General features: G+C 58.5%; 52 protein-coding genes (2 of these 52 running past the window's edge). 24 read left to right on the top strand and 28 right to left on the bottom strand.

The genetic code is table 11. The features are described 5' to 3' along the window. The 5 genes from FNT36_RS25300 to FNT36_RS01705 all read left to right on the top strand — a co-directional run. On the top strand, positions 1-1,608 hold the 3' portion of the coding sequence (locus FNT36_RS25300) for a hybrid sensor histidine kinase/response regulator transcription factor (protein WP_233635600.1). It extends 402 nt beyond the left edge of the window; only the last 1,608 of its 2,010 coding nucleotides appear in the window; its start codon lies beyond the left edge, outside the window; it ends in the stop codon at positions 1,606-1,608. Between the two features lie 360 nt (positions 1,609-1,968). Beyond that, entirely contained in the window at positions 1,969-3,816 is a 1,848-nt protein-coding gene (locus FNT36_RS01690) for a T9SS type A sorting domain-containing protein (protein ID WP_144843411.1), read from the top strand. A 113-nt stretch (positions 3,817-3,929) separates the two neighbouring features. After that, positions 3,930-4,385, top strand: a complete 456-nt coding sequence (locus FNT36_RS01695) for a hypothetical protein (RefSeq protein WP_144843414.1) — start codon at positions 3,930-3,932, stop codon at positions 4,383-4,385. A gap of 12 nt (positions 4,386-4,397) precedes the next feature. Continuing rightward, the gene (locus FNT36_RS01700) at positions 4,398-4,763 is read left to right on the top strand and encodes a hypothetical protein (RefSeq protein ID WP_144843417.1); all 366 of its coding nucleotides are present in this window, start codon (positions 4,398-4,400) and stop codon (positions 4,761-4,763) included. Between the two features lie 37 nt (positions 4,764-4,800). Then, a complete protein-coding gene (locus tag FNT36_RS01705) occupies positions 4,801-5,034 on the top strand; it encodes a hypothetical protein (protein ID WP_144843420.1) in 234 nt (77 codons plus the stop codon). A gap of 56 nt (positions 5,035-5,090) precedes the next feature. Here FNT36_RS01705 and FNT36_RS01710 read toward each other — a convergent pair whose 3' ends face one another. Then, entirely contained in the window at positions 5,091-6,239 is a 1,149-nt protein-coding gene (locus FNT36_RS01710; RefSeq protein ID WP_144843423.1) for an SMP-30/gluconolactonase/LRE family protein, read from the bottom strand. Between the two features lie 321 nt (positions 6,240-6,560). Between FNT36_RS01710 and FNT36_RS01715 the strand changes: the two genes are divergently transcribed. The 4 genes from FNT36_RS01715 (at position 6,561) to rpiA (ending at position 10,640) form a co-directional block, all read left to right on the top strand. Then, positions 6,561-8,753 carry a catalase gene (locus tag FNT36_RS01715; RefSeq protein ID WP_144843426.1) on the top strand — a complete coding sequence of 731 codons (2,193 nt, stop codon included), beginning with the start codon at positions 6,561-6,563 and terminating at the stop codon, positions 8,751-8,753. 161 nt (positions 8,754-8,914) lie between these two features. Continuing rightward, positions 8,915-9,430, top strand: a complete 516-nt coding sequence (locus FNT36_RS01720) for an FKBP-type peptidyl-prolyl cis-trans isomerase (protein WP_144843429.1) — start codon at positions 8,915-8,917, stop codon at positions 9,428-9,430. 105 nt (positions 9,431-9,535) lie between these two features. After that, on the top strand, positions 9,536-9,805 hold the full coding sequence (locus FNT36_RS01725) for a SemiSWEET family sugar transporter (RefSeq protein WP_144843432.1): 270 nt from the start codon (positions 9,536-9,538) through the stop codon (positions 9,803-9,805). Between the two features lie 82 nt (positions 9,806-9,887). Continuing rightward, positions 9,888-10,640: a ribose-5-phosphate isomerase RpiA gene (gene rpiA, locus FNT36_RS01730; RefSeq protein ID WP_144843435.1), complete on the top strand. Its 753-nt coding sequence runs from the start codon at positions 9,888-9,890 to the stop codon at positions 10,638-10,640. A gap of 196 nt (positions 10,641-10,836) precedes the next feature. Here the strand turns inward: rpiA and FNT36_RS01735 are convergent, their stop codons facing one another. From FNT36_RS01735 to FNT36_RS01760, 6 genes are all read right to left on the bottom strand, one after another. Continuing rightward, positions 10,837-11,547 (bottom strand): SDR family oxidoreductase, encoded by a 711-nt coding sequence (locus FNT36_RS01735; RefSeq protein ID WP_144843439.1) that lies wholly within the window; start codon positions 11,545-11,547, stop codon positions 10,837-10,839. A 102-nt stretch (positions 11,548-11,649) separates the two neighbouring features. After that, positions 11,650-12,582, bottom strand: coding sequence for a helix-turn-helix domain-containing protein (locus FNT36_RS01740; protein WP_144843442.1), 933 nt, complete (start codon positions 12,580-12,582; stop codon positions 11,650-11,652). Positions 12,583-12,829: 247 nt separating this feature from the next. Further along, positions 12,830-13,561 (bottom strand): 6-phosphogluconolactonase, encoded by a 732-nt coding sequence (gene pgl / locus FNT36_RS01745; protein WP_144843445.1) that lies wholly within the window; start codon positions 13,559-13,561, stop codon positions 12,830-12,832. Between the two features lie 99 nt (positions 13,562-13,660). Then, complete coding sequence (gene zwf / locus FNT36_RS01750; protein WP_144843448.1) at positions 13,661-15,175, bottom strand: glucose-6-phosphate dehydrogenase; 1,515 nt, start codon at positions 15,173-15,175, stop codon at positions 13,661-13,663. A gap of 148 nt (positions 15,176-15,323) precedes the next feature. Beyond that, positions 15,324-16,808, bottom strand: coding sequence for an NADP-dependent phosphogluconate dehydrogenase (gndA, locus tag FNT36_RS01755; protein ID WP_144843452.1), 1,485 nt, complete (start codon positions 16,806-16,808; stop codon positions 15,324-15,326). A gap of 116 nt (positions 16,809-16,924) precedes the next feature. Then, the gene (locus FNT36_RS01760) at positions 16,925-17,530 is read right to left on the bottom strand and encodes an acyl carrier protein phosphodiesterase (RefSeq protein ID WP_144843455.1); all 606 of its coding nucleotides are present in this window, start codon (positions 17,528-17,530) and stop codon (positions 16,925-16,927) included. A 139-nt stretch (positions 17,531-17,669) separates the two neighbouring features. On the opposite strand from FNT36_RS01760, the gene FNT36_RS01765 reads away from it, so the two are divergent. The 4 genes from FNT36_RS01765 to FNT36_RS01780 all read left to right on the top strand — a co-directional run bounded on the left by FNT36_RS01765 (position 17,670) and on the right by FNT36_RS01780 (position 20,197). Continuing rightward, positions 17,670-18,182 carry a pyridoxamine 5'-phosphate oxidase family protein gene (locus FNT36_RS01765; protein WP_144843458.1) on the top strand — a complete coding sequence of 171 codons (513 nt, stop codon included), beginning with the start codon at positions 17,670-17,672 and terminating at the stop codon, positions 18,180-18,182. A gap of 358 nt (positions 18,183-18,540) precedes the next feature. Continuing rightward, positions 18,541-19,002 (top strand): hypothetical protein, encoded by a 462-nt coding sequence (locus FNT36_RS01770; protein ID WP_144843461.1) that lies wholly within the window; start codon positions 18,541-18,543, stop codon positions 19,000-19,002. Between the two features lie 17 nt (positions 19,003-19,019). Beyond that, positions 19,020-19,757 (top strand): spheroidene monooxygenase, encoded by a 738-nt coding sequence (locus tag FNT36_RS01775; protein WP_144843464.1) that lies wholly within the window; start codon positions 19,020-19,022, stop codon positions 19,755-19,757. Positions 19,758-19,840: 83 nt separating this feature from the next. Beyond that, positions 19,841-20,197, top strand: coding sequence for a hypothetical protein (locus FNT36_RS01780; RefSeq protein ID WP_144843467.1), 357 nt, complete (start codon positions 19,841-19,843; stop codon positions 20,195-20,197). 112 nt (positions 20,198-20,309) lie between these two features. On the opposite strand, the gene FNT36_RS01785 is transcribed toward FNT36_RS01780, so the two are convergent. Next, positions 20,310-21,119 carry a DUF4197 domain-containing protein gene (locus tag FNT36_RS01785; RefSeq protein WP_233635601.1) on the bottom strand — a complete coding sequence of 270 codons (810 nt, stop codon included), beginning with the start codon at positions 21,117-21,119 and terminating at the stop codon, positions 20,310-20,312. Between the two features lie 115 nt (positions 21,120-21,234). On the opposite strand from FNT36_RS01785, the gene FNT36_RS01790 reads away from it, so the two are divergent. After that, on the top strand, positions 21,235-22,500 hold the full coding sequence (locus tag FNT36_RS01790; protein ID WP_144843473.1) for a competence/damage-inducible protein A: 1,266 nt from the start codon (positions 21,235-21,237) through the stop codon (positions 22,498-22,500). Positions 22,501-22,736: 236 nt separating this feature from the next. Here the strand turns inward: FNT36_RS01790 and pckA are convergent, their stop codons facing one another. Next, complete coding sequence (gene pckA, locus FNT36_RS01795) at positions 22,737-24,386, bottom strand: phosphoenolpyruvate carboxykinase (ATP) (RefSeq protein WP_144843476.1); 1,650 nt, start codon at positions 24,384-24,386, stop codon at positions 22,737-22,739. Positions 24,387-24,690: 304 nt separating this feature from the next. On the opposite strand from pckA, the gene FNT36_RS01800 reads away from it, so the two are divergent. Continuing rightward, on the top strand, positions 24,691-26,184 hold the full coding sequence (locus FNT36_RS01800; RefSeq protein WP_144843479.1) for a helix-turn-helix domain-containing protein: 1,494 nt from the start codon (positions 24,691-24,693) through the stop codon (positions 26,182-26,184). Between the two features lie 87 nt (positions 26,185-26,271). Here FNT36_RS01800 and FNT36_RS01805 read toward each other — a convergent pair whose 3' ends face one another. The 3 genes from FNT36_RS01805 to hppD all read right to left on the bottom strand — a co-directional run bounded on the left by FNT36_RS01805 (position 26,272) and on the right by hppD (position 29,771). Continuing rightward, positions 26,272-27,282 (bottom strand): fumarylacetoacetate hydrolase family protein, encoded by a 1,011-nt coding sequence (locus FNT36_RS01805; RefSeq protein ID WP_144843482.1) that lies wholly within the window; start codon positions 27,280-27,282, stop codon positions 26,272-26,274. A gap of 86 nt (positions 27,283-27,368) precedes the next feature. After that, entirely contained in the window at positions 27,369-28,535 is a 1,167-nt protein-coding gene (locus tag FNT36_RS01810; RefSeq protein ID WP_144843485.1) for a homogentisate 1,2-dioxygenase, read from the bottom strand. Between the two features lie 105 nt (positions 28,536-28,640). Further along, positions 28,641-29,771: a 4-hydroxyphenylpyruvate dioxygenase gene (gene hppD, locus FNT36_RS01815; RefSeq protein ID WP_144843488.1), complete on the bottom strand. Its 1,131-nt coding sequence runs from the start codon at positions 29,769-29,771 to the stop codon at positions 28,641-28,643. 114 nt (positions 29,772-29,885) lie between these two features. Between hppD and FNT36_RS01820 the strand changes: the two genes are divergently transcribed. Continuing rightward, complete coding sequence (locus FNT36_RS01820) at positions 29,886-30,782, top strand: LysR family transcriptional regulator (protein ID WP_144843492.1); 897 nt, start codon at positions 29,886-29,888, stop codon at positions 30,780-30,782. 45 nt (positions 30,783-30,827) lie between these two features. Here the strand turns inward: FNT36_RS01820 and FNT36_RS01825 are convergent, their stop codons facing one another. From FNT36_RS01825 to FNT36_RS01835, 3 genes are all read right to left on the bottom strand, one after another. Beyond that, a complete protein-coding gene (locus FNT36_RS01825; RefSeq protein ID WP_144843495.1) occupies positions 30,828-31,094 on the bottom strand; it encodes a barstar family protein in 267 nt (88 codons plus the stop codon). A gap of 381 nt (positions 31,095-31,475) precedes the next feature. Continuing rightward, entirely contained in the window at positions 31,476-31,958 is a 483-nt protein-coding gene (locus FNT36_RS01830; protein ID WP_233635602.1) for a hypothetical protein, read from the bottom strand. Between the two features lie 233 nt (positions 31,959-32,191). Beyond that, positions 32,192-34,003, bottom strand: a complete 1,812-nt coding sequence (locus tag FNT36_RS01835) for an ABC transporter ATP-binding protein (RefSeq protein WP_144843501.1) — start codon at positions 34,001-34,003, stop codon at positions 32,192-32,194. 162 nt (positions 34,004-34,165) lie between these two features. Between FNT36_RS01835 and FNT36_RS01840 the strand changes: the two genes are divergently transcribed. Next, complete coding sequence (locus FNT36_RS01840) at positions 34,166-34,456, top strand: hypothetical protein (protein WP_144843504.1); 291 nt, start codon at positions 34,166-34,168, stop codon at positions 34,454-34,456. A 47-nt stretch (positions 34,457-34,503) separates the two neighbouring features. After that, positions 34,504-35,178, top strand: coding sequence for a porin family protein (locus tag FNT36_RS01845; RefSeq protein WP_144843508.1), 675 nt, complete (start codon positions 34,504-34,506; stop codon positions 35,176-35,178). A 137-nt stretch (positions 35,179-35,315) separates the two neighbouring features. On the opposite strand, the gene FNT36_RS01850 is transcribed toward FNT36_RS01845, so the two are convergent. Together FNT36_RS01850 and FNT36_RS25305 are read right to left on the bottom strand one after the other, a co-directional pair. Further along, the gene (locus FNT36_RS01850; protein WP_144843511.1) at positions 35,316-35,753 is read right to left on the bottom strand and encodes a hypothetical protein; all 438 of its coding nucleotides are present in this window, start codon (positions 35,751-35,753) and stop codon (positions 35,316-35,318) included. A 387-nt stretch (positions 35,754-36,140) separates the two neighbouring features. Continuing rightward, positions 36,141-36,308, bottom strand: a complete 168-nt coding sequence (locus FNT36_RS25305; protein WP_233635603.1) for a hypothetical protein — start codon at positions 36,306-36,308, stop codon at positions 36,141-36,143. Between the two features lie 350 nt (positions 36,309-36,658). Between FNT36_RS25305 and FNT36_RS01855 the strand changes: the two genes are divergently transcribed. Both FNT36_RS01855 and FNT36_RS01860 read left to right on the top strand, forming a co-directional pair. Next, positions 36,659-38,158 (top strand): dihydrolipoamide acetyltransferase family protein, encoded by a 1,500-nt coding sequence (locus tag FNT36_RS01855; protein ID WP_144843514.1) that lies wholly within the window; start codon positions 36,659-36,661, stop codon positions 38,156-38,158. A 136-nt stretch (positions 38,159-38,294) separates the two neighbouring features. Next, positions 38,295-38,510, top strand: coding sequence for a hypothetical protein (locus FNT36_RS01860; RefSeq protein ID WP_144843517.1), 216 nt, complete (start codon positions 38,295-38,297; stop codon positions 38,508-38,510). Between the two features lie 23 nt (positions 38,511-38,533). Here FNT36_RS01860 and FNT36_RS01865 read toward each other — a convergent pair whose 3' ends face one another. Together FNT36_RS01865 and FNT36_RS01870 are read right to left on the bottom strand one after the other, a co-directional pair. Then, the gene (locus FNT36_RS01865) at positions 38,534-40,666 is read right to left on the bottom strand and encodes a S9 family peptidase (RefSeq protein WP_394348932.1); all 2,133 of its coding nucleotides are present in this window, start codon (positions 40,664-40,666) and stop codon (positions 38,534-38,536) included. A 171-nt stretch (positions 40,667-40,837) separates the two neighbouring features. Then, positions 40,838-43,468, bottom strand: a complete 2,631-nt coding sequence (locus FNT36_RS01870; protein WP_144843520.1) for a valine--tRNA ligase — start codon at positions 43,466-43,468, stop codon at positions 40,838-40,840. 8 nt (positions 43,469-43,476) lie between these two features. Between FNT36_RS01870 and FNT36_RS01875 the strand changes: the two genes are divergently transcribed. Then, positions 43,477-44,202, top strand: a complete 726-nt coding sequence (locus FNT36_RS01875) for a hypothetical protein (RefSeq protein WP_144843523.1) — start codon at positions 43,477-43,479, stop codon at positions 44,200-44,202. Then, positions 44,202-44,855, top strand: coding sequence for a leucyl/phenylalanyl-tRNA--protein transferase (gene aat, locus FNT36_RS01880; RefSeq protein WP_144843526.1), 654 nt, complete (start codon positions 44,202-44,204; stop codon positions 44,853-44,855). Before FNT36_RS01875 ends, aat begins: the two co-directional genes overlap by 1 nt. Before the next feature lie 17 nt (positions 44,856-44,872). Here aat and FNT36_RS01885 read toward each other — a convergent pair whose 3' ends face one another. Both FNT36_RS01885 and FNT36_RS01890 read right to left on the bottom strand, forming a co-directional pair. Next, on the bottom strand, positions 44,873-45,769 hold the full coding sequence (locus tag FNT36_RS01885; RefSeq protein WP_144843529.1) for a DUF4349 domain-containing protein: 897 nt from the start codon (positions 45,767-45,769) through the stop codon (positions 44,873-44,875). Between the two features lie 123 nt (positions 45,770-45,892). Further along, positions 45,893-46,246: a 4Fe-4S binding protein gene (locus FNT36_RS01890; RefSeq protein WP_144843532.1), complete on the bottom strand. Its 354-nt coding sequence runs from the start codon at positions 46,244-46,246 to the stop codon at positions 45,893-45,895. 131 nt (positions 46,247-46,377) lie between these two features. Here FNT36_RS01890 and FNT36_RS01895 point away from each other — a divergent pair, with 131 nt between their 5' ends. Both FNT36_RS01895 and FNT36_RS01900 read left to right on the top strand, forming a co-directional pair. Then, positions 46,378-47,394 carry an acyl-CoA reductase gene (locus FNT36_RS01895; RefSeq protein WP_317129590.1) on the top strand — a complete coding sequence of 339 codons (1,017 nt, stop codon included), beginning with the start codon at positions 46,378-46,380 and terminating at the stop codon, positions 47,392-47,394. Positions 47,395-47,584: 190 nt separating this feature from the next. Beyond that, positions 47,585-47,890: a hypothetical protein gene (locus tag FNT36_RS01900; RefSeq protein ID WP_144843535.1), complete on the top strand. Its 306-nt coding sequence runs from the start codon at positions 47,585-47,587 to the stop codon at positions 47,888-47,890. An 86-nt stretch (positions 47,891-47,976) separates the two neighbouring features. On the opposite strand, the gene FNT36_RS01905 is transcribed toward FNT36_RS01900, so the two are convergent. The 7 genes from FNT36_RS01905 to FNT36_RS01935 all read right to left on the bottom strand — a co-directional run. Beyond that, positions 47,977-48,846, bottom strand: coding sequence for a nucleoside phosphorylase (locus tag FNT36_RS01905; RefSeq protein WP_144843538.1), 870 nt, complete (start codon positions 48,844-48,846; stop codon positions 47,977-47,979). A gap of 138 nt (positions 48,847-48,984) precedes the next feature. Further along, on the bottom strand, positions 48,985-49,929 hold the full coding sequence (trhO, locus tag FNT36_RS01910; RefSeq protein WP_144843541.1) for an oxygen-dependent tRNA uridine(34) hydroxylase TrhO: 945 nt from the start codon (positions 49,927-49,929) through the stop codon (positions 48,985-48,987). Positions 49,930-50,032: 103 nt separating this feature from the next. Then, positions 50,033-50,665, bottom strand: coding sequence for a DapH/DapD/GlmU-related protein (locus tag FNT36_RS01915; protein WP_144843544.1), 633 nt, complete (start codon positions 50,663-50,665; stop codon positions 50,033-50,035). A gap of 64 nt (positions 50,666-50,729) precedes the next feature. Next, a complete protein-coding gene (locus FNT36_RS01920) occupies positions 50,730-52,016 on the bottom strand; it encodes a hypothetical protein (protein ID WP_144843547.1) in 1,287 nt (428 codons plus the stop codon). Beyond that, the gene (locus tag FNT36_RS01925; RefSeq protein ID WP_144843550.1) at positions 52,013-53,329 is read right to left on the bottom strand and encodes a DUF2851 family protein; all 1,317 of its coding nucleotides are present in this window, start codon (positions 53,327-53,329) and stop codon (positions 52,013-52,015) included. The genes FNT36_RS01920 and FNT36_RS01925 overlap by 4 nt, the downstream gene beginning before the upstream one ends. Before the next feature lie 129 nt (positions 53,330-53,458). After that, positions 53,459-54,103 (bottom strand): LolA family protein, encoded by a 645-nt coding sequence (locus FNT36_RS01930; RefSeq protein WP_144843553.1) that lies wholly within the window; start codon positions 54,101-54,103, stop codon positions 53,459-53,461. A gap of 185 nt (positions 54,104-54,288) precedes the next feature. Then, positions 54,289-56,503 carry the 3' portion of an FtsK/SpoIIIE family DNA translocase gene (locus tag FNT36_RS01935; RefSeq protein ID WP_233635604.1) on the bottom strand. 767 nt of this gene lie beyond the right edge of the window, so 2,215 of the gene's 2,982 nt are visible here — the last part of the coding sequence; its start codon lies off the right edge, out of view — the gene reads right to left on this strand; it ends in the stop codon at positions 54,289-54,291.

Below are 56,503 nucleotides of genomic sequence, written 5' to 3' on the forward strand. Positions count from 1 at the left end.
AACGTCAGCCACGAGCTGCGCACCCCCCTGACCTTGATACTAGGGCCGCTCGACACACTACTCACCAACCCGGCCCAACAGCTGCCAGCAGCCGTACAAGCGACGGTAGCCTTGGCTCACCGCCAGGCACGGCGTCTCCAGCAGCTCGTCAATCGCATCTTGGATTTGACCAAGCTGCAAGCCGGGCGCTTGGCCCTACACCCGACGCCCACGCCCCTGGGCACGTTACTGAGGCGGGTAGTAAGTCAATTTGAGAGCCTGGCCACGCAGCGCGGCATCGCCCTGCACGGTCCGGCCGCGGTGCCGGAAAGTCTGCGCCTGCTGCTCGACGCTGACAAAGTCGAGGAGATTCTGACCAACCTGCTCATCAACGCCCTCAACCACACGCCGGCCGGGGGCTCGGTAGAAGTGGCTGTGGCTCTGCCCGCCGCGGGGGAGGTATACAGCATAACAGTGCGCGATACCGGCCCTGGCATTGCTCCGGCCGAGCAGGCACGCATCTTCGAGCGCTTTTACCAAAGTCCGCAGGGCCAGGCGCAGGGCGGCACTGGCCTAGGGCTAGCCCTGAGCCGCGAACTGGCCCAGCTGCTAGGCGGCTCGCTTACGCTGGTCAGCGAGCTTGGGCAAGGGGCCGCCTTCACGCTGCGCTTTCCGGCCGAAGTGCTGCCCGAAGCGGCCACCGCGCCCATCGTGGCCCCAGGGGAGCCAGCTCCTGAGTCCGCCCTTCAGGGCGTGGCCTCCACGCTGCCAGCAGGGCCCGTGGGTAACGGCCCGCGCCCGCGCGTGCTGGTGGTAGAAGACCAGCCCGACCTGCGCGAGTACCTGCGCGGCCTGCTGGCGCCCACCTACGAGGTGCTGCTGGCGGAAGATGGCCAAGCCGCCCTAGGGCTGCTGGCCCGCGAGGCGCCCGTTGACCTCATCACCACCGATGCCATGATGCCGCGCCTGAGTGGCACCGAGCTACTAACGCACCTACGGGCCGACCCCGCCCAACAGAGCGTGCCAGTACTTATGCTCACGGCGCGGGCTGATGACGCCCACCGGCTGGCGGCTCTCACGGTGGGCGTTGATGACTACCTCACCAAGCCTTTTGCCACGGCCGAGCTGCTGGCCCGGGTGCACGCACTGCTAGCCCGCCATCAGGTGCGGCGCCAGTTTGCAGCCCTGCCACCCGAGCCGCAGGGGGAACCCGAAGAGGCAGGTAGCCCACGCCCCCGAACCGAACCGCTGCTGGCGGGCCCCGTAGCCGCTACCCACCCGGCGCCACCGGCCCGCCGGGCCGAGGCCAACGCAGCGGAGGTACTGGGGCACTGGCAAGTGCAGGTGGCTAGCCATCTGGCCGACGAGCGCTTTGGACCTGCCGAACTGGCCGAGTTGTTATGCCTGAGCGAGCGTACCCTCTACCGGCGCCTAGGCCAACTGGCGGGCCTCACGCCTGCTGCCTGGCTGCGCGAACTGCGCCTCACTCAGGCCCGGCAGCTATTTGAAGCGGGTAATTTTACTTCGGTAGCCGAGGTAGCCGATGCGGTGGGCTTTGGCAGCCCTAAATACTTTGCTACGCTCTACACCGAGCGCTTTGGCCGCCGCCCCGCCGATTATCGGCCCTAGGACTGCGGGCGAGGTAGCAGGCAGCACAAGGCCGCCTGGCGCGGGGGCTCATCCGTCAGCGTCTAGGTCCCCGGCGCACGGTGCTTGTAAAACCGCGCGTCGGGGACCTAGACGCTAGCTATAAGTGGCAGAAATTCGGTTGGGTAGCCGCAGACCTGCCAACTTAAGGACGCTAGCTTGCCAATTAGTGGCAAATACAGCACTAAGCCAATAATGGCAGGTATTTAGCCAAGTCAGCCGAAAGAGATATGCAGTTTTGCAGCGTTGGCCGCCTCATCGCCAGCCCGTCCTGCTACTAGCTGCCGTGGTTGCGTGGGGGTGATAAAGCGCCACAAAACTGCGTCCTCACTCTTTCTGGCTATGAAACAACTTCTACACGGGGCGGCGGCAAGTATCTTGCTGCTAGGGCTCACTACCTTCTCGGCTGTGGGCCAGCTGACAATGCAGCAGCGCTGGCCAGCGGCTAATGCGGTGGCCGCCGCCCCTACGGCAGGGGTGCGGGTGCTATTCGACTCTACGCCTGGCTTACTACTGCGCCAGACGCCGCTGTGGGTGTATTCGACCCAGCGCGGCGGCTGGCGCACAGGCCACAGCGGCCAGTTAGATTGGGACGGGCGTTCACTTACGTTTCAATCTACTTTTGACTTTATGCCCGGCGAGGTAGTGTACGCCACTACCTGGGCCGCCCCCGCCATCAACCAGAAGCCCCACGCCTTAATATGGCAGTTTACAACCGCGGTAGGTGGCACGGGCCAAGGTAATTTTGAGCAGAGTGCCAACCTACCAGCCCCAGCCCTGGCGCCCGGCCTAGCCCTGGGCGACATAGACGGCGATGGCGACCTTGACCTCGTGACGGGCAGCCCTTCCACAAACCATGTGTGCGTGCGCCTAAATGAGGAGGCGGCCGGCCGCCCCGGGCACTACGGCCCAGGAACGCTGGTGGACGTGCACCACGCCGCCTACAGCCTGGCCCTGGGCGACATGGACGGCGACGGCGACCTAGACCTCGTGACGGGCAGCGACAGTGACGGCACGGTGAGTGTGCGCCTGAATGGTGGCGACGCCACAGGCACTAACACGGGCCTATTCAGTGGGGGCTCGGTTCGCTACGTAGGTGGCTGCGCTACTCCACTTAGCCTGGCCCTAGGCGATGTGGATGGCGACGGCGACCTCGACCTCGTGACAGCCATCAATTGCGGGGCTGGGGCCGTGGATGTGCGCCTAAATGGCGGCGACGCCACGGGTAGCAATACAGGGCTTCTTGGCAAGGGCAAGCGCGTGGCCGTCGGCAGCAACCCCTTTGGCTTGGCCCTAGGTGATGTAGATGGTGATGGCGACCTCGACCTGCTCACAGCAAATTTTGGGGGCACGGTGAGCGTGCGCCTAAACGGCGGTAATGCCGCAGGCGCGGGCACCGGTCAATTTAGTGGTGGCATCGAAGTGCTGGTGGACGCGGGAGCGGTCGGGTTAGCCCTAGGAGATGTGGACGGCGATGGCGACCTCGACATCGTAACGGCCAACTTTACGGCCGGCACGGTGAGCGTGCGCCTGAATGGCGGTGACGCCACGGGTTCGAATACCGGTCAGTTTAGCGGTGGTAGCGACGTGCCGGTGGGTAGCCGACCGCAACGCCTGGCCCTGGCCGATGTAGACCACGATGGCGACTTAGATATACTGGCAACCTGCTCGGGTGCGGGTACGGTGAGCGTGCGCATGAATGGTGGCGACGCCACGGGCACCAGCACGGGCCGCGTTGGTGGGGGCAGCGACCCGGCCGTGGGGCCCGCGCCAGTGGGCCTAGCCCTAGGGGATGTAGACAACGATGGCGACCTCGACCTCATAACGTCCAGCCCCGCCGCTGGCCAGCTCAGCTTGCGCCTAAACCAACCCTGGCCCCCGTCGGCCATAATGACTGTGGTTGACCAGCCCGACCAACCCGAGCCACTGCCGCTGAGCTTACTGGTGCAGGCCTTTCCCAACCCCATGGTGGACACGCCCACGCTTACTATCCGCACCAGCCACCGCGGGCCGGCAACTCTGCTACTGGCTGATGCCATGGGCCGGCAGCTAAGCCAGCAGCAGTTCACCTTAAGCCCTGGCACCACGACCTTACCGCTGGCCGCCGCCCAAGACTTGGCCAGCGGCGTGTATCTGCTGCGCGTGCAGCAAGGCAGCCAGCAGCAGCTCATTCGGCTAGTACGCCCCTAGGCGGACCGCCCTACCTAAAGACACAGTTAGAACAGCCCTGCTTAAATGCCCTAAACTGACGCTTAATATATAATATAACAAATATTTAATACTTTTCAGCGCTTTCACCTTCTATGAAAACTACTCTCTCTGCTTGGCTGCTAGTTGGATTGCTAGTCCTATCCGGGACGGCCCTGGCCCAATCTGTACCCTTCGGCGTTGGCTCGCCGCTAGCGGGTGTTACCCCTTCGCTACCTGCTGCCCGGCCCGTGCTGGGCGGCCCGCCGCAACCCACTGCGGCAGCGCCAACCGAGCCCACCGAGCCAGTCGAGTTGACCTTGCTACGGCAGTTAGCCCTGCCTAGCACCGGACAGCCCGCCCAGCTCCAGCTGGCTCAACTAGCGCAGACATTTCCGCAATGCGTGCACTCGCTGGCCAGCTTCCGGCCAGACATAGCTGCCTTAGCCACGGCCACGACCGTAGCTGGCAGCCGGGGGTTGGTGGCCCTAGCGCTACCCCTAGGGGTAGCCGGTCTGCCTGCGGGGGCCACTCTCGGCCAGCGCCTCAAGCTACTGACTACCAATGGATAGCAACTTGCAACCGTGGCGCGCCCAGCCGCAGCTAGTAGCCGCTCGCTGGTAGTAAGCGCTGCCGGAATACTGGCCGGCCAGCCCGTGTATATAGTAGGCCTTGAGCATCCCGCCGAGCAGGCCCTCGACTACGAAGCGCTGGCCCTACTGAACCTGAGCACCACCCAGCAGCTAGCCCAACAGCTGGGCGCAGTGCAGCAACAGCTAGCCACCCTGCACAGCCAGCTGGCCGCAATACAGCGCCTCAACGGCGAGCTGCTACTCGACCACAACAAGCAGGAAGACCTCCGCCAGCAGCTCAACCTGCTGCAAAGCCAGCAGGCGGCAACCTTCTCGAGCGGGCGCCCGCGCCGAAGTTTTAGCTGGCTGGCCGAGTAAGTAGCCCCTTCTACCCCCATTCTCATCCCCCACTACTATGAAAACGTTACGCATCACTGGTCTTCTTCTACTGCTGCTCACCCTCACGGCCTACGCGCTGCCAGCCCCTCACCCCGAGAGCATTGCCCCGCAGCCAACTCTTGGCGGCGAAATAACCCGCGCCACGCTGCTGCGCTACCGCTGGGTGCGCGACTGGGGACCCTTCACCCACCCTAGGCCCGGCTTGCTGCCCGACGATGCCATGGCCAGCCAAGAGCCGGGCCGCAGCTAGGGTGCCGCCCTAAGCTTACAACCGCCCCCTGCACAGCACGAAGCGACTATCCCACCCTAGGGCAGGTCAATCACCGACTCAGTGTGCGGGGCGTCCGACTTGGTATTGACGAAGTGCTTCTCGGGCTTGTCGTAGTCCGATACTATCAATTGCTTGCCTTTGAGCAGCACTTCGGCGGGCTGGTCGAGCTTGCCGCCGGCGCCATCAGTGTCGCCGTTGCGGGCTAGTATGGTGTGGGCGTTGGTGTTGAGGTCGATGACCTCTATCGCATTCAGGCGCGAGTCGCAGACGTAAGCCTTATCGGTGGCGCGGTCGATAACGAGTCCATCGATACACGGAATCTTGGGCGCAGCCACGGGCACCACTTCTTGCTTGGCGAGGCTGCCATCGGGGTTGAGGGTGAGGCGGTGGAAGGTGCCATCGCCAAAAAAGCCTGTATACAAGCGGCCTTTGCTGTCGTAGTCGAGCCCGTCGGCGCCATTGTCCACGCCGGTTTCGTTGACGGTAGTCGTGAACTGCGCCAGCACGTGCGGGTCCTTGGTTTTGGGCTTGAGGTGAATGGTAGTGCCGGGCTTGAGTTCGGCCAGCGAAAAGCGCATGACGGCGCTGCCCTTGTCGTTGTCAGGCATATCCCACTGGCTATCGGTCACATACAAGGTATTGCCCTTCCACACCGTCGCATTAGCGAGACAAAAATTATCCACGGCCGTTTCGATGGTGCCGGTAGGCTGGCCGTTTTTCATCAGCACCCGCATTAGGCGCGATTTATAGTCCTTGCTGTTTTCATACTGGTTTTCGGCGTAGTAGAGGTTGCCATCGGGGCCGAAGGCTAGGTCCATCGGCGTGGCCTTCTTGGTGGTCGGCTCTACCGGCAGGCGCCCGATAAACGGCTTGTAGCCAGTGGCCGTTAGCTCCACAATCTGAGCCGGATACTTATTGTCGGCCAAGTTGGGCACCGACAGCAGCACCCGCCCATCGGGGGCCAGCACGAGGCCATCGGGGGTATTGAGCGAGTCGGGAAAGGTGGCTAGCAGCAGCGGCGTGGCGCCTTGGCTGGCCGTGTCGGCGTTGGCTTGGGCTTCGGCTGCTTTGTCGGTAGCCTTGGCGGCGGCTTGCTGCTCAGCCGATTGCTGGGGGCCGCACGCGGCCAGTAGGCTGCCGCTGGCTAGCAGCACGGCAGCAACGCGAGAGGAAGAAGAGAACATAGCGAAGAAAGGCAGGGCGATGAGATACTGCGTGCCGGTACGTAGCCACTGTTGCTTAAGTTTTTACTTAGGCTTCATATCCGCTTCATTATCACCCAGTAGCTGTTCCTTATGCCGAGCAATAACTTGGCGTCTTAAGCAATATTTAAGGTGTTTTTTAAGTAGCACCTTACCGGGAATGGGTACGCTGATACTTACCAGCTTAGGCTAGCTAGCCAGCCATAGATAAGCTAAAGGTGCACCTAGGCGGCACTAACCTTAACCATAGCGGCCCGTTTAGGCGCATACTGTAACGCTTATTTCCCTCCTCCTATCTCTCCCATGCACGACAAACCCCTAGCCAAGCAAAACCACCAGGATGTGGTGAGCAACCCCAAAACCGACCAGCTAGCCCAGCACAGCGACGACGGCTATGGCAAGTACCTGACCAGCAACCAAGGCTTGCGCGTCAACGATGACCAGAACTCGCTGAAGGGCGGCGAGCGCGGCCCAAGCCTGCTCGAAGACTTTCTCTTCCGCGAGAAGATGACCCATTTTGACCACGAGCGTATTCCGGAGCGCGCGGTGCACGCCCGTGGCGTAGGAGCCCACGGATACTTCGAGGCCTATGGCAACGCTACCGAGCTAACCAAAGCTCACTTCTTGCAACCCGGCGTGGTAACGCCCGTGTTCACGCGCTTCTCTACGGTAGCCGGCTCGCGCGGCGCCAGCGACCTGGCCCGCGATGTGCGCGGCTTCGCCGTGAAGTTTTATACCCAAGAAGGTGTGTATGACCTGGTAGGCAATAACATGCCGGTGTTCTTTATTCAGGACTCCATCAAGTTTCCCGACTTTGTGCACGCCGTGAAGCCGGAGCCGCACAACGAGATTCCGCAGGGCGCTTCGGCGCACGACACGTTCTACGACTTTATATCGGCCAACCCCGAAAGCACCCACATGCTGCTGTGGGCCATGAGCGACCGCGCCCTGCCCCGCAGCCTACGCATGATGGAAGGCTTCGGCGTGCACACCTTCCGCTTTGTGAATGCCCAAGGCAAGTGGCGCTTCGTGAAGTTCCACTGGAAGCCGCTGCTCGGCACCCACTCGGTGCTGTGGGATGAGGCCCAGCAGATTTCGGGCAAGGACCAGGACTTTCACCGCCGCGACCTGTGGGCTAACATCGAGATGGGCGCCTACCCCGAGTGGGAGCTGGGTGTGCAAGTAGTGGAAGAAGAAGACGAGCACAAGTTTGACTTCGATATTCTAGACTCGACCAAGCTCATTCCTGAGGAGCTAGTGCCAGTGCAGGCCATTGGTAAAATGGTGCTGAACCGCAACGTAGACAACTACTTCGCTGAGACAGAGCAAGTGGCGTTCTGCCTCAGCCACATTGTGCCGGGCATCGACTTCTCGAACGACCCGCTACTGCAAGGCCGCCTGTTTTCATACCTCGACACCCAGCTCAAGCGCCTAGGTGGCCCCAACTTCCACGAGATTCCGATTAACCGCTCGCTGGCCCCGGTGCACAACAACCAGCGCGATGGCCACATGCGCCAGACCATCAACAAAGGCAAGGTAGCCTACGGCCCTAACCTGCTCAACGACCAGTACCCCAAGCAAGCCCCGCAGAGCGAAGGCGGCTTCAACTCGGTGTATGAGCGCGTGGAAGGCCCCAAGATTCGGCGCCGCAGCAAGAGCTTCATCGACTTCTACAGCCAGGCCCGCTTGTTCTGGAACAGCCAGAGCGAGCCCGAAAAGACTCACATTGTGAAGGCTTTGCGCTTTGAGCTGAGCCACGTGCAAACTGATTGGATTCGGGAGCGTACCATCGTGCAGCTGGCGCAAGTAGACCACGACCTAGCCAGCCGCGTGGCCGAAGGCCTAGGCATGGATGTACCCTCGGCCGAGGGCATGCAGCTCAACTACGGCGCCATCGGCGCCGACGATAAAGCGGCCGACTTCCAATCGGCCCCGGCCAAAGCCAGCGTGGGCAGCTCGCCGCACCTGAGCATTGCCACCGACAGCCCCATCAACCAGGGTAAGGGCAGCGTGAAAACCCGCCAGATTGCCATTCTGGCCACCGACGGGGCCGACGTAGCCGCCATCGGCGAGTTCATGAAAACCTTTATGGACCAGGGTGCCCAAACGGCCATCATCGCTACCCACCTAGGTACGATTAAAGGCCAAGACGGCACGCAAATCCTCGTCAACTGGACGTTCCAGAGCACGTCGTCGGCGCTGTTCGATGCCGTGTACGTAGCTGCTGGCGCCCAAAGCGTGAGCAAGCTCAAGCAGGATTTTGACGCCGTGCGCTTCGTCAACGAGGCTTTCCGCCACTGCAAGCCGCTGGCCGCTTCGGCCGAAGGCGTGGAACTGCTGCAAGCCGCCGCGTACCCCGGCGCCGAGGGCATCCTGGACGCCGATGGCGTGGTGACCAGCGCCGACACCGACGTGGCTGACTTGGCCCAGGAGTTTGCCGAGGCTATCAAGCAGCACCGCTTTTTCAGCCGCGAGCTAGAGGCTGTGCCCGCCTAGGTACGTTTTTTTGAATAACTGAATCCCCCGTCTCCTGTTAAAAGAAGGCGGGGGATTTCTTTATGCCGTAGCTTGCGGCCATTGCTGGGCGGGCCACACGCAGCTAGCGTAGTTGGTTGCCGCCCCTACCTTTGTTTACACACCAACCCCCACCCCACCCTATGGCCGCCGTTGCCCAAAACTCCGTCGTAACCCTTACCTACGACCTATCCGTCACCGACGACAACCAAGAGAAAGTACTGGTCGAGCAAGCCGAATCGGAAGAGCCTATGGTGTTCTTGTTCGGCCACAGTGGCCTGCCCGAAGAGTTTGAGCGCCAGCTTGATGGCAAAAATACGGGCGATGCTTTCAGCTTCTCGCTCACCCCCGACCAAGCCTATGGCGACTACGACCCCCAGGCCGTGGTGCAGATTCCGAAGCAGGTCTTTGAAATCGATGGCAAAATCGACGACCAAATGCTGGAAATTGGCAACTACCTGCCTATGGCCGACAATGAGGGTAACCACATGCAAGCCAAGGTAGTAGAGGTTGGCGACGAGATGGTAACCATGGACTTCAACCACCCGCTGGCCGGCATGGTAATGCACTTCGACGGCAAAGTGATGGAGGTGCGCCCCGCCACTGCCGAAGAGCTGAGCCACGGCCACGTGCACGGCGAAGGCGGGCACCACCACTAGGTCCTACCCCGCTACCTACCCAACGGGAACTACTTGCTAGGCAAGCAGTTCCCGTTATTTTTTCACCCTTACTCAGCAGCAAGGGTGCTCACTTAACTTTTTTACATGACGCTATTTTCTGCGGCTGGCAGCATGGCCGCCTTCCTCACCACCGCCGCCTACGTGCCGCAAGCCTACAAAACCATCAAAACCCGCTCGACCAGCAGCCTCTCGCTGCCCACTTACGTGATGCTTTTTCTGGGCACCTGCCTGTGGGTGGTGTACGGCCTGCATACCGGCGATGTGCCCGTACTGGCCTCCAATGTGGTCACCTCGATTCTCGCGGGTATTATCTTATGTTTAAAATTCGGGGCCAAGCCGAACGAACCCAGCTAGCCGGCCCTAGGTCGAAGAAATGGCGCAGTGGCGGCCCGGCCGCTACTTTTACGGCCGTATCTCACTTTTAGCTTCGTTGCTCATGTCGTTGCCCACTGCCCCAGCCCCCACCCTGCAAGACCAGGAAAAACAGCTTGCCGCCGCCGCCGCCTTGCGCTGGGTGCGCGATGGCATGATACTGGGCTTGGGCACTGGCAGCACTTCGGCCCAGTTTATCAAGCAGCTCGGCGTGGCGGTGCAAAATGGCCTGAAGGTGCAGGGCACGGCTACATCACTGGCCAGCGAGGCACTGGCGCGCCAGCTGGGCATCCCGCTGCTCGAACCCCAGCGCGGTCTGCGCTTTGACCTAGCCGTGGACGGAGCCGATGAGCTCGACTACCAGCTGCGCCTCATCAAGGGCGGCGGCGGCGCCTTGCTGCGCGAAAAAACGCTGGAAACCGCTTCTGACTATCTGCTCGTGATAGCCGACTCTTCTAAGCTGGTGCCCACGCTCGGCCGCTTTCCGCTGCCGCTGGAGGTGGTGCCCTTCACCCTGCCCTGGGTGCTCGATGCAGTAGATAAGCTGGGCGGCGCGCCCGTAGTGCGCCCCGCCGTAGGCGACCCCACCGCCGACTACCTCACCGACCAGCGCAACAACATCGTAGACTGCCACTTCGGCCAGATAGCCGACCCCGAGCGCCTGGCCCGACAGCTCGAGCAAATTCCCGGCGTGGTAGAGCACGGGCTGTTCCTAGGTCTTGCCAAGGCGGCCATTGTGGTGCAAGGCGGCCAGCCCATGGCGCTGAAGCCTGGCGAAGCCGCCCGGCCCGCGAGCGACTTTGCGGAACTGCCCTAGGTGCTTTTTGCCAAAGCAATCGTCTTGAGCAGGCGCTAGTTGGCTATTCCTACAACAAGGCCCCAGTGAGGCGCTTCCATTGCACTAGCATGGAGCGTCTCATTGGGGCCTTCATTTTTGATAGTAGTCGCACAGGCTGCTGCTAGGTCGCCCTCGCTAGGGCTACAGCGGGGTTAGGTAACGGCAGCGCTAGCGCTTACCAGGGCGTGGGGCCGTCTGTTGAGGAGGCGGTGCCGGTGGGGCCATCTGCCGGCAGCAGGGCCAGCCGGATAGCTTCGGCGGCACCCTGTTCGGGGGTGTCGGTGCCAGCAAAGCCGTTGAGGTCGGTGGCCGTGTAGCCGGGGTTAGCCGAATTTACTTTGATGGCCGTATCGCGCAGCTCATAGGCTAGCTTCACGGTGAGCATGTTCAGCGCCGCTTTCGAGGCGGAGTAGCCGAGCAGTCCCCAATCATGCTGCCCAACTAGCGTGAGCGAGCCCAACGGACTGGATACGTTAACAATCCGCCCCGCGGCGGCCTGCTTGACGAGGGGCAACAGCGTTTGGGTGACGGCCAGCGTACCTAAGAAATTAGTTTTCAGCGCCTGCTCGACGCTGCTCACAGCAACCGCACTGGCTGAGCCGTCGCCGGGAACGTTGATACCGGCGTTATTAACCAGAATATCTAGGTGGCCCACCTCGCGCTGCAGCCGGGCCGCGGCCGCGTCGAGAGAGGCTTGGTTGTTCAGGTCCAGGTCGATGGCTACTACATCGCCTTCAGCCGCTAGAGCGGCTACGGCTTGCTGGCCATTGGCAGCATCGCGTGCCCCTAGGTACACCCGGCAGCCCACCCGCAGCAGGCCCCGCACTATCTCCAGGCCGATGCCTTTGTTGCCGCCAGTTACCAGCGCTATTTTCTTGTTTTCCATGTTTCCGATGTGGTTAGCCTCCTCCGAATGGCGGAGCAGGAGTACCCCACAAAGGTCCGGCTAGGGTTCAGCGGGCAGACTTTGCCAGTCAAACCATCTTCTTTAGATTTCAAACGCGGCCATACTTCGGAAGTCGCCCGGCGTCTGGGTTACCTGCCGTTTGAAAAACGTGCAGAAGTGCGCTACATCGGCAAAACCAAGGCTATCGCCAATTTCGGAGATGGTCCAGTTAGTTTGCTTGAGCAATATTTTGGCTTCCTGTATCAAGCGGCTGCTGATTAGCGCCGTAGTGGTTTGGCCAGTCGTTTCCTTGAGCACGCGGTTAAGGTGGTTGACGTGCACCGCCAGCTGGTTGGCGTAGTCGGTGGCCGTGCGCAAGCGCAGTGGTGGCTGCGGGCTCGTGCGCGGAAACTGCTGCTCTAGCAAGTCGGCAAACTGGGTCGCCACCCGCTCGGCCGCACTGTGGGTAGCCAGCAAGGCCGGGGCCGGCTGTAGCTTTTGCACCAGGTGTATCAGCTCCCACAAGTACGTGCGCAGGAGGTCGTACTTGTAGGCATAGGTGGACTTGATTTCCTGCTCCATCTTCTGGAAAATAGCTTCCACGGCCGCGCAGTCGGCCTCGCTCACTTCCCACACCGGGTAGGCCGTGGGCTGAAAAATGGGTAGTTCATCCAGGACTACGCCTCCCGCCCGAGCGGGCAGCAAGAAGGCCTCGTTGAAAATGCAGAAATACCCCTCGGGCGTTTCGGTCAGCGGCAGCCAACGGTAAGGCACGCGGGGCGTCACCAGAAACAAGGTATTCGGTCCGTCGTGCGGGGCCCGGTCGGCGTACTCCACCCGGCTGCGCCCCCGGCAAAGCGTTATTTTGTGATAGGCCCGCCGGTTGAACGTCATCGGGGGCTGCTCGCTGGTGCGAGGCATGAAATCGGACAGCCGGAACACGTTGAAATGCCCCACGGCCTGCGCTATATCTGGCGGCGGCACGGTCCGGGGCTGGGAGGCGCTGTAAAACGTATCGAGCGTGTTAGGTTTCATCGAGATAGGAAGGGCGGGTTAGATGGCTTCGAGTTAATACACAATTAACTACAAGACGTGCTGCTGAGCATCAGCACCGTGCATCTATACGCGAACTCACTAGCACGTGTCTTGCTGCTCAGTCGCGTCTAAACTCCGCTGCTACCCTATTTGTCTGTTAATTCCCACTAAAAAAGGCTCCCCGCATGACACGGGGAGCCTTCTTAATCAGGGCTGCGGATTCGTCTACCTAGGGCCTGCCGTAGTGCTAGGCGCTGCGCTGCAAGTTCTTAGCAGCGGCTTCGTCCAAGAACCACGCTAGCTCGCCGCTACTAGGCTCAATGAGCTGCGCTGGGTACTGCTCGATGTCGCGGTCGTGCTCTAATATTTGCTGCACGGCTTCGGCCTTGCCGGCGCCATACACCAAGAAGGCTACGGCGCGCGCCTGGTTGATGAGCGGCGCCGTGAAGGTGATGCGGTATACCTGCTGCTCGGGCAGCCATACCTCCTTCACGCCCACCGTTTTATCGTGCAGTACGGGCGTGTGCGGAAACAGCGAGGCCGTGTGCGCATTGTCGCCCAAGCCCAGAAGCACGAGGTCGAATTTGGCTTTTTTCTCCCCAAAAAACTCTTCAATGTCCACGCAGTATTGCGCGGCAGCTTCGGCGGGCTTTAGCTCGGTATCGACGTCGAATATCTGGCTGGGGCGCACCCCTAGGGGGTCGAGCAGAGCCTTTTTCGCCATCAGGTAGTTGCTGTCGGGCGAGGTCTGGGGCACGTTGCGCTCATCGCCAAAGAAGAAATACGTTTGCTCCCACTGCACGCGCTCGCGGTAGGTGGGCGAGGCTAGCAGTTCGTAGAGCTTCTTGGGCGAGCTGCCGCCCGACAAGGCCACCGCAAACCGTCCGCGGCGCTCAATAGCTTGCGCGGCCCGGTCTACAAAGTACTCGGCCAGAGCAGTTAATACGTCGTCGGGCGTCGAAAGAATATGCAAATCCATAGGAAAAAGAACTAGGGAACAAGAAAGCTGGGTGAGTGGAGCAAGGGCAAGTAACTACCCACAGCCGGTATCTGCGGCCATTCCTATTCCCTAGGTCGCTTATTTTTTGCTGCTGAGCGGAATGGTGAACCAGTGAAACCCGTCCTTGGCCACGAGTGCCTCGGCCACTTCGGGACCCCACGAGTCGGCCGAATAGTTGGGGAAGTTCTGGCTCGCGCGGTTCTGCCACGCGTTCAAAATCGGCATTACTAAGTCCCAAGCCTCTTCCACTTGGTCGGCGCGCATAAACAGCGTTTGGTCGCCGAGCATCACGTCGAGCAGCAGGGTTTCGTAGGCCTCGGGGGCCTGCGCCACATAGGTGCCTTTGTAGTCGAATACCATGTCCACGGTGTTGAGCACCATGTCCACGCCGGGGCGCTTGGCTTGCACTTGCAGGCGAATGCTCATCTCGGGCTGAATACTGATAACCAGCCGGTTCTTGCGCATCGTATCCGCCATTTCGGGCGGAAAGATGGAGTGCGGCACATCCTTAAACTGGATGGTGATGATGGAGGCCGAGCGGTGCAGGCGCTTGCCGGTGCGCAGGTAAAACGGCACACCCTGCCACCGCCAGTTGTCTACGAAAAACTTCACAGCAGCGAAGGTTTCGGTGTTCGATTCGGGGTTGGCGCCGGGCTCCTCGCGGTAGCCGGGCACTTTCTCGCCCTCTATCCAGCCGGGGCCATACTGGCCGCGCACCGCCGAGTCGCGCACCGAGTCAGGCGTGAAGCGGCGCATGGCGCGCAGCACATCCACCTTGCGGTCGCGCACTTCCTCGGCCGTGAAGTTCACGGGCGGCTCCATGGCCACGATGCACAGCAGTTGCAGCAAGTGGTTCTGAATCATGTCGCGCAAGGCGCCCGAGCCATCATAGTAACCTGTGCGCTCGCCCACACCCAGCTGCTCGGTCACCGAAATCTGCACGTGCTCGATGTTGTTGCGGTTCCAGAGCGGCTCCATGATGGCGTTCGCAAAGCGGAAAGCCATGATGTTCTGCACTGTCTCCTTGCCGAGGTAGTGGTCGATGCGGTAAATCTGCTTTTCCTGGAAAATGCAGCCCAGCAGCTTATTCAGCTCCTTGGCCGACTCTAGGTCATGGCCAAAAGGCTTTTCGATAACAATGCGCGTGCGCTCAACGTCGGTGGTTAGGCCGGCCTTGGAGAGGTTCTCGGCAATAACCGGGAAGAAATTAGGTGCTACGGCCAAGTAGTAGATGACATTGGCCTCCGTTTTCCATTCCTCTTCCAGCTGCTTGATGCGGTTAGCAAATTCCTGGTAGGTATCGGCGTTTTGCACGTCGGCGGCCTGGTAGTACACGTTGGGCACAAAGCCCTGCCATTTGTCTTCCTTGGCCTCGCCGCTGCGCGAAAACTCGTTGATATCCTTCAGCATCCGCTCGCGGAAGTCGTCATCCGAGAGCTTGGTGCGGCCCGTGCCGATGAGGGCAAACTGCTCGGGCAGCCAGCCTTCGAGGTACAGGTTGTACAGCGCCGGCGCCAGCTTGCGGGCGTTCAGGTCGCCGGTGCCGCCAAAGATGACGAAAATGGTCGGCTGCGATTTTATATTGGTATTCATGTTGAGTTGGTGCTTAAAAATCGTCTGTCATTGCGAGCGCAGCGAAGCAATCGCACCAAGACGAGACGGTAGTACGAGAACCGGCAAACCGTGCTGATGCGATTGCTTCGCTGCGCTCGCAATGACAGACGATTTTCGAGCGCCTTTCCTACTCTTTCGGCACGGGGGGCTTTTGGTTGGCTTGCTCGCCGGCCGGGGCCTCGGGCGTGCTGCGCAGGCCCGTCCACTGGGTGTGGAAGGTACCTTCTTTGCCAATAAGCTCGTAGGTGTGCGCGCCGAAGTAGTCGCGCTGGGCCTGAATGAGGTTCGATGGCAGACGGCCCGTGCGGAAAGCATCGAAGTAGCCGATGGCCGACGTGTAAGCTGGCACCGGCAGCCCAGCCGCGATGGCGGCCACTGCCACGGCCCGCGCACCGCCAGCCGACTCTTGCACCAGTTTCTGCACCGCGCCATCTAGCAGCAAGTGCGCCAATTTGTTATCGCCTTTGTAGGCGTTATAAATATCATTCAAGAACTCAGACCGGATGATGCAGCCGCCGCGCCAGATGCGGGCAATGGTGGCCAGCTTCAAGTCGTACTTGAACTCTTCCGACGCCCGGCTCAGCATGTGCATGCCCTGAGCGTAGGTAATGACCATGCTGAAGTAAAACGCCTGCTCTAGCTGACCTAGGAGCTCGTCTTTGTCGCCGGCCAGCTGCCCCGCGGCGGGCTGGTACTGCTGCCCTAGCTGCTCGCGCAATTGCTTATACTTAGACAGGTCACGCATCGACACAGCCGTGTCCACGGTCGGGATGGGCGCCTGAATGTCCATCGCCACCTGAGAGGTCCACTTGCCGGTGCCTTTGGCGCGGGCTTCGTCCTTGATGTCGTTGAGCAGCAGGTGGTCGCTGTCGGGGTTTTTGAAGGCGAAAATGTCCTTCGTAATATCCAGTAGGAAGGACTTAAGGCGACCGTCGTTCCACTTGGTGAATACCTCGCCAATAGCCGCGTCGTCGAGACCTAGGCCGGTTTTAAGCACACCGTAGGTTTCGGCAATCAGCTCCATCAGGCCGTACTCGATGCCGTTGTGCACCATTTTCACAAAGTGGCCAGCTGCGCCGGGGCCCATGTAGGCCACGCAGGGCTCGCCGTTCACTTTAGCCGCGATGGCGTCGAACACCGGCTCCATCACCTTGTATGCTTCGGCGTCGCCGCCGGGCATCATGCTGGGACCAAAGCGGGCGCCTTCTTCGCCGCCGCTCACACCCATGCCAAAGAAATGCAGCCCCTTATCGCTCAGCTCTTTGTCGCGGCGCGTGGTGTCGGTGTAGTACGAGTTGCCGCCGTCGATGAGGATATCGCCGGGGCTGAGCAGCGGCGTCATTTCGGCAATTACGCTATCCACGATGGCCCCCGCAGGCACCAGCATCATAATGGCGCGGGGCGTTTTGATGCTTTTTACAAACTCGGCAGGGTCGCTAAAACCCTTCACGGGCTTGTCTTTGCCTTCCTGGCCGAGCAGGTCAATCTGCTTTTGGCTCTTGTCGTAGCCGGCTACCGCGAAGCCGTGGTCGGCCATATTCAGTAGCAGGTTGCGGCCCATTGTGCCCAGGCCAATCATGCCAAAGGCGTATTCCGTGGGGGTGTCGCTCATCGGGAAATTAGGGATGATGAAAGAAAAAGAGGGTGTTCGAAGAAAAGCTAAACAAGGCTAACCTAGGGCCACCAGGCGGCTATACGTAAGAATGGCCGGCCGTTGGCCGATTTTGGCTAGGGCGAAGATGGGCCAGCTTTGACAAATGCCAGCAATTCGGGGAAGAATACCCGAAAATCAGCCTCATAAGCGGCGTAGTGGCGGCGTAGCTCCTCGCCCGCCGTTTCCATACCCGAGCCCGGCGAGGCCCGGCGGCTCAGGCCCTGCAAGGCGCGGGTAATGCCCGCGATTTCGGCGTAGCCAAGCAGCCAGTTTTGCTGCACTAGGTACGGAAAAAACCGCTGCACCGGGGCCGGAAACTCGGCGGCCCGGCTGGCCAGCACAGCATACACGCGCTGGGTAAACTCCCCTAGGGCTTCGCAGGAATACTCCTCGAAGTGGCGCGCCAGAAAATGGTCGTATACCATATCAGACACCACGCCGGCGTACTTGCCATAGCCCGCCTCGCGCAAGCGGGCAGTGGTGCGGCGCACTACGGGGTGCTGGTCGGTGAAGGTATCAATGGCCCGGTGCATTCTGATACCAGCCTGTACGCCAGGCAAGTATTGCTCAAGCTGGCGGCCGGGCACCGAGTCGGCAATAAACTGCCCCAGGAGGTGGTCGGCGTAGGCTGGCGCGGTGGCGTCGGGGCCAGCCAGGTACAAATGAGCCAGAAAATTCATAGCGGCCGCGCTGGTCCTAGTACCACCGCTGAGGTAGTAACCGGGAAACTAGAAACCAGTTCGGCCGTAAGCACAACCCACCACTGGGCGGTGCCCTAGGCGCTGCCACGGTATTTCTTCTTTCAAAAATTCTCTTTCCATGTCTGAATCTCAAACGCCCGTCACCCACGACCTAGGCAAGCTGTTCGAAAAAATTAAGGATGTGCGTATCGCCATGCTCTCGACCTTTGACGAGGAGCACAAGCTGCACAGCCGCCCCATGGCTACCATCAAGCCCGACGCCGACGGCTCGCTGCTGTTCCTCACCGATAAGGACTCGGCCAAGGTGTATGAAGTGAAGCAAGACAACCAGGTAAACTTGAGCTACGCCAACCCCAGCGACAACGTGTACGCGTCGGTATCGGGCACGGCCAGCGCCTACCGCGACGAAGCCAAAATCGCCGAGCTCTACACCGAGGACATGCGCGCCTGGTTCCCGAAGGGTAAGGAAGACCCGAACATCATGATTTTGAAAGTCAAAATCGAGAAAGCAGAGTATTGGGACTCGCCGAGTGGCGTACTGTCGCGCGCCTATGGCTACCTACGCGCCGTAGCTACGGGCGAGGGCAGCGACTCGAACGACGTAAACCAGCACGCCCAAGTAAAGGTGTAACTGCTTTCTGAGCTGTCAGCTTTCGATTGCCGTTAAATTTTTGATTTGCAAGCGCAAGCGAACCGCGGGTCTACAACATAACGAACAGCCACTGGTGATTCTAATAGAATTTCTAGTGGCTGTTTTGGCGTCCTGCCATTAATATAAGAGCGTGTGTAGCATCTCAATATTCGGTCATGCTGAGCCCCGCAAAGCATCTCTACTGCCTTACTGAGCATCTCTACTGCCTTACTGAGCATCTCTACCGCATCGCTGGAAAGCTGCTCAATAAGGCAGTAGAGATACTTCGCGGGGCTCGGCATGACAAACAAATAAGGTATTTTTTATAATTTCTAGACACGCCCTTAGCTCAGACCTTATGGCCATTCCGCCGGAAGTAGCCGTGTTTATTGAACGAGGGATTGAGGTCGGTAAAATGTGTTTGCCCGACCATTATCCCACACCCGACAACTTCGCTGAATTTCAGGCTGGTTACCGCTACAACGCCGTTACCGGCGAAGTACTAATAGGAGAACAAGCGGGCGATTTTCAGCCTTCGTGGTATGTAGTGGCGGCCAACTACTTCGATGACCCTTTTTACGTCGATTTTCTGGAGCAGGAAGCAGGCTTTCCCGTCTATTTTTCTTTCCACGGGGCCGGCACTTGGACGCCGCTCCGAGTGGCGGCTACGCTGCTCGACTTCACCATCCTACTCACCGCACTAGCCGAAACGGCGGACGATGCCGCGGCATCCGTACGGCTCTTGCGCAGTATTCCGGACGTGGAAAATGAATTCTGGCAAGAAGTAATCGAGGAATATGAAACAAGTGAGCCGGAGTAGTAGGTTAGACAAAACGAATGCTTACGACCATTACCATTTTTACCCTGCAGCCCGGCCAGTGGCGCTGGGGCCTGTCCCAAATGGGTACCTCGCCTGGCACGTTAAAAAAAGTAGCGGGCCTACAATTTTTTCAGCTGCTAGGTAGTGGCGCGGCCAATGGCTTCGGCTTCTTGCCTAACCTCGACCGCTACGGCTTCCTAGGGGTCTGGGAGTCGGCCGAGGCTGCCACAGCCTTCTTCACAGCGCACCCGCTTTGGGCCAATTACCAGCACCGCAGCCGCGAAACCTGGACGGCCGAATTGGCTCCGCTCCGCTCGCACGGGCTCTGGAATGGCTTGAATCCCTTTGACTACCCGACTGACGCCCTAGGGCCGGTTCCAGACGCCAGCCCGGTGGCGGTACTCACGCGAGCCAGCATCCGGTTGCGGCGGGCGGCGCGGTTTTGGGGCTATGTGGAGCCCACAAGCCGGGCGCTCGCCGAGGCGCCGGGCGTGCGACTGGCCATCGGGCTGGGCGAGCTACCGCTAGTGCGGCAAGCCACGTTTAGTGTCTGGGAATCGGCCGAAGCCATGCAGCAGTATGCCTACCGCGATGTGCGCCACCGCGAGGTCATTCAACTGACGCGGCGCGAAGGTTGGTACGGCGAGGAACTATTTGCCCGCTTTCGGGTGCTAAGCAGCCGGGGCACGGTAGACGGCCAAGCACCCATCATGAGCGAAGTGCTAGGTGCCCAGGCGCCGAAAAAGACCACCTAGCTCAAACCCTATTCAGGCCTCGCCCGTATCTTCGCGGCCAAGACATAAACCTTATTTATTCACTCTCTACTGCCCTTTTTGCCATGCGACAGTACGATAATCTGGACGACGACGACCTCGACGACGACGATAACCTCGACACGTTTGCCCGCACGGGCGGCGCCAAAACCCGCGGCTCGGGCGAGGACCAACTATCGGCCAAATACGCCGACTACCTAATGTGGCGCGACACCGGCTCCTCGCACGATGAGGCGCTCGACCTGGCCGCCATGACCGAAGAAGAATTCACGACTGCCGAAGCTGCCGAAGACCCCGACGGCGCCAGCGGCCTCAGCCCCCTCGACGATGACGACGACCTCGACAACGATGATGAGGATGACGACTTCGGTAGCAGCTCGCGCAGCCGCGGCCGTGGCGACGACTACGACAGCGATTATTAATCGCTGAATTTTTGAAATGCGAAAAGGCCCCGCTACTCGGTTGAGTGGCGGGGCCTTTTTTGCTAACCCTTTCAAGAACTGTCATGCAGCGCGCAGCGAAGCATGACCTAGGTTATTTTTTGCCAAAAACCCGCTGCAAGATGGCGGTGCTTTGCGCGGCCGGATTTTGGCGAATTTTGGCTTCCTGCTGGGCCAGCAAGATGAAGAGTCCGTCTACGGTTTGAGCCGTCACGTAGTCGGTGAGGTTGTTTTTGGCCGGCGTCATCAGCGGAATTTTGTTGTAGCGGTCGATGAGCTTGGCGTAGGCGGCGTTGGCCCCCACTTGGTCGAGGCTCTGCACGATACTGGGGCGTAGGGCAGCCACCAGCGCAGCTTCCGAGTTTTTGCGCAGCAGCTGGGTGGCGGCGTCTTTGTTGCCGCTGGTCACGAGCGTGAGGGCGTCGGTGAGGGTGAGCTGCTGCACGGCGTTGAGGAAAATATCCTTAGCGGCGGGTGCGGCTACTTCAGCGGCGCGGTTCATGAGGTTGGTGGCTTGCTCCACGGCGGCCTTGCCAAGCGGGCCGGGCAGGGCACTGAGCGTAGTGGCCACGAGCTGCGCATCGGCCGGAAACGGGATGCGGATGTCGTCGTTCAGGTTAAAACCGTCTTTTTCGGAGGCGAAGGCTACGGCTTTAGTTACGCCTGTGGTCAGAGCCTCCTTAAGGCCGGTGTTGGCCTCGGCCTCGGTAAGCGGCGCTACGGGCGCGGGGGCCGGAGTGGCCACGGCAGCAGTAGTAGTTTTTTTGGTAGTCGTGGTTTTAGCCGCTGGTTTGGCAGCGGCTTTTTTAGTGGTCGTTGTTTTTTTGGTAGTGGTAGCTTTTTTGGTTTGTGCTACGGCCGGTACGGCGGCGAGCAGCGCAAGTGCTAGTAGGAGATTTTTCATATAAATCAGGAGGAAAAAGGCGGGCTCAAAAACCAGACGGCTCGTATAGCTGTCCTGCAAGCACCGCTGTGCAAAGTTGCCTACAAAACCTTGCCAAACTCCGCAATCCCCCCTCATGGACGTTGAAATCATGACCATCGGCGACGAGCTACTCTACGGGCAGGTCGTAGATACCAACTCGGCCTTTATGGGCCAGCAGCTCGGCCGCCTGGGCCTGCGCGTGCGCCAGATTACGAGCGTGAGCGACCGCGCCGACGAGATAGTGGCCGCCCTCGACCAAGCCCGCCAGCGCGCCAAAGTTATCCTCACCACCGGCGGCCTAGGTCCCACCAAAGACGACCTGACTAAGCACGTGCTGGCCCGCTACTTTGGCCGCGAATTGGTGCTGCACGAGCCTACGCTGCGCCATGTAGAGGACATCTTCAAGCGCTTCAACCGCCCCATGCTCGACGTGAACCGCCAGCAAGCGATGGTACCCGAAGGCACCGAGGTGCTGCACAACGCCGTCGGCACCGCCCCTGGCATGTGGATAGAAGACCAGGGCACCGTATTCATCAGCATGCCCGGCGTGCCCTTCGAGATGAAGCGCCTCATGACGGACGAGGTGCTACCCAAGCTCCAAAAAAAATTTGACCTCGCTCCTATTGAGCACATCGTCGTCATGACGGCCGGCCTAGGTGAGTCTTTCCTAGCCGAAAAAATCAAGGACTGGGAAGCTGCGCTACCGTCCAATATCAAGCTTGCTTACCTGCCCAGCCTAGGCAGCGTGCGCCTGCGCCTCACCGGCACCTCCGATGGCCAGCCCGACCTGCGCTCGCGTATGTTGGCGCTGCTGCCCGCCCTGCGCGAGCGCATCGGCAGCTACATTTTCGCTGAAGAAGACTCGCCGCTCGAAGTGGTAGTCGGCCAAATCTTAAAAACCAAAAACTGGCAGCTCGGCACTGCTGAAAGCTGCACTGGCGGCGCGGTGGCGGCCCGCATCACGAGTGTACCGGGTAGCTCGGCCTACTTCCGCGGCAGCGTAGTGGCCTACGATAATGATATCAAAGAAGCCCTCCTAGGTGTCAACGCTGAGACCCTGGCTCAGCACGGTGCCGTGAGCGAAGCCACGGTGCGCGAAATGGCTGAAGGCGCCCGCGCCCGCCTAGGGTGCGATGTGGCTCTAGCCACCAGTGGCATCGCTGGCCCAGGCGGCGGCACGGCCCTCAAGCCGGTGGGTACTATCTGCATCGCCTGCGCCACCCCGAGCGGCACCGTGAGCCGGCAGATTAACATCGACCGCGGGCGCCAAACGAATATCGAGTACACTGCTCAAGCCGTGCTGATATTGTTGTGGCAGCAATTGGCCGGGCACAAAGAAGCGGCGTTGCTGAAAGTGTAGAAACTCGTTCCGGCTTGCCTACTAGCATCTGTCATTGCGAGCGGAGCGAAGCAATCGCACTCAGACGGCCGCACTGAACAGGTACAACTACTTCGTTATCAAAAACGCAACTTAAGCAAAATGGCTTTCAGCATCTGCTGAAAGCCATTTTGCATTTATCGAAAGTCGTCCTGCTCCTCTCTCATTGTTGGAGAGGAACCCAGGTGGTAAGGTGCATACACCTAATGGGCACGGACCTAGGCGGCCACTAGTACCGGCGCTTCGACCTGCACCTCGGCAACCGGCGCTACTACCGGCGCACCGGCCAATATCTCCTCATTTGCCGCGGCGGCATACTTCTCGAAGTTGGTGATAAACTTAGTGGCCAGCTGATTGGCGGCCTTGTCGTAGGCGTTCTTATCGGCCCAGGTACGGCGCGGGTCGAGCAATTCGGTGGGAATGCCGGGTACCGCGCCGGGTACCTGCACCCCGAATACGGGGTGCGGACGGAATTTCACGTCATCGAGCTGGCCGGTGAGGGCGGCCGTAATGAGGGCGCGGGTGTAGCTCAACTTCATGCGGCTGCCTACGCCGTAGCCGCCGCCCGACCAACCAGTGTTTACGAGCCACACGTTTACGGGGTGGTCGTCCATTTTCTGGCCCAACATCTCGGCGTAGCGGGTGGGGTGAAGCGGCAGAAACACTGCCCCGAAGCAGGCCGAAAACGTGGCCTGTGGCTCCAGAATACCCATTTCGGTACCAGCCACCTTGGCCGTGTAGCCGCTCAGAAAGTGGTACATGGCGTGGCTCTTATCGAGCTTGCTCAGGGGCGGCAGCACACCGGTGGCATCGGCGGTGAGGAAGAAGATATTGGTGGGCACCGGCCCGATGCTCGGCACCGCGATGTTGGGAATGTAGTCGATGGGGTACGCCGTGCGGGTGTTTTCGGTCACCGACTTATTGGCGTAGTCCACGGTGCGGGTGCCGGGCACAAAGCGCGTGTTTTCGACGATGCTACCGAACTTAATGGCGTTCCAAATTTCCGGTTCTTTCTCAGCACCTAGGTCGATGACTTTGGCGTAGCAGCCGCCCTCGAAGTTGAAGATGCCGCCCTCGCCCGGCAGCCAGCCGTGCTCGTCGTCGCCCACAAGATGGCGATTGGGGTCGGTGGAGAGCGTGGTTTTGCCTGTACCCGAGAGGCCGAAGAACACTGCCGCATCGCCGTGCGAGCCAATGTTGGCCGAGCAGTGCATGGGCAGCGTGTCCTGCTCGTGGGGCAGCAGGTAGTTGAGTACGCCGAAAATGCCTTTTTTCATCTCGCCAGCGTAGCCGGTGCCGCCGATGAGAATCAGTTTTTTGGTGAAGTTGAGAATGGCGAAGTTCTTCTGCCGGGTCCCATCCACGGCCGGGTCGGCCTCGAAGCTGGGCGCGCAAATAATGCTAAAATCGGCCGCCCAGCTGGTATCAGCGCCTTCCTCGGGCCGCAGGAACATATTGTAGCAGAATAGATTGTGCCAGGCCAGCTCGTTTACGATGCGCAGCTTGAGCTGCGAGGCTGGGTGCGCCCCGGCGTAGCCCTCGCGCACGTACAGCTCCTTATCCTCTAGGTAGGCCACCATCTTCTGATGCAACTGGTCAAACTTGGCGGCCTCAAACGGAATGTTGATGTCGCCCCACCACACGCTATCGGCCGTCTTTTCGTCGCGCACGATAAACCGGTCTTTGGGCGAGCGGCCCGTGAACTGCCCGGTATCTGCCATCAGCGCGCCCGTGTCGGTGAGCACACCCTCTTTGCGGCACACAGCTGCCTCAACCAACGCGGCGGGCGGCAAATTGAGGTGAGCGTGGGCCAAGCGGCGGAAGCCTACGGGCTGCAAGCGACTCAGGATGTTGGCAGTAGCTGACATAGAAAAGGGATAAGTGGATAAGAAAGAGATGTTGTGGTAGCTGATGCGAGGCCAGGGTGGCGGGCACCCTGGCCTCACGAGAGCAGTGGGTGGGAATTGAGATGGCAAAAGTATGCGAGCGAATTATAATTGTTAGCGAATTTTCGCTAACAATTATAATTCGCTCGCTCAGGATTAATTTTGCAGAAAGAAAAAAGCCGTTTAAGTAGCCCTAGGGCATATTGGGGCAGCTGAAAATTTTTAGGGTGTGCTCACGTGAGCGCTGCCCAACTGCCCTACTTTTACCCCTATTGCCCCTACCCTTATGCTAAATCACGGCCAGGTCGTCCGTCTCATTTTTGGCTTGAAGCTGCGCGAGCTGCGGCAAGAGCGCGGCCTCTCGCCGGCCGAGCTGGCGCGCGCCTGCGATATGAGCATCAGCTACCTCAACGAGATTGAGAAGGGCAAAAAGTACCCGAAGGCCGATAAGATACTGAGCCTGAGCAAGTGCCTCGACGTGCGCTACGACCAGCTAACGTCTACCGTACTGCCGCGCCGCCTCGAACCCATTGCCGACCTGCTGCAATCGAAGGTGCTGCAAGAGTTTCCATTGCAGCTCTACGGCCTGGAGCCGATGCAGCTATTCGAGCTTATTGCCAACGCGCCGGCCAAGATGAACGCCTTTATCAGCACCATCATCGAGATTGCCCGCAACTACGAACTGCGCCAGGAGCACTTTTTTGTGGCCGCGCTGCGCTCCTATAAGGAGATGCACGACAACTACTTTGAGGACCTAGAGCAGGATGCGCGCACCTTCGTGGCCAGCCACCAGCTCGCGGCCACCCCGCCCTTTGACTTGGCCCGGCTCGAAGCCATCCTGACCCGAGAGTACGGCTACACCATCGACCGTACCACGCTGGCCGGGCACCCGGTGGTGCAGGCCGGGCGGCTACGGTCGGTGTTTCGCCCCGCCACTAAAACGTTACTCATGATTCCGACCCTGAGCCAGGGCCAGCAGGCGTTTGTCCTAGGTCGGGAATTGGGCTTCAATTACTTGAAGCTGAAAGAGCGGCACTACGCCAGCCCCAATCCGCTGGAGCCACGTTCGTTTGAAGAGGTGCTGAATAACTTCCGCGCCTCCTACTTCGCTAGCGTGCTGCTGATGGAGGAAGACAGCCTGGTGCGCGACCTGCGCCAAGTGTTTGCGGCCCCCACCTGGCAGCCCGAGACATTGCTAGCCCTGCTCACGCGCTACGAGGTGAGCCCCGAGATGCTGATGCAGCGCCTCGCTGCGCTGCTCCCCAAACACTTTGGGCTCAATAGCTTGTTCTTCCTGCGCTTCGACCAAGCTACTGCCGACGTGCCTTACCGCCTCACCAAGGAGCTGCACCTCTCGCGCCTTCACAATCCCCACGCCAACGAGCAGCACGAGCACTACTGCCGCCGCTGGGTGAGCCTGCAACTGTTGGCCGAGGGCCGCGACCTGCCGCTCACCGGTACCCCGCAGATACTCGCCGCTGCCCAGCGCTCGCAGTACCTAGGCACCCCCGAGGAGTATCTGTGCTTTTCGCTGGCCCGCGTGGGCACGCCCACCGAGCCCGCCATGAGCGTCACCATTGGCCTGCTCTGCGATGACAACTTGCGCCAGCAAGTGGCCTTCCTCCCCGACCCTGCCCTGCCCCTCATCACCGTCAACGAAACCTGCGAGCGCTGCCCCATCGCCGACTGCACCGTGCGCGCCGCCCCGCCCAGCCAAGTGCAGCAAGCCGCCCGCCGCGCCACCTTCGAGGCCGCCGTGGCCGAATTGGTGCAGGGGTAGCGTGGCCGTAGTTAGTAGTGGCCGAGGCACTGGCTGTGTGGTAAACACAATTCAAGACCGGCACCCTAGGTCTAATAAGCTAAGGAGCTAGCTAGTTGGCCGTGGCTTCTTCAGAGCCAATAAGGAGTGGGTGGTTTCTTCGGCCACCATAGTATTAGTGAGGGTACCTAGGCCTTCGATGGTCATGCTCACCTCGTCGCCGGCTTGTAGCCACTGTTCCTGGTAGGCCGGGTTCTGGAGGCGGCCAGTGCCGTTGAGCTCTAGAAAGCAGCCAGTGCCCACGGTGCCGCTGCCTATTACGTCGCCGGGGTGCAGGTCTACGCCGTAGGCGCAGCGTTCCAGCAGTTCGGCAAAAGTCCAGTCCATATCGGCTACGTTGCCTGCGCTGACCTGGCGGCCATTCACGGCGCAGGTCATGCGCAGGTTGTAAGCGTGGCCGGTATGGCCTGGCTTGGCAGGTACCCGGTAAGGCGCCAGTTCGTCGGGCGTGACCAGCCAGGGGCCGAGCGTGGTGCAAAAATCCTTGCCTTTGGCTGGCCCTAGGTTCAGCAGCATCTCCTCCAGTTGCAGGGTGCGGGCGCTGAGGTCGTTCAGTATCATGAACCCGCCGATGTACTCGTCGGCCTCGGCCGCCACGATGTTGCGCCCCGGGCGGCACACCACGATGGCTATTTCCAACTCAAAATCTAGCTTCTGAAAGTGGTCGGGCATGCAGCGCACGGGGCCGGGTCCTTGCACGCTACGGTGGTTGGTGAAGTAGAAAACGGGGTACTCATCAAACTCGGGCAGCATCGGCACCCCGCGGTTGCGGCGGGCGGTGGCCACGTGCTGCCGGAAGGCGTAGGCATCGCGGCAAGAAGTAGGCTCGTTGACGGGCGCCAGCAGCTGGGTTTCGGTCAGAGGCACGCCGGGGCGCGGGGTGCGCCGCAACAGTTGCTCGGCGGCCTGCGCCAGCGGCAGGCACTCGTCCCAGCGCTGCAAAAACTCGCGCATGGTGGCGGGCAGCCGCGCATCGAGGGCCTGCAAATCATGGAGCTGACCTAGGTGCACTAGCGCGAGCCGCCCGATGGCGCCGTGGGCATACGTGGCTAGTTTCATAGGAAGCCGCGGCTGATTAAAATTGGTTTCTAGTTAGTAGTGAATGTGTTGGCTGCCCGGCCTTGGCAAAAAGGCCCTAGGTAATACTATTGCCCGGGCTCCAGCCAAGACTTGTAGTAGGCGCCATCGTCGAGGGCGAGCGCGGCTTCCGTGAGCTGCAAGGGGCGGAAGGTATCAATCATCACGGCCCACTCGTCGGTGCCGGTTTTGCCGATGCTGCGCTCGTAAGCACCGGGCGCCGGGCCGTGCGGAATGCCGCCGGGGTGCAGCGTGATATGCCCCTGCTCGATGTTGTTGCGCGACATAAAATTCCCGTCCACGTAGTACAGCATCTCGTCCGAGTCGATGTTGGAGTGATAGTAGGGCGCGGGGATGGCCTTCGGATGATAATCGAAGAGCCGCGGCACAAACGAGCACACCACGAAGGCCTTGGTTTCGAACTGTTGGTGCACGGGCGGCGGCTGGTGCACCTTCCCCGTTATCGGCTGAAAGTTGCGGATGTTCATGCCGTAGGGGTAGTTGTAGCCATCCCAGCCCACCACGTCGAAGGGGTGCGAGGGGTACACCAGCTCGTGCAGTATGCCTTGCTTCTTGATTTTCAGCACGAAGTCGCCGGTTTCGTCGTGCGTTTCTAGGTCGGTCGGCAGCTTGTAGTCGCGCTCGGAGTAAGGCGCGTGTTCAAGCAACTGCCCAAAGTGGTTGCGGTAGCCCTTAGGCGTATAAATTGGGTGAAACGACTCGGTGATAAGCAGGCGGTTGTCCTCCGAATCAAACTCGATTTGGTAAATAATGCCCCTAGGTACCAGCAAATAGTCGCCGGGTTCAAAGGCAATATTGCCCAACTGGGTACGCAGCCGCCCGGTGCCCCGGTGAATGAACAGCAACTCATCAGCATCGGCATTTTTATAGAAATACGCCGTGAGCGAGTGGCGCGGCGCGGCCAGCGAGATGTGCACGTCGCTATTCACCAGCACGGGCGTGCGAGCCGCTAGGTAATCATCCTGCGGCGGCACCTGAAAGCCTTTTAGCAGCCGAGCCTTGATGTTCTTCGCCACCGAAATTTTGGGCGTCAGGTCGGTTTCGCCCCGCACCTCCCGCACCGCCGTCGGCGGGCGCAGGTGGTATAGCAGCGACGACATGCCCTCGAAGCCAATCGTGCCGAATAGCTGCTCGTAATGGAGCCCCCCGCCGGGCTTCTCAAACACCGTGTGGCGCGTGGCCGCCACCTGCCCAAGCTTATGATAGATAGGCATGGAAAAACGAACTAGTGGATTAGGCAATAAAAAAGAACGCGCAACCGACCTAGGAAACCCGGCCGGGCTTGCTAGGTCGGCGCTGACGTAGTGCAACCGGCCAGACTACAGGTTGCCGCGCCGGTCTTGCTCGCGCTCTAAGCTCTCGAACAGGGCTTTAAAATTGCCGGCGCCGAAGCTGCGGGCGCCCTTGCGCTGGATGATTTCGAAGAAGACCGTGGGTCGATCTTCGACCGGCTTCGTGAATATCTGGAGCAGGTAACCCTCCTCGTCGCGGTCGGCCATGATGCGCAGGCTACGCAGGGCCTCCACGTCTTCATCAATGTCGCCCACGTGCGCCCGCAGGTTGTCGTAGTAGCTGTCGGGGGTGTTCAAGAACTCCACGCCGCGGCTTTTCAACTCGCGCACGGTGCTAATGATGTCGTTGGTAGCCACTGCGATGTGCTGCACGCCCTCGCCTTCGTAGAACGTGAGGTATTCCTCAATCTGGGACTTTTTCTTACCTTCGGCCGGCTCGTTGATGGGAAACTTGACGTAGCCGTTGCCGCTGCTCATCACCTTGCTCATTAAGGCCGAGTACTCGGTAGTAATCTGCTTATCGTCAAAGCTCAAGATGTTGGTGAAGCCCATTACATCCTCGTACCACTTCACGGCTTCGTTCATGCGGTTCCAGCCCACGTTGCCCACACAGTGGTCTACGTAGAGCAGGCCTGCGGGCGCGGGGTTGAAGGCCGACGTTTGAGCGGCGTAGCCGGGCAGGAAGGCGCCGTGGTAGTTTTTGCGCTCCACGAAAAGGTGCACCGTTTCGCCGTAGGTGTAGATGCCGGCCGTGCGCACCTCGCCGTGCTCGTCGGTGAGCGTGCGGGGCTCTTGGTAGCTGCGGGCGCCGCGGGCCATGGTTTGCTCGTAGCTCGCGTAGGCATCATCGACCCACAGAGCCAGGATTTTAACGCCGTCGCCGTGCTGGCGCACGTGCTCGGCGATGACGTGGTTGGAGTGCATTGCCGTGGTGAGCACCAGCCGGATTTTGCCTTGCTGCACCACGTAGCTGGCGCGGTCGCGCACCCCCGTTTCGGGGCCAGCGTAGGCTACTGTTTGGAAGCCAAACGCGGCCTTGTAGTAATAGGCTGCCTGCTTGGCGTTGCCGACATACAGCTCGAGGTGGTCGGTGCCGAGCAGGGGCAGAAAATCGGTAGCAGCGCGCTGCTTAAGCTCTTGGGCTACTTGGGGTTCCATGGCGGGTGGGAGAAATGAGGTGAGCTAGGTGCCGTAATATTAGCGCTCGGCCTAGGGCATTGTCCAATATCAGTTTGTGATAAGGCTGATAAGTATTTCTTATTACCTTAGCGCATGGAATTTCGACAGTTACGGTACTTTACTGCGGTGGCCACGGAGCTGCATTTTGGCCGGGCTGCCGATAAGCTGTGCGTTTCGCAACCCGCGCTCAGCCAGCAAATTCAGCTGCTGGAAAAGGAGCTTCAGGTGGCGCTGTTCGACCAACACCAGCGCCAGCGCCAGCGGCGGGTGGTGCTCACGGCAGCCGGAGCGGTATTTTTAGCCGAAGCCCAGCGCCTACTGCAATTGCACCAAGAGGCCATCGAGGCGGTGCGGCTCGCGGGGGCCCAGCCGCAGACCCTAGGCCTAGGTTACTATCAGCTATTGCGGCCCGAGCGCCTGGCGGGCATCATGCAGTGCTTTGCCCAGAACTGCCCCGAGGTGCAGTTTCAGCTGCACGAGTTTCCTAATTACCAGGCGGTACAACACGCCCTGGCCGCTGGCCGCATCGCCGTGGGCCTCACCATGCTACCGCTGCTGCACCCAGCTCTCACGGCGCGGACCTTTGGACAGGGTGAACTAGTAGTGGCCCTGCCCGCTACGCACCCGCTGGCCGCAGCCGAGGCGGTGCTGCTAGAGCAGCTGGCGCACGAGAAATGGGTGGAAATCAGCCGCAACCTGCACCCGGTCTACGACGAGATTGAGCAGCTCTGCCAGCGCGCCGGCTTTAGCCGGCAGGGCGCCATTATGCAAGAAGCTTCGTCGCTGGAGCTGCTCGGCCACTTCGTGGGCCTAGGTATCGGCGTGGCCTTCGTACCGTCTTTCTTTGACATGGGGACAATGCCACGGGTTGTCACGCGCCCGCTGCGGGTGGCCAATGGCTCGTCCGTGACGCTTACGCAGTGCGTAGCCTTTCAAGACGCTCAGTCGGTTGGGCCGCTCTTGCAGGCGCTAGCCCAGTGTTGCCTATAGTATAATATCACCTAGGAAGCGACTTGCGAGGCTCCCTAGGTCCACTCAAGAAGCCAGTACGATACGCTTAGTGGGCATTTCCTCGGCATAGTCATGGATGATTTGCCGCAGTATCTGCATATCCTTAGGGCAAGCCTCAGCAAATTCCTGCCAGTTCAGCAGTACTACTTCATCCGGCATCTCCACCACTGCGATAATGGCGTCCCACAGCGCATCCCAGCTCGGGCCGTACCAGTCGGGAAACCCTAGATGCTGCTTGAATGCCTGATGAATAGCAACCTTGGTATTGATGCCTGCTAGGTCGATTGTCATAGTATTTCTAGATTTATATTCACCACTTTTCGTATAACTAGCTAAAACTCAAACAAATTATGTAGCTACTATCAGATATAAGAAGATACATCAAACATATTCCTTCTATCTTCAACTGAATGAAGGGGGAATTGCTCCATATTCCAGGGAGCTCTTTTGACCTTATTTGAATAAAAAGCGCAGCGAACTGTTTCGTAAGTTTGCATTTCAATACAAACAGAATTTATATTAAGATCGTAGCATTGAGAATAAGTTGAGTGAGCAGGATTAGGAAACGAATCCTTATATATTTTATTATAAGGAGGCTCAAAATACTTAATCAAAGCGGCCTCTGTGAAATTAATTCTTTGCTGCTCATTGACTCCCTCATAATTCAAAGTATTATATACCTCTTTGAATCTTATTGAATCTTATTGAATCTTCTTCAAGCTCTTGGTCAGTAAATTTAGTTCTGCCATCAAACAACATTAAGTTAATTTGTTCGAAAGAAGCCAAGGCAAGCCATATCTCACTATCAGGATTATTTATAATAGCTTCTGAATAAATGTTTTGTAAAGTAGAATGGCTTTTTAATCTATCAGGAGCTGTTCTTGCACCATCCACACCATACGACTGGCCTATATAAAGAACTTCTAAATCAAGGAATTCCCTATCCTGAGTAAATGGCATTGACTGCAGAAATACAGCAGCTTTAGCCTTGAGTTCAATTTGACCATTAACTATTATTTCAAAAGCATTATAAGGGTATTTAGTATCTATTCTCAAATCAGGAGAATACCAATGATTAGGAATTACTACTTTAAGAGAATCAAATTTATCCTCTCTTTGAATCTTAAATTCAAAATGCAGATAACCATTCTGCATAAAAAAACCACTTTTATCTATAGAGATTCTTGGCCGCCTGCAAACAAAATATATATGACATGGTGAGTCTGGCGTAAAATAATCCAGGTCATTAACTGAACCTAGGTCTGACTGCTGTATTATCATCATTCTATCTAGATTCATATTTATTGCGAACTCGGTTGGAAGGCTACGCGACATAAGACACTCGTTTGATTATCAATGGTAAATATAGCTACTTATAGTTATCCATTTCACAGCGCCGTATCCAGCACCTCGTCGCCATCGTCGGCCATGGTCTTGGCCAATTTCTCAATATTAAGACTACGTGCCGAGGCGTCGAAAATCTCGCGGTAGGTGCCGCGCTTTTCGTAGAGTTGCAGGTGGGTGCCGCTTTCCACCATTTCGCCTTTTTTCATCACGTAGATGCAGTCCGAATCCACGATTTGGGCGAGGCTGTGGGAGATGATGACCACCGTGCGGCCCTGTTTGATGGCGTCGAGGCTGTTTTTAATTTGCTCGGTGGCGATGGCATCGAGGCTAGCGGTGGGCTCGTCGAGGAAGATGATGGGCGGGTTTTTGAGGAACAGCCGGGCGATGGCGATGCGCTGCTGCTGCCCGCCGCTTAGCTGCTGGGCATCACTTTGGTAGCCCCTAGGCAGGTCTAGTATCTGGTCGTGGAGGTAAGCTTGGCGGGCGGCGGCTTCAATCTCGGCCTGGGTGGCGGCGAAATTACCGTAGCGGATATTTTCCTCGATGGTACCCTTGAAAATGTGGTTTTTCTGGAGCACCAGCCCAATTTGCTGGCGCAGGGCGTGGGTGTCATACTCACTCAAGGGCTGGCCGTCGAGCAGCACGGTACCGCCGTTGGGGCGGTAGAACTCGCAGAGCAGGTTGATAATTGTGCTTTTGCCCGCGCCGCTGAGGCCCACGAGCGCGGTGGTTTTGCCGGCTTCGATGGTCATGCTCACATCGTGCAGGGCGGCCGTGCCGCTGGGGTAGGTAAAATCGACATGGCGCAGCTCGAAGCGGCCGTAGAGGTGCGCTGGGCGCAACGGGCCGGGGCGCTCGGTCTGGTCGTCGGCGTCGAGGATGGCGAAGAAGCCTTCGGCGTAGGTCAGCGCCTCGTTCATCTCATCGTAGATGCGGTGCAGTTGCCGGATGGGCGCTGACACGTTGTTGAATAAAAGTATGTGGAACATTATCGCCCCAATACTAATCTGCCCATCCAACACGAGGTAAGCCGTGAGTACGATGATGGCCACCACCCCTATTTGCTCCACGAAGGTCTTAAGGCCATCATAGCGGAAGTTGGTTCTGCGCGTCGAGAGTTGGGCTTCCTCCAGCCGGTCTTGCACCGCTAGTTGCTTGTCGCCCTCGTAGGCTTCGCGGACGAAGCTCTTTATCACCACGATGCTATCGATGATGCTGATAAGGCCGTGGTTTTTCTCCTCTCGCAGGCTACGCAGGTTGCGGCGAGTGCCGTTGAGGCGGTCGGCCTGCCGGTAACTCAGCCAGAAGTACACGGGCAGCACGGCTAGCGCTACCATACCGACCCACTTATTGGCAAAAAACATGACGACCAGCGCCACGATGGCATTGGCGAAGAGCGGGAGAATGTCGATAAAGAAGTTCTGCACCAGCTTCATCAAACTCTCCACACCGCGGTCAATGCGGGTTTGCAGCTTGCCAGTCTGGTTGCCACCCTCCGAAAAAAAGCCCAATTCGTACCCTAGGATTTTGGTAACCGCCGCCTCGGCCAGTGCCCCCGACACGCTAATGCGGATTTTCTCGCCGTAATACTTTTGCCCAAAGGTGATACCGGTGTTAATCAACTCCTTGCCGAGCAGCAAGCCGCTCACCCACAGCAGCATGTGCCAACCTTCGGCCAGGCCCTGGCCTCGGTTGAGCAAGCCCTGCACCGTGTCCACGGTGTAGCGCAGCACAAACGGGTTGACCTGCGCGGCCAGCGAGCCCACCAGCGTGAGCAGCAACGTACTAATAACCAGCGAGCGGTAGGGCCGCACGAAGGGCAGCAGACGCCGAATAATTTGCCAAAGGCTCATGGGCACGCGGGGCGAGGGTGAGCCGGTTAGACGGGCGCGCTAACCAGCAGGTTTCTGCCCTAGGTATACTAATTGGCACGTGCTTGGAGTTAGGAGCAGCGTAGCAGGGCGCTACCGCTGGCTTGGTCAGCTGCTTTTCTCTCCTTTCATTCTGCTCTTGTTATGTTACGGACTGCCCTCTTCATCAGCGGTATCATCGGCTTGCTAGCCACTGCCGCCGTAGCCGCTCCTACCGAAAGCGCCTCGACTACCTGGCGTGGCCGGGGCTTTCGGCGCCACCGCCCCAGCCAGGGCGACTACGTGCCGGTATACGCCACCTACCGCTACCACAGCCGCGAGCAGCGGGGCTTGTTTAGCTTTTTGCACCGTGGCAACCCGGCCGCCCGGCACCACAGCAAAAAGCCACTTAAGCACGGGCCTAGTGGCCGTAAACATACCACGGGGCTATTTTAAGACAGCAATTTTTCATCCACTCCTGGCATTTATTCGTAAGGCAAGTCATGAAAAAACTACTTTTTAGCACTGCTGCTGTTGCGTTGGCAGTAGCGGCTGCGGCCCCGACCGCTCATGCCCAATCGGTTCGCTTTGGCCTCAAGGCTGGTGCCAACCTCTCGAACCTTTCGGGTGACCTCGTGCAGCAGGACCAATACAAAAACCGCTTTGGCTTTCAGGGCGGCGCCATTCTTAACCTAGGGCTGGTGGCCGATGACTTTCTAGCTCTTCAGCTCGAAGCATTGTACTCGCAGAAGGGTTTCAAGTATGCCGACCAGCAGTACACGTTTGCTAACAACACCATCCGCAACACGGGCAACGTGCGCTACGATTACCTTGATATTCCCTTGTTGCTACGCCTTAAGACGGGCGGCATATTTTTCGAAGCGGGCCCCCAGTATAGCTACTTGCTGAATATCAGCAACAACCGCACCCAGACCCTGAACGGCAATACCGTAAGTTCTGTCAGCTCACAGACTTCTGACCTCGACCGGGTGAAGCGTAGCGAGTTGGGCTACGCCGCAGGCCTAGGCTTCCAGTCTGAGTCTGGCTTCCTAGTCGGGCTGCGCTACAATGGCGCCTTTACCGATTTTGCCAAGGAAGGCTACAGCAACAATGATTTCCGCAATGCCCGCAACTCCGCCTTTCAGGCCTATGTGGGCTTCATGCTCGGCGGCAAATAGATTGCGGAATAGATTTCACAGGATACGCCTGCGGCAGGCTGACTAAGGCTAAGCTTGAATAGATTAGGCCGCCTAGGTTATAAAAAAGAAAAGGCCACTCCTACTCAGGAGTGGCCTTTTTTGTGTGGCAAACAAGCTTAGCTGGCGGTCGAGTTAGCTTTCACTTTTATTTTGCCATCCTTGGCTTTCAGCTTACCGTCTTGCATACCGTGACCGTGGTGGCGGCGGTTGGCGGCTAGGGTGGTGTACTTAGCAAACTGGTCGGGCGTCAGTACTTGCTTGAGTTGGTCGTCGTACTTGGCGCGGTTGGCCTGCATTTGCTCGCGGGTGGGGCGGGCGCTGGCGTCAGCGCGCAGGGCCTGCATCTCCTGGGCGCGGGCCGCCATAATCTGCTCTACTTTAGCCGACTGGTCGGCACTTAGACTCAGCTCTTTGCTGAGACGCTTGGCTTGGTGGCCGGCCATTTCCTGGGGCGAGCGGCGGGGGTGGTCGCCTTTTTGGGGCGGGGTGGTTTGAGCGGCTGCGCTAAAAGAGATGGCAACAACGGCGAGCAGGGGCAACAAGAACTTTTTCACGAAAAAAGATTACTAAGAAGTGGAAGAATGGAGTTAAAACTGCGAGTAGGTATTTAGCAACACGTTTCTATGCAAGAAATTGGCAAACAATCATTTGCATCAGCTACGCATTACTTATCGCTGCTTGACCCGACTTATGCAAACCCCTGGCCGAAAATGACCGACGCGGAAAAACTACGGGCGTATACCCGTGATATCCCGACTAACTGCCCAATTTTCCAGACCTAACCCCCGCCAACTTCTCCCTTCGCCATTCCTAGGTTTTACTGTGGCCCTGCTGCCAAGCCAAATGCCCCTCGGCTAGCGGCAGCGCTAGCCGAGGGGCATTTGGGTAATCACCTTGCAATAAATACCTTATGTACAAGGCTATGTGCTAGCAACCGGCATTCAGATGCGTAGCAACACCTGTAGCTGGCAGCCCGGTAGAGGCTGCGGCAGCACCCGCACCGGCAACTGCGACACCGATACGGTGCCCCAAATGGGGGCCGACGTTGCCGAGGTGTGCCATACTACTGGGGATGACCAGTGTGGATACGATGGTAAATCTGTTTTCATAGATGGGCGGAATAGAAGTAATACCGCTCGACACATTGCACCATAGCGCTGATTTATAGCACAAAGCCGAGACAACGCACAAAGCAACAACAAGTGCTGATGCTATCCAATACCCACAAGTAGGTATTTATAAAGATTAGTCAGCTACCGCGATGAATATCCTCTTTATCATCTAGCGCATAAGCGTTTAATAATGCTGCTGCTCAGCTAGCATCCCGCGGTAACGCAAGGTAGCAGTCGTCGTAGGGGCCACGCCAACCTTGGCATATCAAACCCGGTTCACTTTACGGCTACCTTTGTGGCCACAAGCTCCCTCCCACTCTACTCTCTTAATCCCCCCGACCTTTTTTATGGCCCGAGTGGAAATGACGATGCCCAAGATGGGCGAATCCATCATGGAAGGCACCGTACTCAAATGGCTCAAGCAAGTTGGCGATGCCATCGAGCAAGACGAATCGGTGCTAGAAGTAGCTACTGACAAAGTAGATACCGAAGTACCCGCCCTGCACGCCGGCACCCTGGCCGAAATACTGGTGCAAGAAGGCGAAGTAGTGGCCGTAGGCGCCCCCATTGCGCGCATCGAAACGGACGCCAGCGCCGCAGCCCCCTCGCCGTTGGAGGAAAACAACGACCTGGAAGAAGCCAGCGCTAACCCGCCCGTAGCCGACCCCGACAATATTCCGCCGCTGCCCACGGCGCCTCCCGGCCCCGCCGATGTGCCCTACCTGCCCAGCCCTGGCTCTCCGGTGGGGGTGCCCGCCCCAGCAGCTCCTGCCTCCGACGAGCACCCCGTGCAGGCCGGCCGCTTTTACTCGCCACTAGTGCTCAGCATCGCCCGCGAAGAAGGCGTGAGCATGAGCGACCTAGAGCGCCTGCCCGGCACCGGCCAGGAAGGCCGCGTGACTAAAAAAGATATTCTGGACTATGTGGCTGCTGGTAAAAAGCCCTTGGTGCCAACAGCCGCCCCAGCTCCAGCGCCCGCTCCTGCTTCAGCAGCTCCTGTGCCTCCCGCACCAGTTGCAGAGGCGCCCGCCCCGCCGGCGCCCGCGGCCCGTCCCAAGAACCAAGAGCCCACACCGCAGCCAGCCGCCAAGCCCCAGGCACCTAGCCCCGCTGCTAAGCCCGCCCCCTTGGTATCGGGCAACCAGGAGCTGGTGGAGATGGACCGCATGCGCAAAATGATTGCGCAACGCATGGTTGACTCCAAGCGCATCTCGCCGCACGTGACAAGCTTCGTGGAAGCCGACGTGACCGAGCTGGTGCACTGGCGCAACAAGCACAAGGACGCCTACAAGAAGCGCACCGGCGAAAACCTGACCTTTACGCCGCTCTTTGTGTGGGCTGTGGCCCGTGCCATTCAGGATTTCCCGGCCATCAACGTGTCGGTCGATGGCGACTACATCATTAAGAAGCGCGACATCAATGTAGGCGTGGCCGTGGCGCTGCCGTCGGGCAACCTCATCGTGCCGGTCATTCACAACGCCGACCAGCTCAACCTGAACGGCCTGACCAAGAAGGTGAATGACCTAGCTAACCGCGCCCGCCAAAACAAGCTCACCCCCGCTGACCTAGAGGGCGGCACCTACACGCTGAGCAACGTGGGCTCGTTTGGCAACGTCATGGGCACGCCCATCATCATGCAGCCGCAGGTAGCCATCATGGCCGTGGGTGCCATCAAGAAAAAGCCCGCCGTAATCGAAACGCCCCAGGGTGACCTCATTGGCGTGCGGCACTTTATGTTCTTGAGCCACAGCTACGACCACCGCGTAGTCGATGGCTCCCTAGGTGGCCTGTTTGTGCGTAAAGTGGCCGACTACCTCGAGCAGTTCGACCCAAACACGACGATTTAACTTCTCAAAAAAGGCTCCATAAACGTCTGTCATGCTGAGCCTGCGAAGCATCTTTTCACGCTAGGTTATCTCAACCATGAAAAGATGCTTCGCAGGCTCAGCATGACAGACGTTTTTGATGCGGCCTCAATTATTCATGAAAAATATCCTTTTTATCGCAGCTCTGGTCGTCTCCCTAGGTCTCATTGGGTTTCTCTACCAGCGCCTCAGCGCTACGGAGGCCGCGCTGAAAGAAGCGCAGCAGCACTTCAATGACTGCCAACAAGTCACCTTTCAGCTTCAAAACCAGCTGAGTGCCGACGAAAAAAACGCGGAGGCCCAAGGGACCACCGCGCCTTCCGTTATAAAGTAAGTCGGAGTAATCTCCGCTTTACTCTATGATTTTTCACCTAGCAAAAGCAGCATAAACGCATATTGCCGCGCTACATCGTGCAGGGCCTTGAAGCGGCCTGACGCGCCGCCATGGCCCGCCTCCATGTCGGTGTGCATGAGCAACAGGTTCTTATCGGTCTTGGTAGCGCGCAGCTTGGCCACCCACTTAGCCGGCTCAAAGTACTGCACCTGCGAGTCGTGCAAGCCAGTAGTAACGAGCATATTAGGGTAAGCCTGCGCCTTCACGTTATCGTAGGGCGAGTACGAGAGCATGTAGTCGTAGTATTGCTTTTGGGCAGGGTTGCCCCATTGGTCGTACTCGCCGGTAGTGAGCGGAATGCTCTCATCCGACATGGTTGTAACCACGTCTACAAACGGCACGGCCGCGATAACACCTTTGTAGAGGTCGGGGCGCATGTTCACGACCGCACCCATCAGCAAGCCGCCGGCGCTGCCACCCATAGCGAAAAGCTTGGCAGGCGAGGTGTATTTCTGCTTAACTAGATACTCCGAGCAATCGATAAAATCGTTGAACGAGTTGATTTTGTGCAGCATGCGGCCATCCTCAAACCACTGGCGGCCCAGTTCCTGCCCGCCCCGGATATTGCAGAGCACGTAGGCAAAGCCGCGGTCGAGCAAACTCAGGCGCGCAGCCGAAAAGGTGGGGTCCATCGATGCGCCGTAGGAGCCGTAGGCGTATTGAAGCACCGGGCTGTTGCCGTCCTTCTTAAAGCCTTTTTTGTAAACGATAGACACAGGAATAGACTTGCCATCCCGCGCCTTCACCATGAGGCGCTCTTCGGTGTAATTGCTCTTGTTGAAGCCACCTAGGACCGGCTGCTCCTTCAGCAGCGTCTGCTGGTGAGTGGCCATATTATAGTCGTAGGTCGAAGTCGGCGTAGTAAACGACGTATAGTTGAAGCGTAGCTGCTGGGTGTCAAATTCTGGATTAGCACCAATGCTCGACGTATAAGCTACTTCATTGAACTTCAAATACTCATCCTTTTTATCCTGCCACCGAATCACGCGCAGTTGCAGCAGGCCGTCCTTGCGCTCATTCAGCACGAGGTAGTCTTTAAACAGCTCCATGCCGGCAATGAACGCTTCGGAGCGGGCCGGAATTACGTCCTTCCACGCTGTCTTGGCCGTGTTGGTCAGCGGTGTGCTCACGATGCGGAAGTTCGGCGCCTGGTAGTTGGTACGCACGTAGAACTGCCCGTTGGCATCTTCCACCTCGTACAGATGGTCGGTTTCGCGGGGCAAAAACACCTTGAATTCGCCGGCCGGCTTGCTCGCATCGAGGTAGCGCACTTCCGAGGAGAGCGAGCTAGTGAGCGAGATTTGCAAGTATTTCTTTGACTTGCTGCGGCTGATGTGCGTGTAAAAAGTATTGTCTTTTTCCTCGTACACCAGTGCATCCTGCTTCGGGTCGGTACCTAGGGTGTGGCGGTATATCTGGTAAGGCAAGAGCGTGTTCACGTCCTTTTTGGCGTAAAAGAACGTCTTATTATCGGCTGCCCACACGCCAGCTCCCTCCACGTTAGCAATCTCCTCTGGGTATAAGGTACCGGTTTTCAGGTTTTTGAAGCGCACTGTGTAAAGGCGGCGGCTCACAATGTCGGTGCTGTAAGCCAGCAGCTCATTATTATCGCTCACCTCATAGCCCCCAATGGCGAAGTAGGTGTGCCCCTTACCCATCTCATTGCCATTGAGCAGAATTTCTTCCGGCGCCTGCTGGCTGCCCTTTTTGCGGCAGTAGAGCGGGTACTCACCGCCCGTTTCGTAGCGGGTGTAGTAGTAGTAGCCATTGTCGCGGTAGGGCACCGACTGGTCGGTTTCCTTAATGCGGCCGCGCATTTCCTGAAACAGCTTCTCCTCTAGGCCCTTCACGGGCGCCATCTGCTGGTCGAAGTAGGAATTTTCGGCCCGGAGGTAGTCGAGCACCTGCGGGTTTTCGCGCTCGTTGAGCCAGTAGTAGTTATCAGTGCGCGTGCCGTTGGGCGACACGAGCTGCTTGGCCTTGATGGTGGCCACCGGTGGTTGGGGCATAGTCGTGGTAGTAGTGGCCTGTGCCTGCGCGGCGAGGGTCGCCAGCGTACCTAGGCAGCCCAGCCAAAGAGTAGGTAGTACGTCCATGGGCAGAATCAAAGTTGGTAAGCCCAAATAAACGACTATTAATTCGTTCTTACGTCTTATTTTTTACTTTTGAGCTCTCACTATAAAAGGGCTAGACTCAAAGCAAATATCCCCATCACACAGCGCCTGGGCCTGTATGATGGGGATACTCCGTTAAGAAGCATGCTTAGGTTACAGGGCACCTAGGGCCTGCTCCAGCGCCGTGATTTTGCTTTCGGCGTCGGCCAGCTTTTGGCGCTCGCGCTCCAGCACGTCGGGCTTGGCGTTGGCCACGAACTTCTCGTTGCCTAGCTTTTTATTCACCGAGTCGCGGAAGCCTTTTGCGTATTCCAGCTCCTTTTCGACGCGGGCGCGCTCGGCGGCGGGGTCTACCTGTATGTCGAGCGGCACAAAAAACTCGGTGCTGCCCTGCACGAAGCCCACGGCGCTGGCCGGCGCTTCGCTCACAAACGACAAGTCGCTGAGGTTAGCCAGCTTGCTGATGAGACTGGCGTAAACTTGCACCTCGGCAGGGGCGTCCGTTTTCACGGCTAGGTCCACCTGCTTGGTGGGGCCGATGTTCTTCTGGTTGCGCACGTTGCGCACGCCAGCCACGATGGCGAGGGTGCGCTCCATTTCGGCCAGCGTGGTGGCGCTGTCGGCGGGCGCAGTGGCTTTGGGCCAGTGCGCTACGCACACGTAGTCTTTGGGGCCGCGCTCGGCCAGCTCGTGCCACAGCTCTTCGGTGATGAAGGGCATGAACGGGTGCAGCAGCTTGAGCAGCGTTTCCAAGAAGCCCACGGTGGCGCGCAGCGTTTCGGCATCGATGGGGTGCTGATAAGCGGGCTTCACCATTTCGAGGTAGTACGAGCAGAAGTCGTCCCACACCAACTTGTACACCGTCAGCAGCGCATCGCTGATGCGGAACTTGTCGAAGTGCTCATCAATGACCACGATGGCCTCGGCCAACTTTGCCTCAAACCACTTCACGGCCTGCGCGTTGGCAAAGGGCAGGTTGCTGTCGGCTTCCCAGCCTTTCACTAAGCGGAAGGCGTTCCAGAGCTTGTTGTTGAAATTGCGGCCCTGATGAATCAGCTTCTCGTCGTAGAGCAGGTCGTTGCCGGCCGGGGCTGAGAACAGCAGGCCGGTACGCACACCATCGGCGCCGAAGTCGCGGATGAGGTCGAGCGGGTCGGGCGAGTTACCGAGTTGCTTACTCATCTTGCGGCCCTGCGCATCGCGCACAATACCAGTCAGGTATACGTTGCGGAACGGGATTTCCTTGCGGAATTCCAGCCCGGCCATAATCATACGGGCAATCCAGAAAAAGAGGATGTCCGGCCCCGTCACCAAGTCGTTGGTGGGGTAGAAATAATTGATGTCGGCGTTGTCCGGGTCTTCGAAGCCATCGAACACCGAGATGGGCCACAGCCACGACGAAAACCAAGTATCGAGCACGTCCTCATCTTGGCGCAGGTCGCTGGCTTGCAAGTCGTGGTTGCCACTTTGCTCGCGGGCCAGCCCTAGGGCCTCCTCCGTCGTGAGGGCCACCACAAACGAGCCATCGGGCAGGTAGTAGGCCGGAATGCGCTGCCCCCACCACAGCTGGCGCGAGATGCACCAGTCGCGCACGTTTTCCATCCACACCCGATAGGTGTTCTTGAACTTGGGCGGGTGCAGCTTGATGGTGTCGTTCTCCACGACTTCGAGCGCGGGCTTGGCCAGGTGCTCCATTTTCAGGAACCACTGCAAGCTGAGCTTAGGCTCAATCACGGCCCCGGTGCGCTCCGAGGTTTGCACGATGCTGGCGTACTCCTCGATTTTATCGAGCAGCCCAGCTTCCTGCAAATCGGCTACGATGTTGCGGCGGGCCGCAAACCGGTCCTGGCCTACGTACAGCTCGGCCTTCTCATTCAGCGTGCCGTCGTCGGCCAGGATATCGAGCACCGGCAGGTTGTGCCGCAGGCCGATTTCATAGTCGTTGAGGTCGTGCGCCGGGGTTACTTTCAGCGCGCCCGTGCCGAAATCTACGGCCACGTAGTCGTCCTGAATAACCGGAATTTCGCGACCTAGGAGTGGAATGCGCACGCGCTGCCCGGCCAGGTCTTGGTAGCGCGGGTCGGTGGGGTTCACAGCTACGGCCACGTCGGCCATGATGGTTTCGGGGCGCGAGGTAGCCACCGTGAGGAAGCGGCCGGGCTGGCCCACTACCTCGTAGCGCAGGTGGTACATCTTGGCCATCGTGTCCTTCGGAATCACTTCCTCATCGGAGATGGCGGTGCCGCCGCGCGGGTCCCAGTTTACCATGCGCACACCGCGGTAAATCAGACCCTTGCGGTACAAGTCCACGAACACGCGCAGCACGGCCTCGGTCAGCTTGGGCTCCATCGTGAAGCGCGTGCGGCTCCAGTCGCAGGAGGCGCCGAGCTGCTTGAGCTGCTCCAGGATGATGCCGCCGTACTTGTCTTTCCAAGCAAAGGCGTGCTCCAGGAACTGCTCGCGGCTAATATCTTTCTTCTCGATACCCTGCTCCTTGAGCATAGCCACTACCTTGGCCTCGGTGGCGATGCTGGCGTGGTCGGTACCAGGCACCCAGCAAGCTTCCTTGCCCTGCATGCGGGCACGGCGCACCAGCACGTCCTGAATGGTATTGTTGAGCATGTGGCCCATGTGCAGCACGCCCGTCACGTTGGGCGGCGGAATCACGATGGTGTAGGGCTGCTTGCGAGGGTTGACGGTGGCTTTGAAAAAGCCCTGCTCCTGCCAGCGCTGGTACCATTTGGCTTCAACGTCGGCGGGCGAATAGGTTTTGGCGAGAGACATAACTAGGATTGGCGGCTACTAGCTGGCAAAAGTACGGCGGGCTGGGTTGGTGGTATAAAGAGGTTTTTCAAGCGCTTACTTTTGTCAGCAGCTTGTCCTTTCATAAAATGACTAATCGCGAACTCCGCAACTCACTACTAGACCTCTTGGCGCTAGAATTAAAGCCTGCTGGCTTTGTGCTCAATAAGGCTCAAGCGGAGTTCACAAACAGACTAAAAGATGGCTGGGAGAAGTTTCAACTCATCTTTCTCACGCGTAGTGAAGGATGGGAGATAAATTCAGGAGTGTTGCTACGCAGGAATTTAGTGGAAGAGATTTACCACAAAGCATCCTATTTTGAAGCTAAGTATCACAAAACAACTCCTACTATTGGTATTGCCTTGGAAAACTTCTATAATGATGGAAATAGCTACCGACTCACCTTGGCTAGTGAAACAGATATTCTTCCCTCCTTTCATAGGCTGCTTTACTTATTTAACAACGTAGCAATTCCATTTTTTGGAAAGTACAGCAGCTTAGAAGAGCTTGATAAAGAAGTAAATATTGAAATTAGAAAAAGTATTTTTTCCGGACCTAAGTACGAGGGCAACCTGGGAATCATCCTTGCCAAACTTGTCGATAATCCACACTATTCTAAACTCGAAGAAAAATATCGCAACTATTACAAAAAGCTTTCTAATGGCTTTTATTTGCCAGAATACGAGGGGGTTATCGAAGTACTAAAAAACGTCTAATGCCCCTCACCTTCCCCCCACCTACCGCCGCCCGCGACGACCTCGACGGCCTATTGCTCCTAGGTGGCCAGCCTACCGTCGAAAACCTGCTAGCGGCATACGCGCAGGGCATTTTTCCGTGGCCGGTGCCGGGGTGGCCGCTGGCCTGGTTCTGCCCACCTAGGCGGGGCATTTTGCGCCTGAGTAAGCTGCACGTGGGGCGCAGCCTAGCGCGGGCGCAGCGACAGTCGCCATGGCGCATCAGCTTCGACCAGGCCTTTGGGCAGGTGATGCGGGCGTGCCAGGCGCAGCCCCGCCCCGGCCAGGACGGCACCTGGATAACGCCACAGCTAGTGCACGGCTACGAGGCACTGCACGCCGCCGGCCACGCGCACAGCGTGGAAGTTTGGGACGGCCCCGAACTGGTGGGTGGCCTCTACGGCGTGGCCGTGCAGGGCGTGTTTGCGGGCGAAAGCATGTTTCACCACCAGCCTAATGCTTCCAAATTGGCGGTGCTAGCGCTGGCCGAGCACCTGCGGGCGCATGGTGCTAGCTTCTTCGATATTCAGCAGCTGACGCCGCACATGGCAGCGCTGGGCGCGGAAGAAGTGTCGCGCGAGGAATTTCTGTTGCTGCTGGCGGCTGAGCAGGACGACCAGCGAAAACTCTTTTGACAATCGTGCTAGCGTCCTTACTCTTGAGGCAAGTTGTTGGTTATCGCCGTAAGCAGCTTAAGTTTGTCGGCAATGAGCAGCAAAACGAAAATTGTAACCGACAGTCCTAGCGAAGCGAAAACCAGGATTGCGAAGTACTTGATAGTCCACTCCAAAGTTACTTTCAGCCGGTGAATGAAACTAATGCTTTTCTCAGTTGCGCCTTCGTAAAGCGAGAATTTAACCGTGCAGAATTCATTCTCTGCGTCGAAGTTGCCAAGCTCTACGCCTAGCTCCTGCAGCTTCTCTTCTATCTCCAAAATTTTGTCGTTGAGCGACACAAAATCGGCAATTTGCCCGCCCTTCGATTTTAGCTCATTTAGCGATTGCAGCGTTTTCTCAATCGAAACCTTCTTCGCGTTGAGCTGCCGATACTCGTTGGTTTTATCAACTTTGGTAATTTCCGTGGCTTTTACTGAGCCTATTTGCTGAATTTCCTGGTAAAACTTATCGAACATGGCCGGGGGTACGCCTATTAACAAGTGAATTTGCCGGTTGCCCTTCTGCCCTAGGTTTTGCTCATATTGAATGATGGCCTTGTAAGCCAACGTTTTCGCTTTAACTAACTTCTCGTCCTGTCCAAACTCGGAAGTCTTGGATTTTACCGAAGCCGTTTTCTCAAACTTCTGGTTTGAGGCGATGCTAGCCGAAGCTGCCACATCCTTTTTCAAGGCTATTTTCTCGGGGGCAAACTTCTCAGAGGCGTAATTGCGACGCAAGTTTTCGATGCTACTAAAGAAGTCATCGCTGTAGTCATCGCCGCGGCCGGTGCTCGTGCCCACGTAGCCATATAGCAGCCGGAAAGCCAGCAAAACGATAAAAATAGCCCCATACCAGCGGCCTACTTTCCAAAACTTTCCTTTGAGGTTGGTCATCGACGCACTGCGCAGCTAATGAAGCTGCAAGTTGCATTAGCTCATGCTTCTACCCAAAAAACACCTTCGCTTGCCGCACCCGTAGGCTGGCAAACGAAGGTGTAACTAAGCGGCGTGCAAAAACTACGCGGCCGTTTTGTGCAGCCACGCCTGCTTTTGAGTTAGGCGCTCGCGGGTTTCGCGGTGGTCGGGGTCATCTACGCAGCAATCGACGGGGCACACGGCGGCGCACTGCGGCTCTTCGTGAAAGCCTACGCACTCGGTGCATTTGTCAGTCACGATGTAGTAGTATTCGTTCGATACCGGGCGCTGGGGGTCGGTGCCGCCAACTTGCTTGCCATCAGCCGTTTCTACTTCTTTGAGCTTGGTGCCATCGGCCCAGCGCCACTGGGCGCCGCCCTCGTAAATAGCGGTGTTGGGGCATTCCGGTTCGCAGGCACCACAATTGATGCACTCGTCGGTTATCATGATGGCCATTGCCGTCGTCTCCTTATACTAATGAGTAATTTTGCTAGTCAAGCTGCCGGACTGTACGTAAAAACAATAGTCACGGCTGCATTGCGCCCTCAAAGGTAGGTCGCATCCGGGCTTGCCGCCACCCTTTTTCTATGCTGAACCATGCTTCCCGCCTCGCCGCGTTCGCGGCCCTAGGCCAACGCCTCGCTACCCTCACCGACGACGAACTCACCGACCTAGCGGCCCGCGCCCGCAATCGCAACGGGTGGTTTGACCTGCCCAATGTGCGCGCCGCCATCGCGGGCATTGCCCACCTGCTGCAAGAGCCCCAGCTAAGCCAGTGGGCCGGCCGCTACCCCGCCGAGCCTACCGAGCCCCGCCAAGTAGGTGTGGTGATGGCTGGCAATATCCCGCTAGTAGGCTTTCACGACCTGTTGTGCGTGCTCCTTAGTGGCCACACGCTGCTGGCCAAGCCCAGCAAAGAAGACACTGTGCTTATGCTGTGGATTGCCAAGGAGCTGACTGAGATTGAGCCTGCTTTCGCCGAGCATATTCAGTTCGTGGAGCGCCTCAATGCGGCCGATGCCTTCATCGCCACCGGCTCGGATAATACGGCGCGCTACTTCGAGTATTACTTCCGCAACAAGCCGCACCTCATCCGGCGCAACCGCACCAGCCTAGGTATCCTCACAGGACACGAATCGGCCGAAGAGCTCGCCCAACTAGGCTCCGATATCTTTCAATACTATGGCCTAGGCTGTCGCAACGTGAGTAAGCTCTACGTGCCCGAGGGTTATGATTTTGTGCCCCTGCTCAATGCGCTCCAGCCCTACCAGCGCGTGCTCGACCACCACAAGTACCAGAATAATTACGATTACAACAAGAGCATTCTGCTGGTAAATGCGGTGCCGCATTTCGACAACGGCTTCCTGCTACTTACTGAGCGCGAGGCGGTGGTGTCGCCTATTTCGGTGGTGCACTACAGCACCTACACTCAAGAGATTGACCTGCTCGACCAGCTTACCAACGTGGCTGCCCAAACGCAATGCCTTGTGTCGGCCGGTGGGCGCTACCCAGGCTCGTTCCCGTTTGGCCGAGCCCAGACCCCTGGTGTGACCGACTACGCCGATGGCATCGACACGATGGAATTTCTGGCCGCCGAGGTATAACGACAAAAGCAATTATGAATTTTAGATGAAATTTTAGCAAACCTGAAGCGTTACATCCTGCGTATGCTGTTTCAAGGCGCATAGTAACGCAAATACCTACCTAGGACTGTTGGCTTCGGGGCCTTTTTCAGCTCGTCTTCAGGCTTGCGTGATTGCTTTACTACTGTTTCATTTATCTCTTTCTGCTACCATGTTCTACCTTCCCACCGACGACTCAGTTGAAACCATTGACCGCGAACAACTTACAGGATTAGAGTTTGTTCACGACGATGTACTCGCTCAAGACCCCGACCAACAAAAGCGCCGACGCGCCGACGCTGAGCGCGCCGTGCTGCTCACCAACACTAACCACACCAAAACCACGATTTTCTTCCGCACCGCCGATGGCCACACCAAGCGCGTGCGGGCCATGGTGCTCACTGCCCATGCCAACTACTTGACACTGAAAGGCGATATCAACCTGCCGCTGCGTGCGGTGTTAGGCTTAGAAAGCTAATTAGACCGCAGCTGCAAGCGAAAAAGTCGTACGTAACAGAGGCAGATGTCTCCGTTACGTACGACTTTTTCGCTTGCAGCTGCGGTCTATAATAAAGCTAACGTGCGGCTAATGAGACGGTCCACAATGTCGCCCGCGTCTTTGGCAAACTCGCCAGTGGCACGGTTGGCCACGATGGCGTTGAGGCTCAGCACCTCGTGGCCTAGCAACTGCCCTAGGGCGTAATAGCCAGCCGTTTCCATCTCGAAGTTAGAGAGGCGGAAATCCCCCTCCGGACTTTGGTGGCGGAAGCTTTGCAGGCGCTGCATGTAGTCGGGCTGGCGCAAGTCGAGGCGCAGACGGCGGCCCTGTGGGCCATAGAAGCCGGGGCAGGTGACCGTGTTGCCGATAAGTAAGTCGCCGGCCAATTGCTCGCGCAGCAGGTCGGAGCCGCGCACCACGTAGGGCGCAAAAGGCAGGTCCAGCGACTTTTGCAAGTCCTTGGCTACCTGCGTTTCGAGGCCCGTTTCCATGAGCGGGTAAAACTGCATCAGTGAGTCGAGGCCCACGGCGTGCTGGGTGGCCAGCAGCGCACCCACAGGCACGTCGGGCTGGAGGCTACCGCTGGTACCTAGGCGAATGATACGCAGGCTCATCCGCTCCTCGTGCGGCCGCACGGTGCGCGACATAAAGTCGATGTTCACCAGCGCATCTAACTCGTTCATCACGATGTCGATGTTATCGGTGCCCATGCCGGTGCTCAGCACCGTGAGGCGCTTGCCGCGGTAGTAGCCCACGTGCGTCACAAACTCGCGGTGCACGCCCTCAAACTCGATAGAATCAAAATGCCGGCTCACCTGCGCCACCCGCGCCGGGTCGCCCACCGTTAGGATAGTGTCGGAGATATGGTCGGGCAGCAGATTTAGGTGATAAATCGTGCCGTCGGCGTTCAGGATAAGTTCGGATTCAGGAATCATGGGCTAGGTTGTTACTTAACTAGTGTCATGCTGAACGCAGGGAAGCATCTTGCGTGGCGCAGCAATCCTTTTATTCTAGGTTAGTGCACTACGCGAGATGCTTCCTTGTGTTCAGCACGACAAACAACAAAAATTGCGCTACCCCCTATACGACGCCAGGCCCTGGGCCGGTGTGTAGTGGTTGCTGATTTTCGGATACGTGCCCGTGCCATCATAGGGCCGCTTGTCGGGGTGCGCCGCACAGGCCTCCGAGCATGCGCCGGCCAGCAATTCGCCGCAGCTTTCGCAGAGCGGCAGGTGGGCGTTGCAGTGCGGGTTGGCGCAGTTGATGAGGCGGGGCGAGGGCTGCTGGCAGTGGTGGCAGCGCGAAATCACGGTGGGGTTCACCGTATTCACGTCGACCGCTACGCGGCCATCAAACACATAGCACTGGCCGTCGAAATCTTCGCCGCCTACCTCGTGCCCGTACTTGATGATGCCTCCGTGGAGCTGGTACACGTTTTCGAAGCCCTGCTCTAGCAAAAACGCGCTGGCCTTCTCGCACTTTACGCCGCCGGTGCAGTAAGTCAGGATTTTCTTATCCTTGAACTCCTGCAAGCGCTCGACGCGGTCAGGAAAATCGCGGAAATTTTCGATATCCAGCGTTACGGCATTTTTGAAGCGTCCTAGGTTGTACTCGTAGTCCGAACGCACATCGACCACTACTACATCGTCACGGTCTTTCAGCTCCTTAAACTCCTGAGGCGTCAGGTGCTGGCCGGTTTTTTCGTGGGGCCGCACGTGGCGCAGGCTACTGTGCACAATCTCATCTTTCAGCCGCACGTGCAGCTTCTGGAAAGTGTGGGCTTCGACTTCGTCAATCTTGAACTCTAGCGCCGCAAAGCGCGGGTCGGCCTTCACGGCTGCCATGTAGCCCGCGCACGCCTCGCGGGTGCCCGACACGGTGCCATTCAGGCCCTCCGCGGCTACGATAATGCGCCCCCGCAAGTCCAAGTCGAGGCACAGTCGATGGTGCTCGTCGCGGAATTGCTCGGGATTTTCAATGGGCGTATAGCAATAATAAAGAAGGACTTGATAGCTCATAGTGGTTAGTTACTCGTTGTCGGTTACCAGTTTCGCTGTTGTCCGTTATTACAGCCTTATCATTAGGCGCTAACAACGGACAACCAGCAACTGATAACAAAATTTACACCTGTTTCGCCGGGTTGCCGAATACAGTCTGGTTGGCTGGAACATCGGCCACTACAACCGAACCCGCGCCTACACGGGCTTTGTCGCCAACCTTGATACCAGCCACCAGCACCGCACCAGCTCCTACAAATGCTCCAGCGCCTACGCTGGCACCCACACCTATTTGCGCGCCGGTACCCAACTGGGCATAATCACCAATGTTAGCTTGGCCTTCGATTACGGCATTAGCGCCCACCAGAATGCCTTGGCCCAGCTTAGCCGTGGCGGCCACTACTGCATTAGGACCCACGTAGTTGCCGTGGCCTAGCTCGGCGTGGGCCGACACGCTGGCGCGTTGGTGAATGCTGTTGACAGGCACTACCTCGTAGTCGTCGCGCAGCATCTTGGTGAGGCTGCGGCGGCTGGCGGTATCTTCAGTAGCTACAAATACTTCGCATTTCTTACCGAGCAATTTTAGCAGTTCGCCGTCGTCGGTGTTGCCCATCACGGGCACGTCGAGCAGCTCAGTGTTGTGCAGTTTGGGGTCGTCGTCGAGAATGCAATACACGACGACATCGTTGGAGAGAAACGCATCCAGGGCGGCCGTGCCGACGGCCTGCGCGCCGAGAATGATAACGGGGTTTTCCATAAAAAGCAAAGTTACGCGCTATAAGCAGCAGTAAACAGCGCAACCGCCCTAGGGTTGGCCTGGTTCAGTCGGGAAGGCCCAACCGCCGCAGCAGGCGGCGAGCGTAGTCATTTTGCAGCAGCAGCCACAGCAGCCACGGCAAGAACACAGTGCGGTAGCGCAGCAGCGTCCCTAGGTTGGGCGTGCTCAGGCCAGTAAGGCCAGCCAATACCACGCAGTATAGCAGTAGTGCCAGTACCAGTGCGGCCGGCAGCCGGCCAGGCCGGCCGCGCCCCGCAGCAATAATTGCCATGACCAGTAGCCCGACTACTAATAGGTTTTCGAGCCCAACGCCCACGTACCGCAAGGCCGCCGACTCGCCCAGCCAAGGGCGCACCAGGGCTTGGGTCACAGCCAGCGGAAAATGCATCGCCATGCTGCTCACCGTCGGCTGCAAGCCCTGATATACCACGTGAGGGCGTCCCGTAGAAGTGGCTATGCCGTGCACGTAATTTCCCCAAAGCTGGCTGGTCACAAATGCCTGTGACACCGGCTCGCCGCCTACTGCCACTATCAGTGCCCCAGCTAGGGCTACACCTCCAAGCAGCCCTAGGCCCTGCCCGCGCCATCCAGCCCGCAGCCAACCGCGCCGCGCGGCCCACTCTACCCCAGCTAGGGCTAGCAAACTGCCCAGCAGCGGCAGGGCGAAGAAATAGCGCAGGCGCACGTGCAGCCACGCCAGGCCCAATAGCAAGAGCCACCAGCCTAAGCGCTTTCGCCCCCAAGCACCTTCACCATACAAACTACTGACTACCAATGATACTAGCAGAGCGCCGCTACCCAGTACCAGCGTTTCTTTAGTGATACCAGACGACCACCACACCACCGAAGGCCACAGCAAGAACGCCACAAGGCTCGCGCCTAACGGCGCTGCCGGCCACAGCTGGCGCAGTGTGCGCACCAGCCACCAGCACGCCACGCCGCAGCCTAGGCTTAGGTAAACGCCATTCAGCCAGAAACTGCCGAGTGTAGCAAGATTTAGCAGCGCCAACAGCTTGCTGATAAATAAGGTATTAGACCACTGATACACACTCCAGGTGTAAGGACCATACCACACCTGACTACCGTGCCATAAGGCAGCCCAACCAGCCGCAGGCTGCGCCCAAAGCCGGGCCGTAAATCCTTGCCCCCAGGCATGCATAAACTGCGCGTCGGAGCTATACTGGAACATACCCGCCACTATGCGCAAGGCTAGCGCCGGCAGCAGCCAGCGCCGCAGCCCCGGCTCGGCCTGGCGGTACTCGCGGCGCAGCCACCACCTTAGGGCCAGGGCCGCCAGCAGATTCAGTAGAATAGCTAGGGCTAGCTTCATCGGTTAATGCGCAGCCGCGTGGAGTCGCCGCCCACCAGCCGCCCGCCGATGGCGCAGTGCAGGCAGCGCCGTGGCTGGCAGTAGCCTTTATGCAAGGCCAGTATGCCCTGCGAGTCGGCGGCCGTGCGGTGCTCAAAGCCTAGGTCCTCGTAGAGGTCAGTGTACTGGTTGTGCTCGGCAGGCAGTTCGCTCAGCAATGTTATGCTGCTTTCGACTAGTTCGTGCTGGCCGACGTGCCGGGCGTAAGCCACACGCAGCGGCACTACTACGTTAATAATCAACAGCTCAATACTGCTTTTACCCAGCCCCGGCACCTTGCCCGGCCGGCCGGGCCGGAAGTGCTGCTGCCAGTACGCGGGGGCCGGCGCACTCGCAAAAAACTCACTGAGCGCCAGCACGCTTTGTGCCGTAAGTAGGGCATCAAACAGCGCGGGGCGGCGGTGCAGCAGCCCCACCAGCTGCCCTAGCCGCACGGCCGGGAAATTGGCAGGCCGCAGGCGCAAGTAATTCCACTCGTGGGCCGCCAGTGCGGTGGGCTCTAGGTTGTACTTGTGGCTTAGAAATTCGTATTCCTGCCGCAGGTCGCGTAGGTAGTCATCAGCCGTGGTTTCGGGGGTTTCGGCCAACATACCAGCTTGCCCAAACAGCAAGGCTTCGAGCTGGCGCTGGTCGTAGCGGTGGCGGCGCACCAGGGAAAGCGGCACGGCCTTAGCGAGGCGGGTCAGGGGCTCGCTGTTTTTTTGGAAGCCGAAAGCCGCCATCAGGGCATGGTAGGCCGTGGCTTCCCAGTCGTGCCCTAGGTGCTCGTGCAGCGCGGCTAGTGTCTCAGCCTTCTGCTCTACGCGCTCTAGCAGTGCTCGCTCGGTCATCATGGTGCGCACTAGCATGGGCACTTGGCCGAGCAGGGGCGCGCAGGGTAGCGCGGCAGCGGGCGGCGCCTGCATGAGGGCCTCGTAGCGACTGAGCAGGTCGGGCGCCAAGCGCGAGGCCAGCGTCAGGGTCGGAATGAGGCTGCCGTTGGTGCGGTGCACGTCGGCGTCGGCGGCGTGCACCACGTGCAGCACTACCTGGTCGTATTTCTTGTCAGTTTGGTGATTATGGCGCTGCCAATCGCTGGCTCGCAAATGGATTTCAACGGAGCCGTTCCACTCCACGTCGCCCAGGCGCAGGCGCGCGTTGAGAAAGTCGGGGCCCGCGTCGGCGTTGCGCTGGCCGGGGCGCAACACCTGAATCTCCTCGCCGCCGGTAGTGCGCAGGTCACCCTTGTCGAAGTATTGGTGCTGCCAGACGTAATGGAGGAAATCTTCTTTCATTAGGACAATAACAACCTAGGGCAATTTGCCCAAAGTAGCGCTCCGTAAAAGTAAAACGCCCCGCTTCGGACTGAAGCAGGGCGAGTTAAAAATCGGCACCTAGGGGCTAGCAAGTGCCCTAGGGTGCACTTACCGCAGGTCTATCACCTTCACGCCGGGGTACTGGGCTTTGTCAAAGGCGAACGTGCTGGCCGTAACGGGCACATTTGGCTTGAAGTTCTTGAGAGTGAATGTAGTGCGCGTACCGTTCTTCTTGAAGGTTTTCACACTGTGGATAGCTTTGTCAGCCGTGCCCACGATAATTTGCACCTTAAACACGTCGTTTTTACGGTCTTCCGGTGAGAGCTCGATGAGGTCGCTGGCTACGCCACCGTCCTTCAGCGACTTCACGTAGGTGTACTTATAGCCTTTCTTGTACATGGTGTACATCTGGGCCGGCGACATATCCTGATTGGTGGGGTCAGCGTCCGAAACGTTTACCTCGTTCTCGTTTTTGAGGTACGTCCAAGTGGTTTTACCGTCGTTTATAACCTCTTGGCCGTTCGCCTTGAGGTGATATTTCTGGCCGCTCACGGTCACGTCGCCGCTTAGGTTTTGCTTCAGCTTAGCGGCTGGGTTTTCCAGGGTTTGGGTAAAGCCCGCTTGAAACGATTTGAGGGCAGTGTATTTGGCACTAACGGCATCGAGGATTTTACCGGCCTTAGGGTCTTGCTGCGCGGCGGCGGGCAGGGCCAGGGTAGCGGCCAGCGCCAGCAGGGAAAATTTCTGAGTCATGGGAAATAGAAAACCGGGCTAGTTGGGGCCGGATGAAACTGCCTTACGCAAAAGCGAGGCCAAAAGTCATTTAACAAGTAACATTTACCATTCAACAAGCTAGTAAGCAGCTCTATAACCAATAAGGTCTACTTCCTTTTCAGAAAGTAGACCTTATCTGCCACTTGCTACTTGGTAGCTAGCAACTACTTGGGCAGCGTGTTCAGCAGCTGCTCTAGCTGGTACTCGTCGGGAATGAGCACATCGCGCTGCTTCGAGCCTTGGAAGGGGCCCACGATGCCGGCGCGTTCCAGCTGGTCGACGATGCGGCCCGAGCGGTTGTAACCCAGCTTGAGCTTGCGCTGAATGAGCGAGGTAGAGCCCTGCTGGTGCAGCACAATGCAGCGGGCCGCTTCCTCAAACATCGAGTCGCGCTCGCTCAAATCGAGGTCGCCAGCATCGCCATCGCTGTCGCCATCGGCACCAGCTACTTCGGGCAGCAGGTAGGCATCGGGGTAGCCCTGCTGCTCGCCGATGTAGTCGCACACGCGGTCTACCTCGGGCGTGTCGATGAAAGCGCACTGCACCCGAATGAGGTCCGAGCCGGCCGAGAACAGCATGTCGCCCTGGCCGATGAGCTGGTCGGCTCCGCCAGTGTCGAGGATAGTGCGTGAGTCGATTTTGCTGGTCACCTTAAAGGAAATCCGGCAGGGGAAGTTGGCCTTGATGATGCCCGTAATCACGTTTACGCTGGGGCGCTGAGTAGCCACGATGAGGTGAATACCAATGGCGCGGGCCAGCTGCGCAAGGCGCGCAATGGGCGTTTCGACCTCTTTGCCGGCCGTCATCATGAGGTCTGCCAGCTCGTCGATTACCAGCACGATAAACGGCAAGAAGCGGTGGCCTTTCTTGGGATTCAGGCGGCGCTCAACGAACTTGAGGTTGTACTCCTTGAGGTTGCGGCAGCCAGCTTCTTTCAGCAGGTCGTAGCGGCGGTCCATCTCCATGCACAGCGAGTTCAGGGTATTCACTACCTTCTTGGTGTCGGTAATGATAGCCTCCTCGGTGTCGGGCAGTTTGGCTAGGAAGTGGCGCTCAATCTTATTAAAGATGCTGAGTTCTACCTTCTTCGGGTCAACCAGCACAAACTTGAGTTGCGCGGGGTGGCGCTTGTAGAGCAGCGAGGCTAGAATTACGTTCAAGCCCACCGACTTACCCTGGCCGGTAGCACCCGCCATCAGCAAGTGAGGCATCTTGGCCAAGTCGGCCACGAACACTTCGTTGGTAATGGTGCGGCCGAAAGCCACTGGCAGGTCCATTTCGGAGCGGGCAAACTTCTCGGAGCCCAGCACCGAGCGGATGCTCACCATCTCTTTTTTGGTGTTTGGCACCTCAATACCGATGGTGCCTTTGCCCGGAATTGGGGCGATGATACGGATACCTAGGGCGGCCAGGCTCAGGGCAATATCATCTTCCAGACTCTTGATTTTGGAGATGCGAATACCGGCCTCGGGTACAATCTCGTAGAGCGTAACCGTGGGCCCGATGGTGGCCTTGATGCTGGCAATGGCGATGCTGTAGTGCCCTAAGGTCTCAACAATGCGGTCCTTATTGGCTTCCAGTTCTTCCTTAGTTACCTGAGCTTTGGCCACGCCATAGTCGTTGAGCAGCTCTAGGGTCGGGAACTGGTAGCGCGAGAGGTCGAGCGTAGGGTCATAGTTGACGTCGGGCATGGCGTCGGCGTCTTCCTGCTCATCGGCCACGGCCGCGATGTCGGCCCCAGCATTGGGGTCAAGGTCGTCGCGGCTGGGCACGGTTATTTCCAAGTTGGTACTTGGCACCTGGTGCTTGAGGCTAGGCATGGGCAGCGGCGCGTTGGCATCAGCCAGGTCGGCCAGCGAGAGTGGCGTCGGGATGCTAGGCGCTAGCGGCGCTATTACCTCGGGCTCAGCTTCGGGCAGCTCGAAGGAGAAAGCCGGCCCAGCGGCAGCCGCTGGCGCAACGGCCGGCACGCTAAGAGGTGTGGTAGCCAGCGCAATGGGAGCTCCTACCCCACTTACCAGGGGTAGCTCAGCACTGGGCTCGTCGGCTGGGTCACCAGCTATTTCCAGGCTGGGACCCGCCAATGGCACGGGGGCTTTGAGCGGACTGGGGCGGGGCGCAGGTTCATACTCTGGCTCACGAGTGGGCAGGGGCTCGTCTTCGTCCTCCTCTTCCAGCACTGCTACTTGGCGCGTGGGAGCTGCTGGGGCGGGGCGGGGCGCAGCTTTGGCGGCGGGCGTAGCGGTGGCAGCGGGTGTTGGCGCCAATTCCTCCTCTAGCTCCGCGTCTTCCTCGTCGTCTTTGCCGCCTAGGTTGAGGTCTAGGCTGGTGATGTTGAAGAAGTACACCACGAACGCTAGCAGCCCGAAGGCCAGCAAT

This window comes from Hymenobacter setariae (assembly GCF_007713685.1).
GTDB lineage: Bacteria > Bacteroidota > Bacteroidia > Cytophagales > Hymenobacteraceae > Hymenobacter > Hymenobacter setariae.

Excerpts from the sequence above, each read along its gene's own strand:
- FNT36_RS01690 (WP_144843411.1), top strand. The coding sequence starts at position 1,969 with ATGAAACAACTTCTACACGGGGCGGCGGCAAGTATCTTGCTGCTAGGG.
- FNT36_RS01695 (WP_144843414.1), top strand. The coding sequence starts at position 3,930 with ATGAAAACTACTCTCTCTGCTTGGCTGCTAGTTGGATTGCTAGTCCTA.
- FNT36_RS01705 (WP_144843420.1), top strand. The coding sequence starts at position 4,801 with ATGAAAACGTTACGCATCACTGGTCTTCTTCTACTGCTGCTCACCCTC.
- FNT36_RS01710 (WP_144843423.1), bottom strand. The coding sequence starts at position 6,239 with ATGTTCTCTTCTTCCTCTCGCGTTGCTGCCGTGCTGCTAGCCAGCGGC.
- FNT36_RS01715 (WP_144843426.1), top strand. The coding sequence starts at position 6,561 with ATGCACGACAAACCCCTAGCCAAGCAAAACCACCAGGATGTGGTGAGC.
- FNT36_RS01720 (WP_144843429.1), top strand. The coding sequence starts at position 8,915 with ATGGCCGCCGTTGCCCAAAACTCCGTCGTAACCCTTACCTACGACCTA.
- FNT36_RS01725 (WP_144843432.1), top strand. The coding sequence starts at position 9,536 with ATGACGCTATTTTCTGCGGCTGGCAGCATGGCCGCCTTCCTCACCACC.
- rpiA (WP_144843435.1), top strand. The coding sequence starts at position 9,888 with ATGTCGTTGCCCACTGCCCCAGCCCCCACCCTGCAAGACCAGGAAAAA.
- FNT36_RS01735 (WP_144843439.1), bottom strand. The coding sequence starts at position 11,547 with ATGGAAAACAAGAAAATAGCGCTGGTAACTGGCGGCAACAAAGGCATC.
- FNT36_RS01740 (WP_144843442.1), bottom strand. The coding sequence starts at position 12,582 with ATGAAACCTAACACGCTCGATACGTTTTACAGCGCCTCCCAGCCCCGG.
- pgl (WP_144843445.1), bottom strand. The coding sequence starts at position 13,561 with ATGGATTTGCATATTCTTTCGACGCCCGACGACGTATTAACTGCTCTG.
- zwf (WP_144843448.1), bottom strand. The coding sequence starts at position 15,175 with ATGAATACCAATATAAAATCGCAGCCGACCATTTTCGTCATCTTTGGC.
- gndA (WP_144843452.1), bottom strand. The coding sequence starts at position 16,808 with ATGAGCGACACCCCCACGGAATACGCCTTTGGCATGATTGGCCTGGGC.
- FNT36_RS01760 (WP_144843455.1), bottom strand. The coding sequence starts at position 17,530 with ATGAATTTTCTGGCTCATTTGTACCTGGCTGGCCCCGACGCCACCGCG.
- FNT36_RS01765 (WP_144843458.1), top strand. The coding sequence starts at position 17,670 with ATGTCTGAATCTCAAACGCCCGTCACCCACGACCTAGGCAAGCTGTTC.
- FNT36_RS01770 (WP_144843461.1), top strand. The coding sequence starts at position 18,541 with ATGGCCATTCCGCCGGAAGTAGCCGTGTTTATTGAACGAGGGATTGAG.
- FNT36_RS01775 (WP_144843464.1), top strand. The coding sequence starts at position 19,020 with ATGCTTACGACCATTACCATTTTTACCCTGCAGCCCGGCCAGTGGCGC.
- FNT36_RS01780 (WP_144843467.1), top strand. The coding sequence starts at position 19,841 with ATGCGACAGTACGATAATCTGGACGACGACGACCTCGACGACGACGAT.
- FNT36_RS01785 (WP_233635601.1), bottom strand. The coding sequence starts at position 21,119 with ATGAAAAATCTCCTACTAGCACTTGCGCTGCTCGCCGCCGTACCGGCC.
- FNT36_RS01790 (WP_144843473.1), top strand. The coding sequence starts at position 21,235 with ATGGACGTTGAAATCATGACCATCGGCGACGAGCTACTCTACGGGCAG.
- pckA (WP_144843476.1), bottom strand. The coding sequence starts at position 24,386 with ATGTCAGCTACTGCCAACATCCTGAGTCGCTTGCAGCCCGTAGGCTTC.
- FNT36_RS01800 (WP_144843479.1), top strand. The coding sequence starts at position 24,691 with ATGCTAAATCACGGCCAGGTCGTCCGTCTCATTTTTGGCTTGAAGCTG.
- FNT36_RS01805 (WP_144843482.1), bottom strand. The coding sequence starts at position 27,282 with ATGAAACTAGCCACGTATGCCCACGGCGCCATCGGGCGGCTCGCGCTA.
- FNT36_RS01810 (WP_144843485.1), bottom strand. The coding sequence starts at position 28,535 with ATGCCTATCTATCATAAGCTTGGGCAGGTGGCGGCCACGCGCCACACG.
- hppD (WP_144843488.1), bottom strand. The coding sequence starts at position 29,771 with ATGGAACCCCAAGTAGCCCAAGAGCTTAAGCAGCGCGCTGCTACCGAT.
- FNT36_RS01820 (WP_144843492.1), top strand. The coding sequence starts at position 29,886 with ATGGAATTTCGACAGTTACGGTACTTTACTGCGGTGGCCACGGAGCTG.
- FNT36_RS01825 (WP_144843495.1), bottom strand. The coding sequence starts at position 31,094 with ATGACAATCGACCTAGCAGGCATCAATACCAAGGTTGCTATTCATCAG.
- FNT36_RS01830 (WP_233635602.1), bottom strand. The coding sequence starts at position 31,958 with ATGCAGAATGGTTATCTGCATTTTGAATTTAAGATTCAAAGAGAGGAT.
- FNT36_RS01835 (WP_144843501.1), bottom strand. The coding sequence starts at position 34,003 with ATGAGCCTTTGGCAAATTATTCGGCGTCTGCTGCCCTTCGTGCGGCCC.
- FNT36_RS01840 (WP_144843504.1), top strand. The coding sequence starts at position 34,166 with ATGTTACGGACTGCCCTCTTCATCAGCGGTATCATCGGCTTGCTAGCC.
- FNT36_RS01845 (WP_144843508.1), top strand. The coding sequence starts at position 34,504 with ATGAAAAAACTACTTTTTAGCACTGCTGCTGTTGCGTTGGCAGTAGCG.
- FNT36_RS25305 (WP_233635603.1), bottom strand. The coding sequence starts at position 36,308 with ATGAAAACAGATTTACCATCGTATCCACACTGGTCATCCCCAGTAGTA.
- FNT36_RS01855 (WP_144843514.1), top strand. The coding sequence starts at position 36,659 with ATGGCCCGAGTGGAAATGACGATGCCCAAGATGGGCGAATCCATCATG.
- FNT36_RS01860 (WP_144843517.1), top strand. The coding sequence starts at position 38,295 with ATGAAAAATATCCTTTTTATCGCAGCTCTGGTCGTCTCCCTAGGTCTC.
- FNT36_RS01865 (WP_394348932.1), bottom strand. The coding sequence starts at position 40,666 with ATGGACGTACTACCTACTCTTTGGCTGGGCTGCCTAGGTACGCTGGCG.
- FNT36_RS01870 (WP_144843520.1), bottom strand. The coding sequence starts at position 43,468 with ATGTCTCTCGCCAAAACCTATTCGCCCGCCGACGTTGAAGCCAAATGG.
- aat (WP_144843526.1), top strand. The coding sequence starts at position 44,202 with ATGCCCCTCACCTTCCCCCCACCTACCGCCGCCCGCGACGACCTCGAC.
- FNT36_RS01885 (WP_144843529.1), bottom strand. The coding sequence starts at position 45,769 with ATGACCAACCTCAAAGGAAAGTTTTGGAAAGTAGGCCGCTGGTATGGG.
- FNT36_RS01890 (WP_144843532.1), bottom strand. The coding sequence starts at position 46,246 with ATGGCCATCATGATAACCGACGAGTGCATCAATTGTGGTGCCTGCGAA.
- FNT36_RS01895 (WP_317129590.1), top strand. The coding sequence starts at position 46,378 with ATGCTGAACCATGCTTCCCGCCTCGCCGCGTTCGCGGCCCTAGGCCAA.
- FNT36_RS01900 (WP_144843535.1), top strand. The coding sequence starts at position 47,585 with ATGTTCTACCTTCCCACCGACGACTCAGTTGAAACCATTGACCGCGAA.
- FNT36_RS01905 (WP_144843538.1), bottom strand. The coding sequence starts at position 48,846 with ATGATTCCTGAATCCGAACTTATCCTGAACGCCGACGGCACGATTTAT.
- trhO (WP_144843541.1), bottom strand. The coding sequence starts at position 49,929 with ATGAGCTATCAAGTCCTTCTTTATTATTGCTATACGCCCATTGAAAAT.
- FNT36_RS01915 (WP_144843544.1), bottom strand. The coding sequence starts at position 50,665 with ATGGAAAACCCCGTTATCATTCTCGGCGCGCAGGCCGTCGGCACGGCC.
- FNT36_RS01920 (WP_144843547.1), bottom strand. The coding sequence starts at position 52,016 with ATGAAGCTAGCCCTAGCTATTCTACTGAATCTGCTGGCGGCCCTGGCC.
- FNT36_RS01925 (WP_144843550.1), bottom strand. The coding sequence starts at position 53,329 with ATGAAAGAAGATTTCCTCCATTACGTCTGGCAGCACCAATACTTCGAC.
- FNT36_RS01930 (WP_144843553.1), bottom strand. The coding sequence starts at position 54,103 with ATGACTCAGAAATTTTCCCTGCTGGCGCTGGCCGCTACCCTGGCCCTG.